This is a genomic window from Falsiroseomonas tokyonensis (assembly GCF_019024325.1).
GTDB classification, from domain to species: Bacteria; Pseudomonadota; Alphaproteobacteria; order Acetobacterales; family Acetobacteraceae; genus Falsiroseomonas; species Falsiroseomonas tokyonensis.
This window is the reverse complement of the sequence record NZ_JAFNJS010000010.1, coordinates 109279-166949: the sequence shown is the minus strand read 5'-3', so window position 1 is coordinate 166949 and position 57671 is coordinate 109279. Positions and strand designations below refer to the sequence as shown.

Here is a 57671-nt window from a genome sequence, read left to right as displayed (position 1 = left end):
GCCGTTCACGCTGGTGGAGACGGAGGTCACGGCGGTGGAGGCGCCGTGCATGTTGCCGGACATGCTGCGCGTCACCACGCTCTGCTCCTCGACCGCCGCGGCGGTCTGGGTGACGCTTTCGCGCACGGTGGTGACGGCATCCCGGATGGCACCGAGCGCCCCCGCCACGGCGGCGGAGGTGGCCTGGATGCCGTCGATCTCGCCCGAGATCTGCTGCGTCGCCTGCGCCGCCTGCACGGCCAGGTTCTTCACCTCGCTGGCGACCACGGCAAAGCCCTTGCCCGCCTCCCCGGCCCGGGCGGCCTCGATGGTCGCGTTCAGCGCCAGCAGGTTGATCTGGCTGGCGACATTGCGGATCAGGCCGACGATGCTGGTCATCGCCTGCGCCGCATTGGCCAGCGCCTCCGTGCTATGCGCCACGCTCACGGTCTGGTCGAAGGCGGCATCCGTGGCGGCGCGCGAATTCGCCATGCTGCGCGAGATCTCGCCGATCGAGGCGGCCAGTTCCTCCGCGGCCGCGGCGACCAGCTGCACATTGCTGGCCGTCTCGCCCGCCGCGGCGGAGGCTGTATCGGCCTCGGCGGTGGAATTGCGGATCGCCTCGTCGATCTCCCCGAAATTGCGGTCGATCATCGTCTTGAGGTTGGTCAGGAGATGGACCTGCGCAGTAATGTCGGTGGCGAATTTCACCACCTTCGCGACCCGGCCATGGCTGTCCAAGATCGGGTTGTAGGCGGCCTCGATCCAGACCTCGCGCCCACCCTTGCCGATGCGCCGGAACTGCGCGGCCTGGTACTCGCCGCGCCGCAGCGCATCCCAGAAGGCCTTGTAGCGCACCGGATCCATATCCGCCGGATCGACGAAGATGCGGTGGTTCTGGCCCACCACTTCCTCCAACCTGTAGCCCAGCGCCTTCAAGAAATTGTCGTTGGCGTGCAGCACGGTGCCGTCGGTGGCGAATTCGATCACGGCCTGGGACCGGCTGATGGCGGCCAACTGCGCCTCGTAGTCCAGGTTCTGCAGGCGATCCTTGGCATTGGCCCATTCGACGACGAAGCCGGTCCGCCGCCCGCCATCCCGCAGCGGCGTCACCAGCAGGTCGAAGGCGTGGCTGCCGATGCGGATGGTGGCGGCGTGCGGCACCTCCAGCGCGGCCAGCATCTTGCGCTGATGCGCGGGCGACCTGTGGAAGATGTCGATATTGCTGCCGATCAGGCGATCCACGCTGAACTGCGGCAGTTCCGCGCGAAGATCGGCCTCGGCCTCGCGCATCAGGGCGATGGCCGCAGCGTTCATATAGGTGATGTTCAGCTCGCTATCGGCGATCATCACATTGGTACGCAGGGCGTCCAGGGCACTCATGCCAGACGCCTTCGCTGTTCGAAGCCTGTAGCCTAACATCCGGGTGCCTCACGCAGCCTAACGCGGGTGCGCAGGATGACTGAGAAGTCTTACCCAAGGCTTAGGCTTGCCGGCGGCCCTAGGGGCGTATCGGCAGTCGGGCGAGGCCCGTCAGGCCGGGCAGAGTAGGCCCGCCAGGGCTGAGCCGGAAGGCGCCAGTCCCTCGAAGACGGGACGGGCAAAGTAGAAGCCCTGCATGTAGCGCAGGCCGGTTACGCGCAGCGCCTCGACCTCCTCGCGGCGCTCCAATCCCTCCGCCACCACCTTGATCCCGATGTCGCCGCCCAGCCGGACCAGGCTGGCGATGATGGCGAGCCGAACGCGGTCGCGATCGCAATCCTGCACCAGGGCGCGGTCGATCTTGATGATGTCGGGGCGCAGGTCGGCCAGCCGCGACAGGCCCGAATAGCCGGTGGCGAAATCGTCCAGCGCCACCTGGAAGCCCTGGCGTCGGTATTCCTCGAAGATGCCCCGGGTGTGTGCCAGGTCGACCACCTGCTCGCCCTCGGTCAGTTCGAAGGTCAGGCGGTTCGGAGCCAGGCCGCAGCGCCGCGCCGCCGCCAGGGTCTGGCGGATGCAGGCGCTCGGTTCATAGACCGCATTGGGCAGGAAGTTGATGTTGAGCTGGCAGTCGATGCCGAGACGCGTCGCCAATTCGATCGCCTTGACCCGGCAGGCCTGGTCGAAGGCGTAGAGGTTGCCTGCATTCACCTGGGCCAGCACGCTCGCCGCCCCCTCGTTCCCAGGTCCGCGCACCAGCGCCTCATGCGCGTCGATCCGCACCTCCTGCAGGTCTATCACCGGCTGGAAGGCCATGGTGAAGGGAAACAGGGGCTTGGCGGTCCGGCAGGTCGAACAGGCCGTTGCATTCGGGGACATTGGCGCGGTCCGATACGATTTCGCCCTCGGCAGGGTCAGAACTTTCTACGCCGCAAGGAACGAGAAGTTCGTAAACTTGGCCGAGGTTCCCCCGGTCCAACGACGTCTCCTTACAATGCTCGGAAGCCTGCCGCTGTGCGCAGTCAGCCGGCGCGCAGAAAGACCAGCCGCGCGGCGCCATGTTCCCGCGTCGCCTGCTCCGCATAGCCGGGCAGTTCCAGCGCCTCCTCCCGCCCCAGTTCGGCCACCACCAGCGCGCCGGGGGCCAGCCAGCCGGCCTCCGCCAGCGCCGCCAGCGCCTTGGGCACGAGCTCCCGCCCATAGGGCGGGTCGAGGAAGACCAGGGCACAGGGTGCCGGCGCCTGGCGCGGCCGCAGCGCGTCCCCGCCCAGCACGCTGCACCGTGCCTCCTCCTTCAGCATGGCCACGTTCTGGCGCAACACGGCCAGCGCCACCCGGTCGCTCTCCAGGAAGCTGGCATGCGCCGCCCCACGCGACAGCGCCTCGAGCCCCAGCGCGCCGGACCCTGCGAAGGCGTCCAGCACGCGCTGGTCCTCCACCGCCTCCCGCCCCGCCCAGGGGGCGTGCCAGAGCATGTCGAACAGCGCCTGGCGCACGCGGTCGCTGGTCGGGCGGGTGGTCTCGCCCGGCGGGGCCGCGAGCCTACGCCCGCGGTGGCGTCCGGCGACGAGTCGAAGCACGGGGCGGCCTTTTCGGTTCGGCGTTGCGGGCGCGCGGGATATTGCCGGGGCGCGGCGGGCGCTTGGAAACGGGCGCGGCGGGTTCCGGCGGGGGCGCGGCGGCCGCCACCGCCTCGGCCTCCGCCACCTCGCGCCGGCGGCGCTTGGCCGGAGCCTCGCCGATGCCGAGCTGCTCGCGCATCACCTTGGGATGCACCTCCTCCACCGCGCCCTTGGGCAGCGTGCCGAGCTGGAAGGGGCCATAGGCGGTGCGGATCAGCCGCGTGACCTGCAATCCCAGATGCTGCATCACCCGGCGGATCTCGCGGTTCTTGCCCTCCTTCAGGCTCACCGTCAGCCAGGCGATGCCGCCCTGGCGGCTGTCGAGGCCGCATTCGATGGGGCCGTAGGCCACGCCCTCGATGGTGATGCCGCGCGACAGGGCCGCGAAGGCGCGCTCATCCACATGGCCGAAGACGCGCACGCGGTAGCGGCGCAGCCAGCCATTGCTCGGCAGTTCCAGCTTGCGGGCCAGGGCGCCATCATTGGTCAGCAGCAGCAGCCCCTCGCTGGTCAGATCGAGCCGGCCGATCGAGACCACGCGGCCGATCGCCGGCGGCAGCCGTTCGAAGACCGTGGGGCGGCCCTGCGGGTCCTTGTGGGTGGTGACGACACCATCCGGCTTGTGGTGGCGGAACAGCCGGGTGCGCTCCGCCGTCGCCACCGTCTTGCCGGCGACGGATACGCGGTCGCCCGGCTTCACGAAGGTGGCAGGGCCTTCCACCTTCTTGCCGTTAAGCTTCACCACGCCCTCGGCCACCAGCTTCTCCGCATCGCGGCGGGAGGCGATGCCGGCGCGGGCCAGGTACTTGGCGATGCGCTCGCCGCGCTCGGCACTGTCCTCGGCGGCGTTCCCAACGGTGTCTTCGGGTTGGTCGGTCATCGGCGGGCCGCCTCGACAAAGGCCGCGAGGATATCGGGGTCGCGCGGGTCCACCGCATATTCCGGGTGCCACTGCACGCCCAGCGCGAAGCGGTGGCCGGGCAGCTCGATCCCCTCCACCACGCCATCCGGCGCCAGGGCATTCACCACGCCCTGGCCCGGCGTCGCCACGGCCTGGTGATGGGCGGAATTTACCGCCATGCGGGCACCACCCACGATACGGGCCAGCAGCGTGTCGGGCGTGATCGCCACCTCATGCCCCGGCTCGGTGCGCGGATTGGGCTGCTCATGCGCCAGCGCGCCCGGAACCTCGTCCGGGATATGTTGTATCAATGTCCCGCCCAGGGCCACCGCGAGCAGTTGCTGGCCGCCGCAGATGCCGAGCACCGGCATGTCCCGGTTCAGCGCGGCACGGGTGGCTGCCAGTTCGAAATCGGTCCGGCCAGGCTTCAGCGTCACCTTCGGATGCGGCGGGCCGCCGCCCCAGAGCGCGGGATCCACATCGAAGGCGCCGCCCGTCACCAGCAGCCCGTCGATGACATCGAGATATTCGACCGCCAGTTCGGGATGGTGCGGCAGCGCCACGGGCAGGCCGCCTGCCGCGATGACACTGGCAAAATAGTTCTGGCGGAGCGCGTACCAGGGCAGCTTGGACCAGCCGCCGGCCGATTCCGCATCCAGGGTTACGCCGATGACCGGGCGATTCTTCATGCCGCCGCTATAGCACTTTTGCACAGGCCGGCACGCCCGGAGGCGCGGGTTGCGCGCGGAAACCACTCGACCGAGCCGTGGCGACCGGGCAAAGCAGCGCCATGTCGCCCATGGAGATCGCGCTGCAGGAAGCCGCCGCCGCCGCCGCGCGCGGCGAAGTGCCGGTTGGCGCCGTGGTGACCGATGCCGCCGGCCGGCCGCTGGCCCAGGCGGGCAATGAGGTGGAGGAACGGCGCGACCCCTCCGCCCATGCCGAAATGCTGGCGCTTCGCGCCGCGGCCGCCGCGCTGGGCGACAAGCTGCTGCCCGAGGCGACGCTGTGGGTGACGCTGGAGCCCTGCGCCATGTGCGCCCAGGCCATCGCCCATTTCCGGGTGAGGCGCCTGGTCTTCGGTGCCTATGACCCGAAGGGCGGCGGCGTGGAGCACGGCCCCCGCATTTTTTCCCAACCCACCTGCCACCACGCCCCCGAAGTGGTGGGCGGGGTGCGGGAAAGCGAGGCCGCGGCGCTGCTGCGGGGCTTCTTCGCGAAGCTGCGGTAGCGGTCAGTCCATCGGGATGTTGAAGCGCCGGATCACCGCGCCGTATTGCGTCACCGTGTCCTGCATCAGCCGCTCCAACTCCGCCGGCGTCGAGGAAACGGCCGCGGCCCCGGTGCCCTCCACCGCGGTCCGGTATTCGGGGGAGGCGACGGCGGCCACGACCAGCTCGTTCATCCGCCGCACCACCGCCGGCGGCGTGCCGGCGCCGCCGCAGATGCCGAGCCAGCCGAAGGCGACCAGCTCCATCCCCTGCTCCACCAGCGTCGGCACCTCCGGCGCCACGGCCAGGCGCTGCGGGCTGGTGACGCCGATCGCCCGCACCTGGCCCGCCTGGGCCAGTGGCATGGTGTTCACCAGCGGGCCCACGAAAAGCTGCAGCCGGCCGGCGATCAGGTCCTGCAACACCGGCGGCGTGCCGCGATAGGGCACCTCCACCATGCTGACCCCCGCCGCACCCTCGAACATCCGCGCCACCAGGTTGGGCATGGAGGCCGGGCCGACATGGCCGAAGGCCATCCCCTCCGCCCGCGCCTTCGCCAGCGCCACGAATTCCGCGACATTCGCGGCCGGCAGGCCGTTCGGCACGACCAGCGCGTAATAGGCCCGCGTGATCTGGGAAATCGGCGCCATCTCCCCCAAAGCATAGGGCCGGCTGGCGCTCATCGAATTCAGCGCGTCGATATAGGTGCAGACCAGCAGCGTATGGCCGTCCCGCGGCTGCGCCAGCACATGGTCCAGCGCGATGCGGCCGCCGGCGCCGCTGCGATTCTCCACCACCACCGGCTGGCTGAACTGGCCGCGCAGCTTCTCCGCGATGATGCGGGCGGGGATGTCGGTGGGACCGCCGGCCGGGAAGCCCACCACCAGCCGCAGCGGGCGGTTCGGCCAGGCCTCCTGCGCCACCGCGGGCAGCACGCCCGCCAGCCCGCCCAGCAGCGCCAGCGCCGCCGCCATCCGTCGCATCCGCATGGTCATTTGTCCTGACGTTTCCCCTGGGCGGAGCATGGCGCAGCGCCGCCCGGGGCTCAACCTGCCAGGGGCTCAACCTGCCAGGAGCGCGTCAGGTGGCCTGGTGCACCCCTGCCGCGCGCGGGTCCCACCACCAGGCGGGATCCGGCCGCACCTGCACCCCGCCCTGGAAGCGGGGGGTCGAGCGGTGGCGCGCCGTGCCGGCCAGCACCGCGACGCCGCGCTCGGTCAGCCGCCAGGGCAGATGGGGCGTGATCAGCCGCTGCGGCAGGGCGGACAGGCGCCGCGCCACGTCCCGAAGGATCAGGTCGGTCACCTGGAAGATGGGGTCGGCCTGCAACAGCACGCGCAGCACCGCGGCCTCATCTTCCGCTCCCTCTGCCACCGCCTGCAGCAGGCGCCGCTCGGTCAGGGCCAGGCCATCGCTGCGCCAGGGCAGGTCCTGCAGATGGCGGCGCATCGCGGCGGCCAGATGCGGCAGCGGCAAGGCGCGGCGGGTCAGCCGGTCCAGCGCGACGGGATCCGGGCTGGCGAAGGCGGCCCAGGCCTCGGCGCCCGCTTCAAGCTGGAGCGCGCCGAGCGGCTGCGGCACCAGTGCCGCCAATGCCGCCGGCGCCAGATGCGCAAAGGGCCGCCGGCCATCCGCCGGCATCAGGAACAGCTTCCCGTCCAGCGGCGCGCGCCCGGCCAGCAGCGACAGGACGCGGATCAGGCAGGCCTGGTCCCAGAGGTCGTGCTCGAACCACAGCAGCACGCGGTCGAAGCGGTCCAGCGCGTTCAGCGCCATGTATTCCCGGCCGAGCCGCAGCCGCGCTTCCTGCGCATCCACCCCGGCATGCAGCGCGATCACCCGGGCGCGCTGGCCGAGATAGGCCATGACGTCGTCGTCGGAGACGGCGCCGACGCAGACCGGATCGGCGATCGGCAGGTAGCTGCCGGCGAGGCCGGCCTGCGGCAGCAGGTCGCGCAGGTCGTCGCCGCAGCGGATATGGGCGGTGGAGGTCATGCCGCCGGATGCCATATCCGCGCCGGGTGGGCGAGGCGCGCCCTCGGACTAAAGCCGCAGGCCCAGCCGGCGGATCATCTCACCCTCCTCGGCATATTGCCGGCGCACGAAGGCGGCATATTCGTCCGGGCCGAGGTGGAAGGGCGCCATGTCGAAGCGGTCCAGGATGGCGACATGGGCCGGGTCGAACAGCGCCTCGCGGAAGGCGTCGTGCAGCACCTTCACATGGTCCGGGTTCATCCCCTTCGGCCCGGCCAGCCCATAGGGAGAGGCCGAGACGATATCGATGCCGCTTTCCTTCAGCGTCGGCACATTGGGGAAGCGCTTGGCGCGTTCGGCCGACCAGGTCACCAGCAGCCGCATGCGGCCGGACAGCACCAGCTCTGACCAGCCGGAGCTGTCGGCGCTCGCCTGGATCTGGTTGCCGAGCAGCGCCTGGCTGTTCTCCGCCCAGCCGCGGAAGGGCACATGCGTCCATTCGATGCCGCGCTGGCCGGCGATCTGTTCCATGGTGATATGCAGCGAGGTGCCGACGCCCGGCGTGCCGTAGTTCACCCGGCCCGGATTGGCCTTCGCATAGTCCAGGAACTGCTGGAGGTTCTGCCACGGGCTCTCGGCATTCACCACGATGCCGAACAGGTAGCCGGTCAGGTGGATGACGTAGGTGAAGTCCTCCAGCGGGTTGAACAGCGCGCGGGGGGCCATCTGAGGGTGGCGGAACACGCTGATCGGCATCTGGCTGATGACATAGCCGTCCGGCCGCTCGTTCAGCAGCTGCTGCGGCCCCAGGATGCCGCCGGCGCCGGCGCGATTCTCCACCACGATCGGCTGGCCGAGGCGGCGGGAGGCCTGTTCCGCCAAGGCGCGCATCTGGATATCGGTGGTGCCGCCGGCGGCCCAGGGCACCAGCAGGCGGATCGGGCGGCTGGGGTAGCGGTCCTGGCCCCAGACCGCGGGAGCAGCAAGAAGCGAGGCGCCAAGCCCGAGGGCGGTGCGACGTCCGATGGTCGCCGTGGGAATAGTGGTCACTTCGTGCGGCCTCCCTGCCAGGTGCCGGCCTTTGGCCGGTCATGCCCTGTTCTGGTATCGCGCCGCGCGCCGCGCCGCAATCGCCGCACGACCCTGCCGCGGCTCCTGCCGCGGCGATGGGTCGGTCACGTCCGCGCGTGCCTCAGTTCATGAAGACACGCGCCGAGAGGGCGGACTGGAAGATCAGGTTCAGCAGGTCGCGGGCGATCTGGAAGTTCTTCGGATCCAGCCGCGGCAGAGCGATCAGCTCGTCCCCCGGCGCCGGGCCTTCCGTCGGCTCCAGGATCAGCTCGCCCGAAGCCTTGCGGATCATCACCTGGCTTTCCACGCCACGCTCCGCAAAGCCACCGGCCGCGCGCACATAGTCCGGGATGCGCATGTCGGGGCGCCAGACCACCGCCTGCGGCACCGAGACCTCGCCCGAGACCAGCACCGTCTGCACCCGTTCCGGGATGACCACGGTATCGCCATCCTCCAGCCGCACATCGGCGCAGCGGCCGGTGCGGTCCATCACCACCAGGCGGCCTTCCGGACGGGTGCGGCGGGCGCGCTGGATATAGGTGGAGACGAGGTTGGCCTCGACCGCCCGGATCTCGGCGACGCCGGTGGTGGAGGAGACGGACATGAACAGCTGGCGCTCCAGCCGGTCCATCGCCTCGTTGATCACCCGCGTCTGCTGCGCCGCGACCGAAGGGCGCAGCAGGAAGACGCCGGCCGTATTCGCCAGCACCGGGTCCACCGCCACATGGTCCAGCAGCGTGCAGAGCGTGGTGTCGCGGTCCGCAATGAGCACGGAGGGGCCGATGCGGCTGCCCTCGACGCTGACGCGCACGGTCGGCGCCGGACTGTCGGTGATGAAGGTGACGGTGTCCTGGTCCTGCAATTGCAGGCCGGCCAGTTCCCGCACCGTGGCATAGCGCGCGAAGGGCTGGCCGCCGCGGCTGCCGCGGATCACCGCATTGGTGGCGGAGGGCAGCGGCGAGGCCAGGCTCAGCAGCTCGCGCCCCGGCATGGTCCGGCCGCTGACCTCGAAGAGGAAGTTGTTGCGCACGGCGCCATCGGCCCCGACCATCGCGCCCTGCGGCGCCACCACGATGGTATCGCCTTCCTGCAGGGTGATATTGGGCAGCTGGCCGGTCAGCAGGAAGCGGTAGAGGTCGATCCGCACCACCGTGCGGCCGCCGCGGTTCACCGTGATATCACGGTAGGAACCGCGGCCCGGATCCACGCCGCCGGCGCGGGTCAGGTAGTCGAGCACGCTGTCGGACCCGGCGCCGAGGTGGCGGCCAGGCGCCCGAACCGGGCCGGTGACGAAGACGCCGACCTGGCTGGCGTTCAGCAGTACGGCATAGACCTGCACCTGCTGCGAATAGACGCGGCGCACCTCGGCCTCGACCACCCGCTGCACGTCGCCGGCGCGGGTGCCGGCCAGACGGATCGGGCCGATCTGCGGCAGGAAGAGATTGCCCTCCGGATCCACCACGCCGACCACGGAAGCCTCGATGAAGCCCCAGATGGTGACGGAGACGCGGTCGCCCGGGCGGATCACGTAGTTCGGATTCGGCGTATCGGTGGCCGAGGGCGGCGCCCGGGTGAAAAGCGCCGCGCCGAAGACGACGGTCGCCGGGCCCGCGGCGCGGGCAGGGTCGCCGATCGGGCCCACCGCGGTCGGCCCGCCCTCCGCCGCCGTGGCGGATCCGGCGCGGGAGGTGGTGATGGTATCGGCCGCGGCGCCCAGCAGGTTCGGCAAGGTGCCAACGGCGGGGCCCCGCGTGGCGGCCTGCCCGGTCAGGCCAGGCGGCTGCACCTGCGCGCCGGCTGCGACCGGCAGCAGCAGCGCCAGCAGAAGGACCAGTCGGCGCAGGATTGCGTTCGTGCGGCGGTCGAGGTGGTGCATGTCGGGCGCGATCCGGAAGCTGGGGCCGGCAAACCGCTGGCCGGCGTGAAATTGTCCTGTCCTGGCGCAAAATGCCATGCTGTTGAGGCTGGCAGCGAAGGATTGCCCGCAAGCTGTTGCAGCGGGTCATCACCCGGCGGCGCCGCGCGCATCGCGCGGGCCGGGCGGGTGGGCCGAGGCCCGGCCCGCCTTGGTCAGCGGGCCGGCTTCAGCCTGGCCTGGTCAGCTCGCATGTTCCCGCGCGCCGGCCATGATCAGCCAGCCAATGGCAAAGAGCACAGTCAGCGCCACCAGCAGCGTGACGGTGTTGAACATGGCCTTCGGGAAGGTCGCGCGTTCCGCCAGGTTGGGCTCCACCACGCGCATCAGGAAGACCTGCTGGCGCTGGGCATCGGCCCGGGCCGCCTCCAGCGAGCCGATGGCGGAGGCATAGACCCGCTCGGCGAATTCGCGCTCCAGCGTCAGTCGCTCATAGCCCGAAAGCTGCTGCGTCAGGTTTTCCTCACCCCGGGTGCGCCTGGCGCGCTCCACGGCGATCTGCGCCTGCAGCGCCGCGATGCGGTTCTGCAGCACCTGGATCTGCGGATTGTCGCGCCGCATGAAGGCCTGCTTTTCCTGCAGTTCCGCGCGCGTCTGCGCCAGCACGCCCTCCAGCCGCCCGATGGTCTCGACGGCCGTGCCTGCGGCGGCGGTCGGGTCGAGCGTCTGCTCGCGCTCGCGGAAGGCGGTCAGCGCCTCGCGCGCCGCGATGACCCGGCGTTCCGCAATCTGCACCTCCTCCCGGCCCACCCGCAGCGTGTCCTGCGAGGTGCGGGCGGAGAAGCGGTTCACCAGCTCCTCGGACAGGCTGAGCAGCGCCTCGGCGATCGCCTTGGAATCCTCGGGTCGGTAGGCCAGGACCTTCAGGGTGATCAGGCCGGTCTCGAGGTCGTATTCCACCGTCACCCGGCGCCGATAGTAGCGCAGCAGCCTTTCGGCCTCGGGGTTCTCGTACCAGAGGCGGGAGATCCGGTCCGCCTCGGGGCGGCGCCAGATCTCGGCGAGGTCCAGCTGGCGGCCGAGCCCGTTCACCGCATCCAGGCTGTCGATGAAGGAGGTGACGGCCTGCGCCTCCTCCGCACCCGTGCGCAGCGAGCCGGCCGAGGCGCCGAGGATGCTGGCGATGCCGCCGGCGCCGGACGCGTTCGCGCCCGGCCGGCCCCGCACCAGGATGCGGGCCTCCGCCTCGTACATGTCGGCCGCATAGGTCGCGTAGTAGAGTCCGACCAGCGCGGTCGGTAGCAGGACGAGCAGCACATACCACCCCATCCCGCTCTTCGGCCGCAGCCGCGCGAGAAGGCTTGGTCGCGGCTGGACTCGCGGCCGCGGCGGCGCCTCGACGCCCGTGGTGGTGGAGACAGCCTCAGAGGGCCTTATAGGTGGCGACAGCTTCATCGACATCCTCGAAGAAGGTCAGGCTGCCTTCATTCAGCACCGCTGCAGTGCGGCAATACATTTTCAGGTGTTCCGGGACGTGGCTGACCAGCACCAGGGAGCGGCCGCGGGTTTTTTCGGCCAGCAGCGCCTGGGCCCGCGCCACGAAGCGCTGGTCGCCGGTCGCCGTCACCTCGTCGATCAGGTAGCAGTCGAAATCCACCGCGAAGGACAGGCCGAGCAGCAGCCGGCCCATCATGCCGACCGAATAGGTCTTGGCCGGCATGTCCATATAGGGCCCAAGTTCGGCAAAGTCCTCGACGAAATCGAGCACCTTCTTGATCGGCTGATTGTAGATGCGGGCGATGAAACGGGCATTGTCAGCGCCCGACATCGAGTTCTGCAGCCCGACCCCATGCGCCAGCGGCCAGGACACGGTCATGCGCCGTTCGATCCGGCCGGAATTCGGATGCTCGACGCCGGCCAGCATGCGCACCAGGGTGGACTTGCCGGCGCCGTTGCGGCCGAGGATGCCCAGCGCATCGCCCGGCCGGATGATGCCGGAGACATTGCGCAGCACATGCTTCTTGCCGCCGCCGCGCAGATCGTAGTGCTTGGAGACGCGGTCGAAGTAGATCATCGCCCCGCTTCCCCTAGAACTCGAGCTTGGCGCGCACGGCCCGCACGGCGGCCATGCCGAGCAGGTTCACGATCACGACCCAGCCGATGACATAGGTCAGGTCGTAATAGGCCGGTATCTGGTCCCCGAACATGCCGTCGCGCAGCATCTCATGGATATTGGCCTGGGGGTTCCACAGCAGGATCTCCCGCCATCTGGCCGGCAGGAAATGCAGGGCGAATAGCGCGCCGGAGAAGGGCAGCGCGATATAGGTCAGCGGGTGGACGATGCGGTCCACCACCTCCCACCGCGCGGCGCCCGCCGCGACCAGCAGGCCCAGGCCATTGGCGAAGGCGAACATCAGCAGCAGCGCGAAGACCATGGTCGGCAGATCATACGGGCTGAAGTCCGTGATCCAGGCCGTACCTGCCAGCACGATGACGAGCACGCAGGTCACCGCACCCATCTCCAGCAGGTTGCGCGCCAGCATGATGTCCAGCAGCCGCACCTGGCGGTGGTACATCAGCGTCATATTGGCCTGGAAGGCCGTGGTGGCGCGGTTGATGATCGCGCGAAAGGCGAAGTAGGGCGCGTAGCCGACCACGACGAAGAGGAAGGGCGGCACATTGCCCATCTCGCGCGACTGCATCAGCGATTTCAGCAGGCCGATCACGCCCGCCAGGAGCAGCGGCTCCAGGAACAGCCAGAGGAAGCCCAGATGGCCGCGCCCGAAACGCGTCTGCAGTTCCCGCAGCAGCAGGGCGTGTATTACCCGGCCCTGCACCCGCAGGCCTTCCAGGGTTCGGTAGAACTCGCTCCTGCGCTCCGGCAGATCACCCGGCAGGCCGCCGGAGCCGCCGGTGGCGGCACTCACGGCCTTGCGGCCCCGCCGCCCCGCAGCAGCGGCCGGGCCTCGACCCACCCACCCGGTACGGCGCAGACCAGGCGGGAGCGTTCGACCATGCCGGATCCCACCAGAAGTTCGCGGCACTCTCGCCCGCTGGCGGCGTTATAGGCCCGCACCACGCGAACCTGCGCGGTCTGGCCATCCGGCAGCGCGATCCGCTGCGAGGTGCCGGGCGCCGCCTGGCCGGCGAAGATCACCACCGGATCGGTCGAGGCCGGCGCGCTTGCAGGCGCCGCGGCGGGGCCTGAGAACAGCCCCTCCCCCACGCCGCGGGAACATCCCGCCAGGGCGATCAGCCCCAGCAGCGCAACCGAGGCGCGCAGCGGCAGTCGACCGCGAGGGGAGCCAGCCGGCAGGGCCGGGGCCTGTTTGCGATGCATCATGGCGTGGCACACTAGCCGAACGGCAGCGCTTAGGCAAAATGCAAAAACATGCAGCGACCTGTGCAAGATGGAGGCGGCTCGCCCCCGCCGGCCCTGCCGCCGCTGCTGCGGCTGGACCCCGCGCAGCTTGCGGCCCTGCCGCATCTGCCGGCCTTCTTCCCCGGTCACTGGATGGCCGAAGCGGCGGAGACGGAATCGGTCGCGGCGCTGCCCGTCGGCGCGCCCGGGCCGGCCCAGCTGCGCTATACGCCCGGCCCCTTCCGCCCGCCCCGCCTGGGCACGCGGCAGGTGCCGGTGCTGCTGGTGGTCGGCGCGGGTCCGGACCCGGTCGCCGACGCCCTGGCTGCGCCGCCCGCCCAGCCGGACCTTGCCCTGGCGCGCGCAGTGATGGCCACGATGGTCGAAGGACGGCTCGGCGCACCGCCGGGCCTGCCGGACCTGCCGCTGGCCACCGGCCAGGCCCGCTGCATCCTGCTCGACCCCTGCGACCCGCGGCAGAAGGAAGCGGCCGAGGCCAGGCTGCGCCGCCTTCAGGCTGCGCAGGCCGAGCCGCTGCTGCTGCGCGATCCCTTCGCCCTGGGCGCGCCGGTGCTGCCCGGCAGCCTGCCGGCCCCGGACCCCTGGCGGCTGCTCGACACCCGCCTGCCGCTGCACGGCGCCAGCCGCGACCTCGCCTTGCTGGCCCTGGCCGCCGGGGTGCCGCTGGCCGATGGCCCGCTGGACGGCGCCGACCCCACCGCCATCTGGGCCGCGATCCTCGCCGCAACCCGCGCCGCCGACCCCTTCAGCGGCCAGCCCTGCACCATCGAGGCGGCGCTGGACCTGCTGGCGCTGTGGCGGGAGCGGGAGGCGGAGTCGCGCGGCATCGCCGCCTGCCTCGGCGTGCACCCCTACAAGCGCGAGCGGCTGCGCGATTTGCTCGCCTCCGCCAGCCCCCCACCCGCATTCGCGGGCAGCCCGGCGCGGGCCATCACACTGGCAAAGGCCCGGGGCGGCGCGCTGCTGGCCTGGTCCGCCAGCGCGCCGGAGGACCTGCCGGCGCGCTGCGCCGCGGCCGGTGTGCCCCTGGCCTGGCTGGAGGATGGCTTCATCCGCTCCGCCGGCCTCGGCGCCGCTTTTCGGGCCGGCGCCTCCTTCGCGCTGGACCAGCATGGCCCCTATTACGATCCGGGGCGGGAGAGCGACCTGGCGCGGCTGCTGGCAACCGAGACCTTCCCGCCGGCGCTGCTGGCCCGCGCCCGGGCGCTGCGCCGGGCCGTGGTGGCGCGCGGGGTCACCAAGTACAATCTGGGCGGCGCGGTGCCCGCCATCGGCGCCCCGCCCGGCCGGCGCCGCATCCTGGTGCCGGGCCAGGTGGAGGACGATGCCTCCATCCGCCAGGGCGCCGGCGCCATCCGCCGCAACCTGGACCTTTTGCGCGCGGTACGCGCGGCGGCGCCGGAGGCCTGGCTGATCTACAAGCCGCACCCGGATATCGAGGCCGGCTTCCGCCGCGGCCGCATCGCCGCCGCGGAGCTGGACGGCGTGGCGGACCAGGTGCTGCGCAGCGCGCCCATGGCGCCGCTCTTCGGGCTGGTGGACGAGGTCCATACCATCACCTCCCTCACCGGCTTCGAGGCGCTGCTGCGCGGCCTGCCCGTGACCTGCTGGGGTACGCCCTTCTATGCCGGCTGGGGCCTGACCACCGACCACGGCCCGGTTGCGACACCACCCAGGACCCGCCGCCTGACCTTGGACGAGCTGGTGGCCGGGGCGCTGATCCTCTATCCGCGCTGCATCGACCCCCTCACCCTGCTGCCCTGCCCGCCGGAGGTGCTGCTGGACCGCATGGACCGCCCCGACCTGTTTCCTCCCGGCCGCCGCGCCCGGCTGCGCGCCGCCCAGGGCTTCGTCACCCGCGCCATCGCCTGGATGCGGGGCTGGCGATGACGGGCGTGGTCATCTCCGGCGCCTCCCGCGGGCTCGGCGCCGCGCTGGCGCTGCGCCAGGCCGCGCCCGGCACCCGCCTGCTGCTCACCGCCCGCAGCGCCGCGGCGCTGGAGGCTGTGGCGGAGGCCTGCCGCGCGCGCGGCGCCACCGTGACCACCCTGGCCTGCGACGTGACCGAGGCGGCGACGCTGGCCGCCGCCCTTTCGGCCTTCGAGGCCGCAGGGCCGGTCGATCTCGTCATCGCCAATGCCGGCACCTCCGCCGGCACCACGCCGGATGGCACGCCGGAGGATGCGGCGGCGGCGGCGCGGCAGGTGGCGGTGAACCTGATCGGCGCCATCAACCTGGTCGGCCCGCTGCTGCCGGGGATGCGGGCGCGGCGGGCGGGGCGCATCGGGCTCATCGCCTCCGTCGCCGGGCTGCGCGGCCTGCCGGATTTTCCAGGCTATTGCGCCAGCAAGGCAGGGTTGATCGGATGGGGAGAGGCGCTGCGCGCCCAGCTCGGCCCGGCCGGCATCCGGGTGACGGTGGTGACGCCGGGCTTCTTCGACAGCGCCATGGGCGCGCGCTTCCACGGCCGGCGGATGCTCGTGCTCAGCCAGGACGAGGCCGCGGATCGCGTGCACCGCGCGCTCGCCGCCGGCGCGCCGCGCGCCGCCTTCCCCTGGGCCTTGGCGCTCGGCCTGCGGCTTCTGGGGTTGCTGCCGCCCCGGCTGGGCGACTGGGCGGTGCGGCGCATGCGCTTTCGGGTCAGCCCGGAGGGCTGACCTCCATTATTCCACCACGGCGCCCGAGGCGCGGATCACCGGGGCGAGCTGGGCGGCGCTGGCCCTGCGGAAGTCGAACAGCGCCTCCGGCCCCATCGGCCAGGGGGTCGCGCCATTCTCGGCGAATTTCGCCTGCAGGTCGCGGCTGGCCAGCGCCTGGCGCGTCAGCTCCGCCAGCCGCTCCACCATGGCCCGCGGCAGCGCCGCCGGGGCGACGATCCCGGCCCAGGAGGTCAGCTCGAAGCCCGGCAGGAATTCCGCCATGGTCGGAACCTCCGGCGCCTGCGGGCTGCGTTCCAGGCCGGTGACCGCCAGCGCCCGGGCCTGGCCGCCGCGCGCGCTGGCCAGGCTCTGCGGGATATTGTCGAAGATCATGTGCACGCGCCCGGCCTGCACATCCAGCTGCGCCGCCGCGCCGCCGCGATAGGGCACATGCACCATGTCCAGCCCGGCCATCTGCTTGAACATCTCGCCCGCCAAATGGACGGTGGTGCCGGAGCCGGGGCTGGCGAAGGTATAGCGGCCGGGATTGGCGCGGATCAGCGCGATCAGCTCCGGCACCGTCTGCGCCGGCACGTCCTTGTTGACGATCAACAGGTTCGGCAGCTGCCACAGCCCGCCGACATAGGTGAAGTCCCGCTCCACATCGAAGGCCATGTTGGGCCGCAGCGTCGGCGAGATCGCGAGGGAGGAGACGGAGCCCAGCCCGATCACCGTGCCATCGGCCGGTGAGCGCGCGATCGCCGTCATGCCGATATTGCCGCCCGCGCCCGCACGGTTTTCCACCACGAAGGACTGGCCGGACAGCTCGCCCAGCTTGGCGCAGACCAGCCGCACCAGCGTATCCACCCCGCCGCCGGGGGCGAAGGGCGTGATGAAGCGCACCGGCTGGTTCGGCCAGCGGCCCTGCGCCAGGGACACCCCGGGCACCGCCACCGTGGCCATCAGGCTGCGTCGTGAGATGTGCATGCGACCCTCCTTCCCATCCCGCCAGGGCTCTTCGGCCCCGTCGCGAAACAGTAACGAGATGGGCGCGCGCGCGTAAACCTCCGGCTTCGCGGGGCGCGGTGGCGCCTCAGCCCGCCGCCTGCGATGCCCCCGCGTCGCGCAGTCCGGGCGCGGCTTCCGGCAGGCGCGGGCCGACCTTGTCGGCATGCAGCGCCTGGACGATGGCCTGCACCGCCGCCACCCGGCCCTCCCGCCCGTAGAACACACCGCGCAGCTGCGTCGTGCCCTGCAGCGCAGCCAGGAAGGCATCGCGCAGCTCCAGGTCGGGCAGCATCGCCTCCGCCCAGAAGCGGTCGAGCGGCCCCTGATGCGCGAGGCCGGGCACGTTCCACACCGCCTGTCCCAGCGCCTTGGCCGGCCGGCCCAGCGCCAGTGCCCGCAGCCCCACCGTGCTGTTGATGGTGATCAGCCCGCGCGCCCGCTGCAGCATGGCGTCCAGCGCGCCGTGATGCGCCACATGCACCCGGCCACTGACGCCCGCCCGCGCCGCCATGGCCGCCACCCGGCGGGGCCAGCGTTTCACGCAGGGGTCCAGCGGATGCACCTTCACCAGCAGATGCGCCGCCGCCGGCGCCATCCGGGCGAAGCTGTCCAGCACCTCCGCGATCGGCGTATCGAGGTCGGGATAGGGCGAATAGGCGCGGACCGAGAAATCGGTCTCCATCTGCATGGCAAAAAGCCAGAAGGGCGCGTCCCCGATGCGGGCCAGGGCGCGCTCGCCCTCGGCATATTCCGCGCGCCGGCGCAGCAGCCGCCGGGCGATGCCGAAATAGGTGGTGACCGGGTGATGCAGCTGGTGGCTGCGGTAATGCGGGAAGGGCCAGGGCGCCAGGTTCGCCAGGTGATAGGCCACGTCCCACATGGCCTGCAGGCGGAAGTCGTCGCGATAGCGCTCGTTCAGGTCGGCCGGCGGCAGGCCAGCGGCCAGGGCGCGAATGGCCGCCGGGTCGCGCGGGAAATGGCTGTCGCCGCCCATCCCGTCCCGCTCCAGCGTCACCCAGTCTGGCCGGAAATAGCCGAAATCCGTCACCGCCACCGCGATGCCGCGCTGATGCGACGCGGCGATCGCGGCGCGATGGTAGTCGCGCTGTTCCCCCAGCAGCAGAATATCGGTGATGCCGTGCTGGTCCAGGTAGCTGCCGATGAACTCCGGCCAGGCGCTCTCCCGGTCCCGGAAATCCACCGCCTTCCGCAGGCCGGGCTGCTGCTGCCAGAACAGCCGGTCGCCGAGCGAGAGGTTGATGCGGTGCACCTCATGCCCCAGCTGCGCCAGCCCGGCCGCCACCTCGGCGAAGACCGGGCTGATCGGGCCCTGCAGGAAGAGGAAGCGGCGCGGTCCAGGGCGGGCCCCCGCAACACGCCCCGGCTGGGAATGCGGCCCGGTGCAGCTTTCCAGCGGCATGCCACCGGGCAGGCTGCCTTCCAATCCAGTGTCCGGAACGGAAGCGAAGGGGTCTGACGACGACATGGATGCCGCATAGCCACCAAGCGGGCCGGCACTGTCAATCCCAGGACCGCCTGGCGCGATGTCGCCGCGTTTCACAGGGTCGTACCGCGCCAGATCCGCCAGCGCCCGGAAACCGGCGCCGGAAGCCGCGCCATGGCGTTGCGCATGGCCGCATTGCCCTCGAGGATCCAGGAGATTTCCAGGCTGTTCCAGCCGCGCCGCCCGGCGAGCCCGATGGCCTCCCGCAGCAGCGCGCCCATGGCGAGTGCGGAGGCGGGGTGGCCGCGGAAGGCCTGGGTGATGCCCAGCATGGGCACGCGCGCTGATCCCACCCGCCCCGCCAGCGCGGCGGCCAGCCGCACCCAGCCGAAGGGCAGCAGCCGCCCATCCGCCGGCATGGCCGCGGCCAGGTTCGGCACCACCGCGACCAGCCCGACCGGCTGGCGGTCCCATTCGGCGAAGACCACCTCGCCGGCGAAAAGCAGGGGGCGCAGGAGCTTGCCGAGGCTCGCCACCTCGGCCGGGCGCAGTGCCACGGCGCCCCAGTTGGCGCCCCAGGCATCGTTGTAGAGGTCTGCGATACGCGCGACCTCCGCCGCATAGTCGCGCCGGTCCATCGCCCGCAGCCGCAGCCGCGCCATGTCGGCCGGGCGCTTCAGGGCAAGCTGGTCGAAGCGCGCCGCATGGCGTTCCGCCGGCACATCCAGCGTGCAGGCCACCACATCCTGCACCGGCGCCAGGCCGGCCGCCTCCAGCATCGCCGGCAGCCAGTCCGGCGTGCCGGGCATGCGCAGCATGGGCGGGCGATCGTGGAAGCCGATCTGCGCGCCGACCTCATGGTTGATGGTGAAGGACAGCGGTCCGGTCATCTCCGCCCGGCCGGCGGCGGCGATGAAGCCGCGCGCCGCGGCCAGCAGGGCCTCGACCACCGCCGGGTCCCGTTCGGCGCAGAGGAAGCCGAAGCTGGCCGGCGCCGCCGCATCCTGCGGCACGCAGGCGGCGATGCGGCCCACCACTTCGCCTTCCCGCCAAGCCAGAAACCGCGCCACCGCATGGTCGCCCAAAAAGCCGAAGAAGCCCGGATCGAACATCCGCGCCTCCTCCCACCGCAGCGGCACGGACCAGCCGAGGCCGCGCAGCCGGCCCGGCAGCGCGTGGAAGGCCCGCGCCTCGGCAGCGGTGAGGACGGGCCCGGTGCGGAGGCTCACCCGGCCAGGTCGGCTGGCGCGACACCGTCGGTGGCCGCCACCAGCGCCGCGACCGCGTCGCGCACATCCTGCTCGGAATGCTCGGCCGAGAGGAAGAAGCGCAGCCGTGCCAGCTTCTCCGGCACCGCCGGGAAGACGATGGGCAGGGCATTCACCCCATGTTCCAGCAGCGCCGCGGAGACGCGGATGGCGCGCACCGAACTGCCCAGCACCACGGGCACGATGCCGAGGCCCTCCGAACTGCCGGTATCGAAGCCCTTGGCGCGGCAGAGGTCGCGGAACAGGCGCGAATTGGCCTGCAGCTTCGCCACCCGCCAGGGCTCGGCCGCCATGATGTCCATCGCGGCAGCCGCGGAAGCGGCAAGCGGCGGCGACAGCCCGACCGAATAGACAAAACCCGGCACGGTATGGCGCATCCAGTCGATCAGGTCGCCGCGCGCGGCGATATAGCCGCCGGCGGCACAGAGCGTCTTGGACAGGGTGCCCATCCAGATATCGACCTCGGACGGGTCGACCCCCGCCGCCTCGAAGACCCCCTTGCCGGTGGCGCCGACGCAACCGAGGCCATGCGCATCGTCCACCATCAGCCAGGCATCGTGCTTGCGGGCCACCTGCAGCAGCGCGGCCAGGTCCGGCACGTCGCCGTCCATGGAATAATGCCCCTCCACCAGCAGCAGCGCCCGGCCGGCGCTGCGCCGCACCGCGGCCATCTCCCGCTCCGCCGCCCGGGCGTCGTTATGGGCGAAGGAGACGCGCCGGGCGCCGGAGAGCTTGGCGCCCTCGACGCAGGAATTGTGGATGGCGGCGTCATGCACGATGACGTCGCGCGGGCCCATCAGATGGCCGATGACGGTCACGTTGGTCGCATGCCCGCTGACGAAGGCGAGGGCCGCCTGCTGGCCATAATGCGCCGCCAGCCGCCGCTCCAGCTCGCCATGCACGGGCCTTTCGCCCGAAACCAGCCGGGAAGCACTGGCCGAGATGCCGTAGCGCGCCATGGCCGCCGCCGCCGCCTGGTGCAGCCGGGGGTCGCCATTCAGGCCGAGATAGTCGTAGGAGCCGAAATTGATGGTGTCGCGGTTGCCGATCAGGCTGTGCGCGCCCGCCCGCCCCTCATGCGCGCGGAAGAAGGGGCTTTCGATGGACAGCGCGCCCATCGCCTCCCGCATCAGGCCCCAGTCGCGCAGGCCCTGGATGGCGCCGAAGCCGCGCTGGTCGGAGGCCGCCTGCGCTTCCTGCCCCTCGCGCCGCCGCGCCAAGCGTTGCACGAGCGCCAGACGGGCGGCGTTGGAGAGCCCGAACCCTTGACCGCGACTCATCCTGGCCTGCCGAACCCCCTGCCCTGCGGCGCCGAAACCCTATTCGGCGGCGCGGATCGTATCTGTGCTCGGTTCGAAGGATTCCATCAGGGTGGAGATGGTGACCTCATCGCCCGCCGGCGCCAGAGCCGCATCGGCGATCTGCCGCGCCAGGGCCCCCACAGTCAACTCCTCCGTGAGTGCCGCCAACGCCACCTGCAAGCCCAGGCGCTGTTCCAGCCCGCCGCGCAACTCCAGCGCGCCGAGGCTGTCGAGGCCGAGACCGGTCACCGCGGCCTCCGCCGCCACCGCATCCGGCGGCAGGCGCAGGATGCGGGCGATCTCTTCCGTCACCAGGCGCAGGATCAGCGCCTCCGCCTCCGGCCGCGGCAAGGTGGGCAGGCGGGCGCGCAGGTCCTCGCTGGCGGCGGGGGCCTCGGCGCCGGCCAGCACGGCCAGCATAGGCTCCGCCATCATCGGCAAGGCGAGCCGCCCCTCGCCGGTCGACAGCCGCACCAGCAGCGGCGCGGCATCCGCGGCGGCGAGCAGCGCCGGCAGGGCGGAGAGCGATTCGCCCGCCGTCATGGCGGCCACGCCCAGGCGGCGGTTCAGCTTCTCCGCTTTCTCCCGGTCATCGGCGAGCATGCCGACATCGGCGATCGGGCCCCAGCAGACGGCCAGCGCCGGGCGCCCGGCGGCGCGGCGGCGCCGCGCCAGCGCCTCCAGCGCCGCATTGGCTGCGACATAATTGGCCTGGCCGGGATTGCCGAAGGCGGTGGTGGCGGAGCTGAACAGCAGGAACAGTGACAGCGGATCGCCCGCCGTCAGCCGGTCCAGATTCTCGGCCGCCCGCAATTTTGGCGCCAGCACGCGCTGGAAGCGGGCGGCATCCATCGCCGTGGCGGCGCCGTCATCCAGCACCGCGGCGGCATGCACCACGCCGCCGATCGGCCGCGCCGCCCGGATCTTCTTCAACGTCGCATCCAGCGCCGCCGCATCCGTTGCGTCGCACAGGTGCAAGGCGGGGCGGGCACCCAGCGCCGAAAGCTCGCGCAGCGCGGCGGCAGATTCCTCGCCACCCCGGCGGCCGATCAGGGCCAGATGCTTCGCGCCCTGGCCCACCAGCCAGCGCGCCGTCGCCAGGCCGAAGCCGCGCGTGCCGCCGACCACCACAATGGTCTGGTCCGCGGGCGCCGCCCAGGCAGCGGCCGCGGCCGGGCGCTCGGCCGGCGGGCGGATCACCAGCTTGCCGATATGGGCGGAAGCCTGCAGCGTGCGGAAAGCAGCCTCCACCTCCGCCGGGGCAAAGAGCGCATGCGGCAGCGGCCGCAGCGTGCCGTCCTGCAGCCGGTCCCGGACCTGGCCCAGCAGCCGCGCGGCCTGGCCCGGCCGGGCGCGTGGCAACTCGTCCACATCGACGGCGAAGTAGCTGGCATTGCGCCGCAGCGGCCGGATCGGCGCGCGGCGGTTTTCCACATAGTCGCGCTTGCCCAGCTCCACGAAGCGCCCAAAGGGCTTCACCAGCCCCAGCGAGCGTTCCATGGCTTCGCCGGCGAGCGAGTTCAGCACGACGTCCACGCCTTCCGGCCAGGCCGCACGCAAGGCATCGGCGAAACCCGGGTCGCGGCTGTCCAGCACCAGCTCGGCGCCGGCAGCGCGCAGGAAGGCGCGCTTGGCGGGGCTGCCGGCGGTCATGGCGATGCGGGCGCCGATCGCCTGCGCCACCTGCAGCGCGGCGAGGCCCACGGCGCCGGCGCCGCCATGGATCAGCACGGTCTCGCCCGATTGCAGATCGGCGCAGCTCTCCAGCGCATGCAGCGCGGTCATGAAGGCCACGGGGATGGTCGCTGCCTGCACCGGGTCCAGCCCCTCCGGCAGCGGTGCAATCGCCTCCACCCGGGTGATAACGCGGGCGGCCAGCGCGCCCGGCGCGAAACCGAAGACGCGCGTGCCGGGACGCAGCGCGACCCCCGGCCCGGCCTGCTCCACCACCCCGGCGCATTCCATGCCGAGCGTCGGGCCGGCGAAGCCGGCCTCCAGCACTTCCTCCGGCAGCAGCCCCTGGGCCCACATCAGGTCGCGGAAATTCAGCCCGGCGGCGTCCACCCGCAGGACCACCTCGCCCGGACCCGGCGCGCGGATCGCCGCGGCCTCCCAGCGCAGCGTGCCGAGCCGGCCGGGCTGGCCGATACCCAGCGCCAGCGGACCGCCCGGGGCGGGCACGGTCAGCCCGGCCTGCAGCCGTGGCACCAGCCGCGCATCCGGGCCCAGAGTCACCTCCGGCTCCGGCGCCGCCTGGACGAGTTCGACGGCCAGGCGGCGGGCGGCGGCTTCCGGCGTCATGCCCGGCGCCAGGTCGATCCGCCGCGGGCGCAGCGCCGGCATCTCGTTCGACAGCACCCGCGCCAGGCCGAGCAGCGCCGCAGCCTCCGGCACATGGCGCCCCTCGGCCGGCTGCTGGCCGCCCTGCGTCACCAGCACGAAGCCCGCGGCCGTGCCGGTCGCGGCCTCCGCCAGGCGGGTAACGGCGGCGAGTGTTTCCGCCAGCGCGGCTTCCGCCGGCGCGGCCAGCACCAGGATGCGGGCGCCGCGCAGCTGGCCGGGCGCCGGCAGATCGCCGAGCGGCGCCCGCGCCACCTCCGCCCCGCGGCGTTGCAGACGCGCCGCCAGCGCCTCGGCCAGCGGGGCGGAGGCGGCATCGGCCAGGATCAGGCTACGCGGCGGCACCGGCTGGGCGGCGGCGGGCGGCGGCGGCTGTTCGGCGGCCAGCAGCAGCGCCGGCCAGGGCGCGCAGGCCAGCGGCTCCGCCACCACCGCGCGGAAGCCGGCCTCCGCCAGGCGCCCGAGCCAGAGCGACTCATCCGGCAGCGCGCCGCCAGCCGATCCGCCCACCGCATCCGGCCCGAGGCCGGTCCACCAGGCCGGGTCCTGGCCACAGACAAAGGTCCAGACGCGGCCGGGCAGCGGCTCCACCAGCAGCAGCGCGCCGCCTTCGGCCAGCGCCGGGCGCAGCGCGGTGGCCAGTGCCGAACCCGCCTTGGCCCGCGCCGCCGGCGCCAGGCCGATGACGAGGTCCGCCACCAAAGGCGGCGGGGCGGTGCCGAGCGGATCCCAGGTCACGCCGCGGATCTCGCTGCCGGCGGGCATGCCTTCCGGCAATTCGGGCAGCGGCACCCGCCCCTCGCCGGCCGCCACATAGACCAAAGCGCGACCCATCGGCGCCAGCCGCGCCAGCACGCGCCGCGCCAGCACGCCGCCGGCGGCCCCCACTTCCAGGATGCGCAGCGGCCGGGTTTCCGGCCAGGCGGCGGCCAGCGCGCCCACCGCGGCGGCCAGCGCCTCCGCAAGCCTGGCCATGGCCTCGCCCTGGGCGGGCGGCGGCTGCGGGTCCCGGGCGCGGCCAAGCAGCGCCTCCGGCAGCCGTTCCGCGGCTTCGGCGATCCAGGCGAGGTCCAGCGCGAGGCCCGGCTGTTCCGCCAGCACGGAGCGCCAGATCTCGGCGGCCTCCGGCAGGGCGCCCTCGGGCAGCAGGCGGACGCCGCCCGGCGTGCCCTTCTGGACCGGCTCCGCGGCGCCGTCCTCGACCAGGGCGCGGCGCAGGAAGGCCTCGTAGGCGGAGGCCTCGGGCGCCGCCTCATGCAAGGACGGCTCCGCGGCATAGAGGCCCTGCGCGGCCGCGGCGACATGCGCCTCCAGCAGCAGCGCGGCCTCGGTCAGGTCCAGGCCCGCGGCAGCGGCGCGGGCGGCTTCCATGGCGGGCGCCAAGGCGGGCGCGGGCGGCGAGCCCTCCGCCGCCGGGGCCAGGCCAATGCGATAGGCGGCATCGAGCGCCGAGGCCGCGCCGGGCAGCGCGAAACGCTGGAACACCGCATCCTCAACGCGGGCCACGATCCGTCCCACCGCATCGCGCAGCACCATCCGCGCAGTGGCCGATCGCATGCCGCGGCGGGTCAGCGTCACCTCCGCCGTAACGGCAGCGGCGGCCCCGGGCAGCGCCACCAGCCGGCCGAAGCGCACCGGCACCAGCCCGGTGCCGGGCGGCGGCGGGGAGTCGGCGAGCAGGCCGAACAGCCCCTGCATGGCGCCATCGAGGCGGGAGGGATGCAGCAGGAAGCCGTCATCCGGCGGCGCCACCGCAGGCAGCGACAGCCGCACCCGCACCTGACCGGGCACCGCGGTCGGCGCCACGGCGTCGACGGCCGCGAAGGCCGGGCCATAGGTCAGGCCGAGCCGGGCGGCGATGCCGCGCAGGGCGTCGCCATCCATCGCGGCCGGCGTCCCGCCCGGGCCGGGCGCCACGGCGGCCGGGGGGTTCAGCGCGGCGGCGGTGGCGGCGCGCAGCTCGCCTTCCGCATGCAGCGCCCAGGCTTCCTCGGACAGGCGGCGGCGGCCCTCGATGCGGAACAGGCCGGTGGCGGCGTCCAGCGTGCAGCGCAGCTCCCGCGCCCTTCCGTGCTCCAGCGTCACGGCACGCAGGATGCGGAATTCCGCCACTTCCAGCGCCGCGGCCTCCGGATAGCGGGTGCGGGCGGCGGCCAGCGCCATGTCCAGCATGCCGGCGGCCGGCAGCACCGCATCCGGGCCCAGCCGGTGGTCGGCCAGCCAGGGCGACTGCTCCGTATCGAGAGACCGGGTCCAGACCCCCGGCTCCGCGCCGCGGCGGATGCCGAGCAGCGGGTGGTCCTGCACGGCATCGACCAGGTGGCTGGCCTCCACCGTCTCCGGCTGCCAGACCGGCTTGCGGTCGAAGGGCGTCAGCGGCAGGCGGTGCTGCGCGGGGCCGGCGAAGGCGGGGCCCTCCCGCGGATCGGCGCCGGCGGCGAAGGCGCGGTCGGCGATGGCGGGGAAAGGATCGACCCCCTCCGCATCGCGCTTGCTGAGGCTGACGAGGTTCGCCGCCTCCACCCCCGCCGCGCGCGCCGTCTCCCGCAGATAGGATTGCAGCACCGGATTCGGGCCGATTTCCAGGAACAGCCGGGCGCCGCGGGCGATGGCGGTGCGCAGCGCCGGCTCGAACTTCACCGGCTGGCGCAGGTTGCGCCACCAATAGACGGGCCCCACCGCATCGCCATCCAGCACCGCGCCGGTGACGGTCGAGACCATGGGCACCTGGCCGGGCTGGCCGGCGAGCCCGACCAGCTCCTCCAGCAGCCCGTCCCGCACCGCATCCATGGCAGCGCTGTGGAAGGCATAGTCCAGGTCGAGCGGCACATAGGCGAAGCGCCGGGCCTCCGCCGCCTGGCGCAGCCGGTCCAGCGCCGCCTCCGGCCCCGCCAGGGTGACGGCAGCCGGGCCGTTGAAGGCGGCGACCTCGACCCGTCCCTCCAGCCCCGCGCCGGCGATCAGCGCCGCGGCATCGGCAGGCGTGGCGCCGAGCGCCGCCATGCGGCCCTGGCCACGGGTGCGGTGCTGCTGGCGGGAGCGGGCGACCACCAGCCGCGCCGCGGCCGGCAGGTCGAGCAGGCCCGCGGCGTGCGCCGCCGCCACCTCCCCCACCGAATGGCCGAGCACGAGATCTGGCCGCAGCCCCTCCGCCGCCAGGGCCTGCAGGCTGGCGACCTGGATGGCGAAGAGCAGCGGCTGGGCGATATCGGTCGCGGCGAGCTGCTCCGCGGTGACGCCCGCCTCCACCATCTCCCGCGGCGACCAGCCAAGCAGCGGCGCCAGCGCCGCATCGGCGGCCAGCAGGCCGGCGCGGAAGGGCGCGGAGGTGGCCAGCGCATTGCGCCCCATGCCAACGAATTGCGCGCCATTGCCGCTGAAGACGAAGCAGAGCCCGCCGGAGGCCGCGGCGACACCGCTGGTGAGGCTCGCCGTGCCTGCCCGATCCGACTGGCGCCAGGCGGAAAGGGCGGCGGCCAGCGCCGCACCCTCCGCGCCGCGCAGCGCCAGGCGATGGGGATGCAGGTCGCGGTGCCGCGCCGCGCCCCGCGCCAGGCGGGCCGTCTCGGTGGGGCTCGCCTGGGCCAGGCGCGCTTCCCATTCCGCCGCCAGCGCGCCGAGGGCTGCCGCCGAGCGGGCCGAGAGCAGCAGCGGCGGCACCGGCGCGCCCTTCGCCTCCCGCGCCACCCGCCGCGGCGGCGGCGCGGGGGCGATCAGGACGGAAGCATTGGTGCCGCCGAAGCCAAAGGAATTCACGCCGGCCACCGGCGCGGCGAGATCCGCCAGCGGCTCCAGCGCCGCCGGCACGCGGATGTTCAGCGCGGCGAAGTCGATGCTCGGGTTCGGATTGCCCTGGTGCAGCGTCGGCGGCACCTGGCGCTTTTCCAACACCAGCAGCGCCTTCAGCAGCCCGGCGACGCCGGAGGCCGGCTCCAGATGGCCGATATTGGTCTTGATCGAGCCCACGGGCAGCGGCGCCCCGCGCCCGGCCGCCGCCTGGCCGATCGCCCAGGCCTCGGCCGGGTCGCCCGCCTGGGTGCCGGTGCCATGCGCCTCGAAATAGGCCAGCCGGTCGCCGGTGACCTCGGCCGCCTGCATCACCTGGCGGATCAGCTTCGCCTGGGCGTCCCGGTTCGGCAGGGACAGGCCGATGGAACGGCCCACAGCGCTGACGCCACTCGCCAGGATGACGCCGCGGATCGGATCGCCGGCGGCGAGGGCCGCATCCAGCGGCTTCAGCAGGAAGGCGGCCGCGCCCTCCGCCCGCACATAGCCATCGGCCTCCGCCGCGAAGGCGCGGCAGCGGCCGGTGGGGGACAGCATGCCGGCGCGGGAGAAGCCGACGAAGGGAAAGGGCGAGAGCAGCATCTGCACCCCCGCCACCACCGCCGCTTCCAGCCGCCCCTCGGCCAGGGACTGGCAGGCGGCATGCAGCGCGACGAGGGAGGAGGCGCAGGCGGTGTCGATCGTCTCCGCCGCGCCGCGCAGGTCGAAGACATTGGTCAGCCGGTTGGACAGGATCGATAGCGCATTGCCGGTCATGAAGTACCGGTCGCCGCCGCTGTGATCGAGCAGGCGCAGGTCGCCGTAATCGGTCGAGGAGCCGCCGACGAAGACGCCGATATCGCGGCCCGCGAGGGCGGAGGGACGCTGCCCCGCATCCTCCATCGCCGCCAGCGTCACCTCCAGCAGCAGGCGCTGCTGCGGGTCCATCTCCGCCGCCTCGCGCGGGGAAATGCCGAAGGCGCCGGCATCGAAGCCGCGCACATCGCCCAGCGTGCCGGCGGCGAAGGTGTAGGACCGGCCCGGCTCGCTGCGCCGCGGATGCAGGAAGGCGGCCTGGTTGAAGCGGTCGGCCGGCACGGTGGAGACGGCGTCGGTGCCGGATTCCAGCAGCGACCAGAGGGCCTGGACATCCGCGGCCCCCGGCAACCGGCAGCCCGCGCCGAGGATGGCGATGGGCATGGCGGTGGGACGGGCAGCCGCCCTGCGGGGGCGGACGGGGTTCATGCCGGGGCCGTTCTCAGCGCCAACCCGCGTGGCAGGCCGCGGCGCTCATGGCGCGCTCTCATCGCGCCGCTGCGCGCCGGGCATGGCCAGCGGCCTTTCGGCGGCACGCTCCGGCAGGGCGGGCGGCGCCGGAAGGGCCTCGGTCGGGCGCTTCAGCAGGTCGCGGAACAGGCGCTCCACCTCGACGAAATGGGCATCCCAGCTCGGCGGCTTCCAGCCGTTCATGCGGCTCATCTGCGCGCGGCGGCTACCGCTGTCCGGGCGGGCATAGTCCAGCACGGCGCTGCGCCAGGCCATGCCGTCCAGCGGATCCAGGTAGTCCGGCACCTGCCGGCCCACCTCACGCAGCGCCGGCAGGTCCGAGGCCAGGGCAGGCACGCCGAGCGCCAGGCTTTCCGCCAGCGGCAGGCCGAAGCCCTCGGCGAAGGAGGGGAAAAGCAGGGCACGGGCGCCGCGCAGAAGGGAGGCGACCTCGCGGTCCGGCAGGGATCCGGATTCGCGCACCAGGCCATCCAGCGCGGAACACCGCTCCAGCATGTCCAGCACGTTCTCATTCTCCCAGCCGCGACGGCCGACCACCACCAGACGCGGTGCCGCGCCGCCCATGCTGCTGGCGAATTGCCGCCAGAGGTTCAGCAGCAGCAGGTGGTTCTTGCGCGGCTCGATGGTGCCGAGCGCCACGAAATAGGGCCGCAGCGCCACCGGCGGCGCCTCCACCGCCGGCGGCGTCACGCCCAGCGGCGCGACGGCGACCAGCGGGCGGTTCGGCCGCGCCGCCAGCCAGGGCGAAAGTTCCAGCGCCGTCGCCGCCGAATTGACGATGATGGCATCGGCCATGGCGGCCGTGGTGATGATGCGGCGCTTGTGCTTCTCGGCCTGGCCGGCGCGGGCGAATTCGGGGTGGTGCAGCGGGATCAGGTCGTGGATCAGCGGCACGAAATGGCAGCCATTCCGCCGCATGCTGGCGATCCGCCCCGGCCGCTCCAGCGCACGATGCGAGACCAGCAGGAAGCATTTCGGCCCTGGCCGGCGCAGCGCCTCGGTCAGCGCCGGACGGCCGAAGGGCAGCGACAGCCGCGCCCGGCGCGCCGTGCCGGAGGCCAGCCGCGTGCCACTTTCCCAGGACTCCTCCAGCGCCACCACCAGCTCCCGCACCAGGGCGGTGGGCAGGGCGGCGAAGCCGAGCAGCGGCACCTCCGCCACGAAGGTGCAATTGGCCGGGTCATTCGTGGCCCAGTGGCGCGCATAGGCCAGCTCCACCCGGTCGATACCGGAAGGCGCCGCCCGGTGCGCGACCGTCAGGAGCCGGGAGATGTCCAGGAAGACATGCACGCCTAGCAATCTCCTCGCATCACGGGGGGCCGCCAGAGGTCCGAGATCGCCCGGTGGCGGTGCAAGACACTGATCTCCTTAGCGTGCACCGCAATAATGTCGCGACAGAGGCCGAACAAGGCCTCACAATCCTGTGTGAAATTAAGCTTTGGGTCAATCTCTTTTTTTCAACACTTTCGGAACGTTCGCCGGTCGCGTGTATTCAATCCGTGGCACTACCCCTGATCCGGGTGGATCACATTGGTCGACAACCCCTGGAGCAGCACGTCGCGCATGGTTTCAACGCTCTTCCGGCGAATGTCCAGCCAGGCTTCCGGCGTGTGGAAGGCGCTGTGCGGGGTGATCACCACCCGTCCCCGAAGCCAAGGCTCCCTTGCCCGATAGGCAGCCAGCAGGCCCGGCACCGGCTCCACCGGCGGCTCCACCGGAATCACATCCAGCCCCGCCCCGGCAATATGACCGGAGCGCAAGCCGGCCTCCAGCGCATCGATGTCCAGGCTGGTGCCGCGCGCGGTGTTCACCACCACCGCCGCCTCCGGCAGCCAGGCCAGTTCGCGGGCGCCGATCATGCCGCGCGTCTCCCGCGTATCCGGCGCGTGGATCGAAAGCACATCGCCGCCGCGCATCAGCTCCTCCAGCGTGCGGGCGCGGGTGATGCCCAGCGCGCGGTCCACGCCATTGGGCAGATGCGGGTCGTAGAAGCGCACCTTGAAGCCGAAGGCCTTGGCGCGCAGGGCCACCGCGGTGCCGATGCGGCCGAGACCCACGATGCCGAAGCCCTGCACCTCCGCCCGACGGATCAGCGGGCTGTCGGCATAGCGCCAGGGGGCCGGCGGATCGGCGCGCTGCAGGTCATGGTGCAGGATGATGCCGCGGCGCAGCGACAGCGCCAGCGACATGGCATGGTCCGCCACTTCCTGCGTGCCGTAGTCCGGCACGTTGCAGACGGTGATGCCGCGGGCGGCGCAGGTGGCGCGGTCCAGCCGGTCGTAGCCGACGCCCATGCGCACCACGACACGCAGCTTCGGAAACCGGGCGATGTCGGCGGCGCGCAGCCAGTGCCGGAAGATCAGCAGGCCATCGACCTTGGCGCAGACCGCATCCGGCAGCGCATCCAGCGTCCCGGTATGGGGCGCGCCGCCATGCAGGATCTCGACTCCGGCGCCGAGGACTTCCTGCTCCAGCAGCGTATCCGGATACATTCCCTCGGGTTCGAGGACCGTCAGTTGCGCCACGCCTTGTCTCCCTCCCACCGCGCCGGCTCTGACCGGCTACGGACCAGGGGGCCATCCTCGCCGCTGAAGCGCCCGGCGGCAACCGGAGCGGGCGCGGAAGCAGCCATGCGGGGCTGGGTCGCCATGCATGGCGACCCAGCCCCGATCAGGCAGGCTCAGGCCAGGCGGACTGGCTCCGCCAGGCTCAGCTGCGCCACCAGCCGCGCTTGCGCGGCAGGTCGGCCACGGCGCCCTCGCCCAGCACGATCGGCGCCACCGGCGGGGCCGCGACCGGCTCCTCCGGCTTGGCGGCGGGGGCAGGCTCCGGCGCCGCAGCGGCGGCGGGCGGCTCGGCGAGCGCCGAATCGGCGGGCACCGCGGGCTCCTCCGCGACCGGCGCGGCTGCCACCGCGACGGGTTCCGGGGCGACCGCCACCGGCGCCTCGGGGGCCGGGGCTGCCGGAGTCTCGGCCGGGGTGGCCTCGATGGGGGCAACCGCGGAAGCGGCGGTCTCGGCCTGGGGCGGGGCTTCCTGCGGCAGCGGTGCCGGGGCGGCGCGGCGGCTCGTCACGGCGCGTTCGGCGGCCTGCTCGGCCGCCTCCATCGCCATGAAGATGTCGTCCATATGCCCGGCGAAGGGGTCGGCCGGCGTCGGCGCGCGGCGCGCCGGCGGGGGGGCCTGCGGCAGGGTCGGGCTGGGCAGCAGGGCCACCGGCTCGGCCGGCTGCTCGCCTTCCTCGCGCCGGCGGCGGCCACCGCGGCGGCCGCGGCGGCGGCGGCGGGCCGCCTCATCCTCCGGACCGTCCTCGCCCTCGGCCTCGGGGGTCTCCGCATCGGCCAAGCCGCCTGCCTCGCCAGGCTCCGCACCCTCCTCGCCGGGGCCTTCGGCCAGCGCATCGGCGGCCTCCTCGGCCTCCTCCTCCGCGCTGCCCTCTTCGGCGGCAGCCTCGCCGGCCTGGCCTTCGGCACCGTCGCGGCGCCCGCCACGCCGGCGCCGGCGGCGGCGGCGACGCGCCTCGCCCTCGGCGCCCTCGGCCGGCCGCTCGCCCGGGACCTCGGCTGCCTCGCGCGGCTCGGCGGCGGGCCGCGGCGCGGGCTCGGCTTCCACCTCCTCGGCCTCCGGCGCCTCATAGGCCTCCGGCTCCGGCGCATAGTCCATGCGCAGCGCGGAGGGGCGCTCCGGCAGCGCGTCTGGATTGGCGGCGCGGGTGCGCTCGATGCGCAGCGCCGGCGGGATCAGCGTGTCATCGGGCTGCACCAGCACGCGCATGCCGAAGCGCTGCTCGATCTGACCCAGCCGCTCCCGCTTCTGGTTCAGCAGCCAGAGCATGACGGGCATGGCGCAATGCGCCACGATCTCGGCGGCGCGGCGCTTGGCGCCCTCCTCCTCGATGGCGCGCAGCACCTGCAGGCCGCTGCTTTCCACGCTGCGGACCATGCCGCGGCCCTGGCAATGCGGGCAGGCGACATAGGCATGCTCCACCACCGAGGGGCGCAGCCGCTGGCGCGACATCTCCAGCAGGCCGAAATGGCTGATGCGGCCCACCTGGATGCGGGCGCGGTCCTGCTTCAGCGCCTCCTTCAGCCGGCGCTCGACCATGGCATCGTTGCGCGACGATTCCATGTCGATGAAGTCGATGACGATGAGGCCGGCGAGGTCCCGCAGGCGCAGCTGGCGCGCGACCTCGTCGGCCGCTTCCAGGTTGGTGCGCAGCGCCGTGTCCTCGATATGCCGGTCGCGCGTGGCGCGGCCCGAGTTCACGTCGATGGAGACCAGCGCCTCCGTCTGGTTGATGACGATATAGCCGCCGGACTTCAGCTGCACATTCGGGCTGTGCATGGCGTCCAGCTGGGCATCGACGCCGTAGCGGGCGAAGAGCGGTACGCCGTCGCGCACCGGCTTCACCTTGTTCACATGCGCGGGCATCAGCATGCGCATGAATTCGCGGGCGTCCTGGTAGGCCTCCTCGCCCTCCACATGCACTTCCTCGACGTCCTTGCCGTAGACGTCGCGGATCGAGCGCTTGATGAGGTCGGCTTCCTCATAGATCAGCGCCGGCGCGGTGGAGGCGAAGGTGCGCTCGCGGATATTGTCCCACAGGCGCAGCAGGTATTCGCAGTCGCGCTTGATCTCGGGCTTCGGCCGCTGCGCGCCGGCGGTGCGGACGATCAGCGACATGCCCTGCGGCAGCTGCTGCTCGTCGATGATCTCGCGCAGGCGCTTGCGGTCGCCCGCCGAGGTGATCTTGCGGGAGATGCCGCCGCCGCGCGGGCTGTTCGGCATCAGCACGGAGAAGCGGCCGGCGAGCGAGATATAGGTGGTCAGCGCGGCACCCTTTCCACCGCGCTCCTCCTTCACCACCTGGATCAGCATGATCTGGCGGCGCTTGATCACCTCCTGGATCTTGTAGTGGCGCAGGAAGCGGGGCGGGATGCGGCGCTCGCGCGCATCGTCCTCGGTGCTGCCGCCCACCATCTCGGGCGGCGGTGCCTCGGAATTGCCGACGCTCTCCACCTCGTCGTCCTGGCGGGACCGGTCACCACGGTCCCGGTCACCACGGTCGCCACCCCGGCCGCGATCCCCGTCGCGGCCGCGGCCGCGGCCACGCCCGCCACGGTCCTGGCGCGACCTGGCATGGCGCGGCGCGGCGCCGGGCTCGGCGGCGGCCTCCTCGCCGGCCTCGGCATCGCCGCCCTGGTCGTCGTCCCCCTGGTCGTCCCCCTGGTCGCCCTCCTCGGCGGCGTCCTCGGACTGGGCCTGGTCGGCCGCCGCCTCGGCATTCTCGCGCGCCTCGGCCTCGAGCGCCGAATCCTCGGCTGCCTCCCGGGCGCGCTGCTCGGCCTCGGCCTGCTCGGCGGGGCTCTGCGCCTCGGCCGGCGTGGTAGCGGCCTCCGCCGCGGGCGTGGTGGCGGACTCCGTCGCGGGCTCGGCGGTCACGGGGGCGGAGATGCGCTCCACCTCCATCGCCATGGGCATGGCGCCGCCGCCCGATTCACCGCGGGGGGAGTCCTCTCCCTGGGACCTATCCTCCTGGGGCTCATCCCGGCGGAACGCGTCGCGGTCCTCGTCGCGCTCGGATTCGTTGATCTCCGACTCACCATCCACCGCGGCGGCCAGGGCCTGGTTCAGCGCCTCGTCGCCCTCGCGGGCGGCCTCCTCGGCCTCCTCCCGCTCCTGCTCCTCGCGCGCCTCGGCGGCCTGCATCTCGATCAGGCGCTGCCGGTCGGCGACGGGCAGCTGGTAGTAGTCGGGGTGGATCTCGCTGAAGGCGAGGAAGCCGTGCCGGTTGCCGCCATATTCGACGAAGGCGGCCTGCAGGCTGGGTTCGACCCGCACGACGCGGGCCAGGTAGATATTGCCCTTCAGGGGCATCTTGTTGGCCGACTCGATGTCGAAGGCCTCGAGCCGGGTGCCATCCAGCACCACCACCCGTGTCTCTTCGGGGTGGGATGCATCGATCAGCATGCGCTTGGTCATGGAGGAGGGGACTCCGCACCGCGCTGCCCAGGGGGATCACCGGTGGGCCGGCTGCGGCGACAGGGGGTGGCGGGGCCCGAGACACGACGGATCGGCGGCAGGAAATCGTCCATGCGGCGGCGATCCGGTCCTTGTCGCGGCGGGCCGGCCTGGGGTCAGACCCCGGGGCAGGCCCTGTTGGGTTCAGTGGGGCCGATGCACCTGGAAGCATCCAGGCAGACCGGTCCCGGCGGGCGCGCCTCGCGCTGCCCCGGAAACCCTTCAATCGGCAGGCCCCAAGCAGCGGGGGCGCCGGTCGCAGGCGCAATCGGGCGGGCGGCAGGCCTGTGGGGCGCATCCTGGCCCGAGACGGGAACGGGATGGCCGTGCAGGCACCGCGCCGGCTGGAAAGGCGTCGCGGCACCTGGCGAAACACGGCGAGGGCCAGGACCCTTCCACCATGCCAGGACTAGGGCCGGTATTCCGGCCCACGCTCCGCCGCGACAGCGCGGGCGAATGCGGGACCAGGCGGCCGCGCGACACGCAAACCCAACCAGCGGCGGTTGCCACCGGGGCAGGTCACCATAGGCGGCCCGTCCAGCCTCCACAAGGCGCCGCGACAGCCGGGCGGAAAAAGGCGCCGGCCGAAGCCGCCACCCCCTGGGCAGTTGCCGATGCCTCTCGGCACGCCGCCGGCGCGCATCTCAACCAGCTTCTCAACCGGCGCTGGCAAGCCCCGGGCATATTGTGGCATTATGCCGGCATGGCGCGCACCGGGGGATGGTGTCGCCTGCCGTGGCGGGGGGCCGCGGCCTGCCATGCGGCGGCCACCGACCGATCCGATGGCCCCGCCCGAACCATAGGGGGTCCCAGCCCATGCTCGGTCGCCGTGCCCTGGCGAGCCTTCTGCTCGGCCTGGCGGCTCTGCCAGCGCCGCGCGAAGCCCTGGCCGCCGTCACCGGCGCGACTCTGGAGGCCACGGGCCCCGGCGCGCGCCTCACCCTTCGGCTGCCGGCCGGGGCAAGCTGGCGGCTGCGCGCCGCGCGCAGCCCGAACCGGCTGCTGCTGGAAGTGCCCGGCCAGGCCTGGCGCGCCGCCACCCGGCTGCGCGGCGCCGGCCCGGTGCGCGCCGCCCGGCTGGAACGGGGCCGGCTGCGGCTGGACCTCTCCGGCCCCGTCGCCCTGCGGCGGGCCGAGGCCAGCGACGGCCAGCTGGTGATCGAGGTGGTGCCCGGTGCCGCCGCGCCCTTCGCCCGGCTGGCCGCCGGCAGCGGCACCATGGCCGAGGGCGGCGGCACGACGCGCCGCACCGCCAGCCTGCCGCTGGTGGTGCTCGATCCCGGCCATGGCGGCCGCGACCCGGGCGCCATCGGCACCAGCGGCACGCAGGAAAAGCGCGTGGTGCTGGCCGCGGCGCTGCAATTGAAGCGGGTGCTGGAGGCCGGCGGCCATTGCCGGGTGGCGCTGACCCGCAGCAACGACCGCTTCGTGCCGCTGGGCGATCGGGTGGAATTCGCCCGTCGCCGCCAGGCCGCGCTCTTCGTCTCCCTGCATGCGGACAGCGCCCCGGGGGCGCGCGGCGCCAGCGTCTATACCCTTGGCGAAAGCTCCGACTCGCTCGCCGGGGCCCTGGCGCGGCGGGAGAACCTGGCCGACCGCGCCGGCGGGCTGCGCCTGCCCTCTGTGCCGCCCGAGGTGCAGGCCATCCTGATGTCCCTGGTCCGCGCCGAGACCCGCATCGGCAGCGCCCGCATGGCGCAGCAGGTGGTGGCGGAGCTGTCGGAGGATGTGCCGATGCTGAACAATGCCCACCGCCAGGCCGGCTTCGTGGTGCTGAAGGCGCCGGACGTGCCGGCGGTGCTGGTCGAGATGGGCTTCCTGTCCGACCCGCGGGACGAGGCGGCGCTGCGCCGCGCCGACCATCGCGCCAAGCTGGCCCGCGCCCTGGGGCGGGCCATCCATGTCTGGCTGGCGCAGGGCCGCGATGTGGCCACCGCCTTCGGCTGAATGACCACCGCCTGCCGCGAAGCCGGGGAACGCCCTGGCAGCGGGGCGCCGGCGCACCAAGATGCGGGACACGTCTTCGCGGGCGCAAGGCTGACTCAAGCGGCCGGCATGTGCCCCGCGCCGCCGGACAGTGTATGGGAAGCCCATGGACACCCACGACCTCCGCGCTGATGGCCCCATGGTGGGCAGCCGTCCGGCGACGCCGGAAAGCGCCCCGCCCGCTTCCGGCGGCAAGCCGCCCCGCCCCCCCAAGGCCCCGCGGCCGCCACGCCGCCGCAGCTGGTTCTTCGGCACCATGGGCCTGCTGGCCAAGACCGTCCTCATCCTGGTGGTGGCCGTCGGCCTGACCGGTGCGGTCGCGGCCTATGCGCTCTATCGCTCCGCCTCGGCCGAACTGCCCGACTATCGCTGGCTGGCCGACTACCAGGCGCCGCAGATGAGCCGGATCTATGCCGGCGACAGCCGCCTGATGGCGGAACTCGCCCAGGAACGCCGGGTCTTCGTGCCGATCGAGGCGATTCCGCAGCGCGTGCAGCAGGCCTTCATCTCGGCCGAGGACCAGCGCTTCTGGAGCCATTACGGCATCGACCCCATGGGCATCGCCCGCACCATGGTGACGAACCTGGAACAGCTGGGTTCCGGCCGGCGCATGGCCGGCGCCTCGACCATCACCCAGCAGGTCGCCAAGAACATGCTGGTCGGCAACGACCGCACGGTGATGCGCAAGGTGCGGGAGGCGATCCTGGCGCTGCGCATCGAGCAGGCGATGCCCAAGGCCCGCATCCTCGAGATCTACCTGAACGAGATCTTCCTGGGCCAGCAGGCCTATGGCGTGGCCGCCGCGGCGCAGAACTACTTCAACAAGTCGCTCGACGAGCTGACGGTGGCGGAAGCCGCCTTCCTGGCCGCGCTGCCCAAGGCGCCGAACAACTACAGCCCCACCCGCTACCCGGAAGCCGCGCGCAGCCGGCGGGACTGGGTGATCGGCCGCATGGCCGAGGACGGCGCCATCACGGTGGCCGAGGCCACCCGCGCCCAGGCCGAACCGCTGGTGCCCCGCCCACAGCGCCGCCCGGACGTGGTGCCGGTCGGCCAGTATTTCACCGAGGAAGTGCGGCGCGAGCTGGTGGCCCGCTTCGGCGCCGACCAGACCACGATGGGCGGCCTGGTGGTGCGCACCTCGCTGGATCCGGTGCTGCAGGGGGAGGCCGAGGCGGCGCTGCGCAACGGGCTGCTGGCCTATGACCGCCGCCGCGGCGGCTGGCGCGGGCCAGTGGCCCGGATTTCCGCCAATCCGACGGAATGGCTGCCCGCCCTGCAGGCGCAGGCCCGCCCGCCCGGCGCGCTGCCGGAATGGCGCCTGGCCGTGGCGCTGGAGGTGCGCGACCGGGAGGCGCGGATGGCCTGGCTGGAGCGCCCGGATGGCCGCACCGCCGCGCAGCCGCGCACCGGCATCCTGAACTTCAGCGATGTCTCCGGCTGGGCCCGCCCGGTGCGGGATGGCCGCGTCGGCGGGGCGCCGCGGCGCATGCAGGATGTGCTCTCGCCCGGTGACGTGGTGCTGGTGGAAACTCTGCCCGCCACCGCCGCCCAGGGTCGCACCCCGGCCCAGCCGGAACGCCTCGCGCTGCGGCAGATGCCGGAGGTGGAGGGCGCCGTGGTGGCCATGGACCCCAATACCGGCCGCGTGCTCGCCATGGTCGGCGGCTGGTCCTTCGAGCGGTCCTGGTTCAACCGCGCCAGCCAAGCGCTGCGCCAGCCCGGCTCCTCCTTCAAGCCCTATGTCTACCTGGCGGGGCTGGAGGCCGGCATCCCGCCGAACCAGCTGCTGCTGGACGGGCCGGTGGAGATCATGACCCCCCAGGGCATGTGGCGGCCCGGGAACTACGGCGGCGGCGCGCCGCAGGGCTGGGTCACCATGCGCTCGGCGCTGGAGCGCAGCCTGAACCTGGTCACGGTGCGCCTCGCCCAGCAGGTCGGCATGCCGGCGGTGGCGGAGGTGGCGTCGCGCTTCGGCGTCATCCCCAACATGCCGCGCGTGCTGGCCATGTCGCTCGGCGCCGGGGAGACCACGGTGCTGCGCCAGGCGGCCGGCTATGCCAGCTTCGTCAATGGCGGGCGCCAGGTGACGCCGACGCTGATCGACAGCGTGCAGGACCGCCAGGGCCGCCTGGTCTGGCGCACCGATGCGCGTGAATGCACCGGCTGCGACAGCGACCCGACGGGCCGTCCGCCGCAGCTGACGGAGACTCGCCGGCAGGTGACGGACCCGGTCTCCGCCTTCCAGATGACCAGCATGCTGCAGGGCGTGGTCCAGCGCGGCACCGGCACCCGCGCCGGCGCTGGGCTGAACCGCCCGGTGGCGGGCAAGACCGGCACCACCGACGACTACAAGGACAACTGGTTCGTCGGCTTCACGCCGGACCTAGTGGTGGCCGTCTGGGTCGGCTTCGACGAGCCGCGCAGCCTGGGCAACAACGAGACCGGCGGCAGCAATGCGGCGCCGATTTTTCGGGATGTGGTCGCCGCGGCCCTGGGTGACAGCCCCGCTTTGCCCTTCCGCGCCCCCCCGGGCGTGGCGCTGGTACGCCTGCAGCTGCCGAATGGCCAGACCATCCTGGAAGCCTTCAAGCCCGGCACCGAGAACAGCGCCCGCCCGCCGGTGGACCCGCTGGCGACGGAGCCGGGCACGGCGGCGGCCAGCGTGGATAGCAACCTGGGCGGGCTCTACTAGACAGCCCACCCGCGGCCTCGGCCCGGCAAGGGCCGGGCCGCCATCAGCCCGTGCTGTCTCGACAGCCGCCCGGCCGGGCACTAGGTAACCCGCCATGCGCGCCGATGCCGAGAACCTGAAGACCCAGATCGCCGAGGGCCTGGCCCTGCTGCGCGCCCATCTCAACTGGGATGAGGCGGTGCGGCGGCTGGAGGAGCTGAACGCCAAGTCCGAGGACCCGGACCTCTGGAACAAGGCCGATGCCGCCCAGGCCGTGATGCGCGAACGCAACCGCCTGGCCGCGCAGATCGAAGGCGTGCAGGCGCTGGAGCGCAATGTCGCCGACGCGCTGGAGATGATCGAGCTGGCCGAGGCGGAGGGCGATGTGGCCGTCGCCGATGCCGCCGTCGCCGACCTCAAGACCTACGCCGCCGAGGTGAAGCACCGCGAGACCGAAAGCCTGCTCTCCGGCGAGGCCGACCAGAACGACGCCTATCTGGAAGTGAATGCCGGCGCCGGCGGCACCGAGGCCCAGGACTGGGCCGAGATGCTTTTGCGCATGTATACGCGCTGGGCGGAGAAGCGCGGCTACAAGCTGAGCCTGACCGAGCAGTCCGAGGGCGAGCAGGCCGGCATCAAATCCGCCACGCTGCAGGTCTCGGGCGACAATGCCTATGGCTGGCTGAAGACCGAGACCGGCGTGCACCGCCTTGTCCGCATCAGCCCCTTCGACGCCGCCGCCCGCCGGCAGACCAGCTTTGCCAGCGTCTATGTCTATCCGGTGATCGACGACCGGATCGAGATCGAGATCAATCCCGCCGACCTGAAGACCGACACCTTCCGTGCCTCCGGCGCCGGCGGGCAGCATGTGAACAAGACGGAATCGGGCGTGCGCTTCACGCATATCCCCACGGGCGTGGTCGCGGCCTCCACCCAGGACCGCAGCCAGCACAAGAACCGCGCCATCGCCATGGAGATGCTGAAGGCGCGGCTCTATGAGCTGGAGCTGCGCAAGCGGGAGGCGATCAGCGACGCAGTGGAAGCCGGCAAGACCGATATCGGCTGGGGCCATCAGATCCGCAGCTACGTCCTGCAGCCCTACCAGATGGTGAAGGACCTGCGGACCGGCGTGGAGAAGGGCAATCCCGCCGCCGTGCTGGATGGCGAGATTGACGAGTTCATGGCCGCAGCCCTCGCCCAGCGCGTCGGCACCACGCGGTCCGAGGCCAGCGCCAAGGCCGATTGATGGAAGCAGGGCTGGAGGCGCTGCGCGCCACCATCCTCGCCGCCTTTCCCAACCTTTCCGACGCGCGCTTTGTCCTGATCGCGGATGGGTGGGAGAGCCAGGCGGTCGATGTCGACGACCGTTTGATCTTCCGCTTCCCACGCTTCGAACGCGGCATCGCCGCGCTGGAGCGGGAGGCGCGGCTGCTGGCCGTGATCGCCCCGATGGTGCCGCTGGCCGTGCCGCGCACCCATTTCCACCCCGGCCCGCCCTGTTTCGCCTGGCACGCCAAGCTGCCCGGCGGCACGCTGCTGCCAGCCGGCTACGCCGCCCTGCCGGAGGCCGCACGGCAGCGCCTGGCGGAGGATCTGGCCGGCTTCCAGGTCGCCTTGCACGGGCTGGACCCCGCGCCGCTGCGGCAGGCCGGCATTGGGCCGGTCTGGGACTGGCCCGCGCCGGACTCCATCCTGCACGAGGCCCTGCCGCGCCTGCCGCCCGAATTGCGTTCCGCCGCGACGCGCCTCGCCGCCGACTGCGCCGCCCTGCCGCCGGACCCGGCCGGCATCGTCTTCGGGCATTTCGACACGCATGGCTGGAACCTGGCCTTCGATCACGCGGCAGGCCGGCTGCACGGCGTCTTCGACTTCGGCAGCAGCGGCTTCGGCCCCCGGCATCGCGACTTCCTGGCGCCCAGCTTCATCGCGCCCGATCTGACCGTCCGGATGATGGCGCAGTACGAGGCGCTGACCGGCCTTCGCCTGGACCGCGACCGGATCGCGCTGCTGACCGGGTTGCAGCGGCTGATGGAATTCGGCGAGTCCACAGACGCGCAGATCGTGGAGTTCGGCCTGCTGCGGAACCTGCAGGAGTGGATTCCCCACCTGCCTTAGGCCTGCGCCCCCGTGAAGGCCGCGCCCAGCAGCGCGCGGATCGCCTGCCGCGTCACCGGGCGCGGATTGGGATAGGGGCTGGCGGTCGCGATCTCTGCCGCGCGGTCCAGATCCGCCTCGCGCAGGCCGAGCTCCGCCAAACTCTGGGGCGCGCCGATGCGGCGCGACAGGGCGAAGAGCCCCGCCACCGGATCCGACACTCCCAGCGCCCGTGCGACCCGCGCCATCGCCTCCGGCGCGGCCGGCGCGTTGAATTCCATGGCATGGGGCAGCACCACCGCATGGGTCTCGGCATGCGGCAGGCCGAAGCTGCCGCCGAGGACATGGCACAGCTTGTGGTGCAGCGAGACATTCACCGCGCCGAGGCAGACCCCGGCGAGCCAGGCGCCCTGCAGCGCCTCCGCCCGCGCCGCCACATCGCCGGGCCTGGCCACCACCACCGGCAGGGCAGCGGCCAGGGCGCGGATCGATTCCTCGGCCTGCAGGCTGGTCACGGGATTGGCGTCCGGCGCGTAGAGCGCCTCCACCGCATGCGCCATGGCGTTCAGCCCGCTGGTCGCGCTCAGCGCCGGCGGCAGGCCGAGGGTGAGCTCGACATCGTAGATCACCACCTCCGGCAGCGCCTCGGCGGAGCGGATGGTCTGCTTCTGCCCGGCCTGGGTCTGGCCGAGGATCGGCGTCATCTCGGAGCCGGCATAGGTGGTCGGCACCGCGATCTGCGGCAGGCCGGTGCGCAGCGCCAGCGCCTTGCCGAGGCCGATGGCCGAACCACCGCCCACCGCCACCAGCCCGTCGCCGCCCAGCCGCCGCAGCGCCTCCAGCGCCTGCTCCGTCACCTCGACCGGCGTGTGCATCGCCGCCAGCGGAATCGAGCCCGCGCCGCGCGGGCCGAGCCCTGCTGCCAGCGCGGCGCCGCGCTCGGCCTGGGTTGGCGTGACCAGCAGCACGGCGCGCTGGATGCCGAGGCGCTCCACCTCCGCCCCCAGCTCCGCCAGCCGCCCGGCGCCGAAGACCACGCGCATCGGGGCGGCGGTGTAGGTGAAGCGCATGGCGGGTTCTCCAGCAGGGACGAAAGCTCAGGCGGCTGCGTGCTTCTCGGCGCTCGTATCGACGATGCGCCCATCCTCCATCGCCACCACGCGGTCGGCGATATCCAGGATGCGCGGGTCGTGCGTCACCAGCAGGATCGGCACGCCGCGGGATTTCGCGAGGTTGCGCAGCAGCATCACCACCTCATGCCCGCTGGCCTTGTCGAGCGCCGCGGTGGGCTCGTCCGCCAGCACCAGCCCTGGCTCCGCGGCCAAGGCGCGCGCCACGGAGACGCGCTGGCGCTGCCCGCCCGAAAGCTGCGCCGGCAGTTTTTCCAGGTGATCGGCCAGCCCCACCTGAGTCAGAAGCTCGGCCGCACGGTCCAGCCGCTGGCGTTCGGACAGCCGCGCATCCATCTCCAGCGCCATCGCCACGTTCTGCCGCGCCGTGAGGAAGCCCAGCAGATTGTGGCTCTGGAAGATGAAGCCGATGCTGCGGCGCAGGCGCACGCGCGCGGCCTCGTTCGCGCCGCGCAGCTCCTGGCCCAGCACGCGGGCGCTGCCGTCCTGCATCGCGCGCAGCGCGCCGATCAGCGTCAGCAGCGTGGTCTTGCCGCTGCCGGAGGGACCGGTCAGCAGCACGATCTCGCCGGGCGCCACGGTCAAGTCCACGTCCCGCAGCACCGCCTTGCGCAGTTCGCCCTCGCCATAGGCGAAGGTGATGTCCCGAAGCTGGACGGGTGCGTCCATCAGAACATGTCCGCCGGATTGGCATCGCGCAGCTTGCGCATCGCCAGCAGCCCGGCCACCGCGCACATGGTGAAGATCATCGCGAAGACCGTGGTGGCACGCGGCACGTCCATCGCCAGCGGCAGGAAGGTGGCGCCGCCGACCACGTCATACAGCAGGGCGGAGACGATGAAGCCCGGGATGAATCCCGCCACCGCCAGGATCAGCGCGGCGCCCAGCACCACCTGTCCCAGGTAGAAGTTCGAATAGCCCATGGCCTTCAGCGTCGCATATTCCTTCAGATGGCCGGCGATGTCGCTGAACAGGATCTGGTAGACGATCACCATCCCGACGACCAAACCCATCAGGCTGCCGAAGGAGAAGATGAAGCCGATCGGCGTCGCCTCCTCCCAATAGGCGCGTTCATGCGCGTTCAGCTCCGCCTGGGTCAGCACCATGACATCCGGCGGCAGCACCGCGCGCAGCCGCTGCTGCACCGCCGCCACGTCGCTGCCCGGCCGCAGGCGGATTGCCACCAGGTCGATGGCCGAGACCAGTCTTTCCTTCACCACGCGCCGGAAATTCACGTCCGACAGCACGATATTGCCATCCGCGCCGAAGGAGGGCCCGATCTCCACAAGCCCCACCACCTGCATGTCCCGGTTGCCCACCTGCACATCGAAGGGCCCGCGCTCCTCCAGCAGCCGCGCCACGGCGCCGAATTCGGGGCGGGAGCGGACATCGAAGGCGATGGTATCGGCGCGCTTCAGCCTTTCGAGGATCGGCGCGAGGCCGGGGAAGTCCAGCACCCCCGCATCCGTGTCCACGCCGATCAGCTGGATGGCGCGGCGGGACCCGTTCTCCGGATTCCGCCAGGTGGCCTGGGCCAGGTAGATCGGCACGGTGCGCTCGACCTCCGGCAAAGCCAGGGCCTGGTAGGCGCGCACCCGTGGCATCGGCTCCGGCCGGAAGCTGGCCGTGGTCAGTGGATGCATCAGGAACAGGTCGCCGCGCATGGCGCCGATCAGCGCCGTGGCGCTGTCGAACAGCGCGGCGCGGAATCCCAGCTGCATGAAGACCAGCACGCAGGCGAACATCACGCCGGCGATGGCGGAGGCCAGCCGCGCCTTCTCCGACCATAATTGCCGCCAGGCCAGGCGCACCGCCAGCAGCGCGGCGGCGGCTGGCCCGGGTGCGCGGCGCTCGACCAGGGCGATGCCGCTCATGGCCGGATCGCCACCTGGACCTGCATATTGGACCGCCGCGCCAGCGCGGCCACGCCCTCCGCATCCAAAGTCAGCCGCACTTCCACCGTGCGGGCATCGACGGCGGCGACGGGATCCGTGCTGGCCTGGGTGGTGCGGCGCACCTGCCAGCCGATCTCGCGCACCCGGGCGGTGAAGCGACCCGGCTCGCCGGGCACGACAACCTCCGCCATCGCGCCGGGCCGCAGCCGGGGCAGGTCGGTCTCGAAGACCTCCGCCACCACGTCCATCGCGGTCAGGTCCGCCATCTCCAGCACGCCATCGCTGCCCACCGCCTCTCCGCTGCGGGCCAGCACGCGCAGCACGGTGCCATTGATCGGCGCGCGCAGCCGGGCCAGCGCGGCTTCGGCCCGGGCGCGGGTGACGGCGGCCTCGGCGGCGGCGAGCTCGGCCTCGGCCAGGGCCAGGTCCTCGGGACGCGGGCTGAGCAGCGTCTCCAGCGCCGCCTCGGCCTCGGCGCGTTCGGCGCGCGCGCGGTTGGCGGCGAAGCGGTTGCGCTCGGCGGTGGCCTCCGCCCCGGCGCCGCTGCGTTCCAGCCGCTCGGCGCGCTCTGCCTCACGCCGCGCGCTGGCCTCGGCATTGCGCAGCGCCTCGACACGGGCGCGCTGGGCGGCAACCTCGCTGGCGCGGCCGGCGGCGCGGGTGCGTTCCAGCCGCGCGCGGGCCTGGGCGAGCTGCGCCTCCGCCTGGGCCAGGGCGGCGTCCTTCAGCGTGGCGTCGTTGAATTCCGCCACCACCTGCCCCGCCTGCACCTGGTCGCCCTCCTCCACCAGCATCCGGGCGATGCGGGTGCCTTCCTGGCTATTGCCGGGGGCGAGGCGGCGGATGCGCGAGGCCGGCTCCACCCGCCCCAGCGCGCCGACACCGACGGGGCCGGCCGGGGCTGTGGCCGCAGGCGGCGGCGGCGGGGGCGCGGCGCCACCCAGCGCGAAATAGGCGCCACCCGCCGCCAGCAGCAGCGCGGCAGCCGCGATCAGCTTGCCGCGCCGGGTCATCGCGCCGGCTCCAGCAGGCGGGTCAGGGCCTGGCGAACCTCCGCCAGTTCCGCCGGTGTCATGCGATACAGGCCGAAGACATGCGACATGAAGAGCCCATCCGTGGCGCACATGATCGCCTGGCCAACCCCGGGCGACAGGCCATCGGCGGCGATGGCGGCGCGGATGCCGCCGATCAGCTCCCGCACCGGGTCGAGCAGCGCCGCATCGTGGTGGAAGGCGGCCAGGAAGACGGCGGCCGCGCGGTCCTGGTGTTCCTGGCCCGGCCCCGGATCATCGAAGGCCCAGCTCAGCATGGCACGCGCCACCCGCCCCGGCCCCTCCGGCGTCCGCGCCATCGCCTGCTCGAAATCCCCGGACATCGCCTGTGCCAGGCGGATCAGCAGGCCGGTCAGCAGCGCTTCCTTGCTGCCGAAGTGATAGAGCAGCCCGCCCTTGGAGACACCGGCCTTGCGCGCCGCGGCCTCCAGCGTCAGGGCCGGCACGCCGCGCGCCTGCACGATCGCCTCGGCGGCGTCGAGGATGCGGGTGCGAGCATCCGGGGGGGCGTTCGGGGGGCCATTCGGAGGGGTAGTGTCGGTCATGGCGGTTAACTGGACCGTCCGGACGGTTCGTCAACCGTCCAGACGGTGCAGTCAGAAAAATGTCATCCGGCGACGCCGGGCATGTGCCGCCGACGCAGCACATCGACGGTCGCCTGCGCCGTGCTGGCGGCGATGCCCAGGCGCTGCATGGCGAAATCGGCCATGCCGAGCGCGATCTCCCGCTCCCCCATCATCACCAGCCCGACCCCGCCCTCCGCCTCCAGCCAGGCGGCCTCGGTCTCCGAATGGCTGCGCACCACGGTCTGGATGGCGGGATTGGCCTGCCGCGCCAGGCGCAGCACCTCCCGCCCCTCCAGCGCGCCGGGCAGGGCCAGGATCAGGATGCGGGCGCGTTCCGGATGCGCGGCGGCCAGCACTTCGGGCCGCGTCGCATCGCCCCAGATGGTGGGGATGCCTTCCGCCGTCAGGCGCTCGGCGATGGCGCGATCCTCCTCCATCACGATCAGGGGCAGGTGGTGGCGGCGCAGCGCGCCGATGACGGTGGCGCCCACGCGCCCGGCGCCGACGACGATGGCGTGGCCTTCCAGCAGCGGCCAGGGAACCGGTGGCGGCGCCTGGCGCAGCGTGGCGGCCGGGCGGCGCGCGGCGCGGGCCGCCAGCCAGCGCTCGAAGGCGGGCGCCAGCGCATCGGCCGCCTTCAGCAGCAGGGGGGTGGCGATGATGCTGCCGATGGCGGCCATCAGCACCGGCCCGCGCACCAGCTCCGGCAGCAGGCCCTGGCGGATCGAGACCTCGGTCAGCAGGAAGGAGAATTCGCCGATCTGCGACAGGCCCGCCGCCACCAGCAGCGCGGTGCGCGCCGGCACGCCCAGCAGCAGCAGCAGCGCCAGCACGCTGCCGCCGATCGCCAGGATGACGGAGAGCGTGGCAGCCAGCGCCGCCAGCGGCGTGCCACCGACCTGGCTGAAGTCCAGCAGCAGGCCCACCGAGACGAAAAAGATGGCGGAGAAGATGCGCGTCAGCGGCGTCGCCTCCGCCGCCGCCTGGTGGCCGAGGTCACTTTCCCCCAGCAGCACGCCGGCGAAGAAGGCGCCCAGCGCAAAGGACACGCCGAACAGGGAGGAGGCGATGGCAGCCACGCCGAGCGCCGCGGCCAGCACGGCCAGGGTGAACAATTCGCGCGACCCGCCGCGGGCCACACGCGTCAGCGCCCAGGGCAGCGCCCGGCGGCCGACCAGCACCATCAGCAGCACGAAGGCCACCAGCGATAGCGCGGCCTTCCCCAGGCCGAGCAGCATGGCCGTGGCCCCGCCCCCTGGCCCGCCCCCTGGCCCGCCCCCCGCCCCGCCCGCCAGCGCCGGCAGCAGCACGAGCGCGAAGACCACGACCAGGTCCTGCATCACCAGCCAGCCGAGCGCGAGCCGCCCCGCCGCGCCGCCCAGCTTGCCGCGCTCCTCCAGCGCCTTGGTGGCGACTGCGGTGGAGGAGATGGCCAGCGCCAGGCCGAAGGCGAAGGAGATGCCCGGCGCCAGTCCCAGCAGCGCCTGGCCGACCAGCGCGCCGGCCAGCCCGGCCAGGGCGATCTGCGCCACCGCCCCCGGCACCGCCACCCGCCAGACCGCCAGCAGGTCGGCCGCCCGGAAATGCAGGCCAATGCTGAACAGCAGCAGCGCGACGCCGATTTCCGCCATGGCGCTGACCATGCCGCGTTCCGCCACCGCGCCGGGCAGGTAGGGGCCGATCAGCATGCCGGCGGCGATATAGCCGATCAGCGCCGGCAGCCGCAGCATGCGCGCCAGGGAACCCATGACGAAGGCAAGCAGGATGCAGGCGACGATCGTCGCCAGCATGGGATCGGGTCCGTGCGGCATGGCAACGCGTATAGCCCGGCCGGACGGCCTTGGAACAGTTGTCGCCGCGCCTGTGGCTTGCCACCATGGCAGGCGATGCGCGCGCCCGACCCTTCCGAGATGCATTTCGCCCGCGGCCGCATGCTGGCCTGGGACCCGCCGGCCCCCCGGCCGGATGCGCCGGCCCTGCTGCTGCTGCACGGCGCGGCCTGCGGCAGCTGGGTCTGGGCCGAGGGGTTCGGCGCCAGGCTGGCGGCCGCCGGCCATGCGGTCTTCGCCCCCGGCTTCAACCGCGGCACGCCGGACCGGCCCGCAGGCCTGGCCGACTACATGGCCGATGCGCGGGCGGCCATGGCGGCGCTGCATCGCCGCGTGGTGCTGGTGGGCCATTCGCTGGGCGGGCTGGTGGCGCAGCGGCTGCTGGACGCGCCGGAAGTCGCCGGCCTGGCCCTGCTGGCCCCCGCGCCGCCGGAAGGCCTCGCCTGGGCCAGTTGGCGCCTTGCCCTCGCCGATCCGCCACTCTGGCGCGCCGTGGCGCGGATGACGGAGCCGGGCGGCACGGTGGCGGAGGCTGCGCTGCTGCGCCGCGCCCTTTTCGGCCCCGGCATGGCGGAGGCAGTGGCGTTGCATCACCTGGCGCGGATGGGCGCCGAAAGCCGCCTGGCGCTGCTGGAAGCCCAGGCGCCGCAGCCGGTGCCGCCGGCCTGGGGCCTCGGCCGGCCGCTGGTGGTCTTCGGCGGAAGGCGCGACCCGCTGGTGCCGCCGGATGCCGTGGTGCGCACCGCCGCCTGGCACGCCGCGCCCTTCGCGCTGCTGGACGGGATGGGCCATGCGATGATGCTCGACCTGGGCTGGGAAGCCCTGGCGGATCGCCTGGCGGGATGGCTGGAGGAAACCTACAGGTGACGGAGACGGTTCTGGTGACCGGCGGCTCGGGCGGCATCGGCCGGGCCGTCGCGGAGCGTGCCGCGGCGGCGGGCTGGCGGGTGGCGAACCTCGACCTGCGCCCGCCCGCGGCCCCTCTACCCGCCGAGGACTTTCTTCAATGCGACTTCGCCGATCTGGCGGCGACGCGGGCGGTGCTGGCCGAGGTGGCCGCACGGCATGCGCCGACGCGGCTGGTGAACAATGTGGGCGTGGTGAAGCCCGCGGCGCTGGAGGAGACCTCGGTCGAGGATCTGGCCACTGTCATGGATGTCAACCTGCGCAGCGCGGTGCTGGCGGCGCAGGCGCTGCTGCCGGCCATGCGCGCGGCGGGCTTCGGGCGCATCGTCAACATCGCCTCCCGCGCCGCGCTGGGGAAGGAATTGCGTAGCGCCTATGGCGCCTCCAAGGCCGGGCTGATCGGGCTGGCACGGACCTGGGCGCTGGAACTGGCCGCCGATGGAATCACGGTGAACGCCATCGGGCCGGGCCCGATCGCGACCGAACTGTTCAAGCGCGCCAATCCCGACAACAGCCCACGCACCCGCGCGATCATCGAGGGCGTGCCGGTGAAGCGGCTCGGCACGCCGGAGGACGTGGCCAATGCTGTGCAGTTTTTCCTCGACGCGCGCAGCGGCTTCGTGACCGGCCAGGTGCTGTATGTCTGCGGCGGGCTGACGGTGGGCCTCGCGCCCATCTGAATCGTGTTCACGTTCCATGGCGCGTCGCAACGCCCGGCGGGCTGCGGCGATGATGCGCCGTCAGGCAGGATGGGACATGGCGATGCGGGTGGCGATGGTGGCGGCGGCGCTTTGCGCGCTGGCAGGCGTGGCGGCAGCCAAGTCGGCTCCGGAAACGGCCGCCGCCCTGTCGGTCTCTCCGCCCGCGGGTTACGAGGTGCGCCCCCTGCCCCCGCGACCGCCCTATGCCACCATCTTCGGCGTGCGCCGCCCCTCGGACAGGGACACCGGCTGCCAGGTCAGCTTCGCGGAGGATCCGGCGACGGCAAGCCTGAGCCAGGCCCAGCTGAACGAGGCGGTCCAGAATCCGGTCTGGCGCGATACGGCGATCCGCGCCATGTCGCCGATCTACGACATCCAGCATCAGGAAACCTACCGGCAGGGTGATCTGGTGGGCCTGCTACTGGAAGGCATGATCCGTCCAAGAGAGGGCCTGCCGGCGCGGGCGCAGGAAATCCGCACCCTCTTTGTCATCCTGCAGACGCCACGCGGCCGCACCAGCACGGTCTGCGTGGGCGAGGTGGCGGATTTTGCCACGCGTCGTGCGGAATTCCTGACCGTCGCACAGGGCGCCACGCCGCCCCGCTGATCGGACGCAGCCCCTTTTTCCGGGTGCAGGCTTCAGTCGCCGCGACGGCTCGCGGCGCTCAGCAGTTCCAGAAGGTCCAGCACGCGGCGGCGCCAGACCGGGTCGGGGATGGAGAGGAAAAGTTCGGTCAGCTGCAACTGCTCGGCGAACATCTTCGGCGATAGGCTGTCCGGACTGCCGCAGATGGCCAGCGATCCGCCAGGCAGCGTATCGCCCAGCAGGGCTTCCGGGCGCACCTTCAGCGCCTGCGCGATCTGCAGCAGCGTCCCGACCGCGACGCGGTTCGCGCCCTGCTCGTATTTCTGCACCTGCTGGAAGGTGACGCCCAGCTCCCGCGCCAGATCGGACTGGTTCATCTGCCGCAGCCGGCGCAGCTCGCGGATGCGCTGGCCGAGCCTGATATTGACCTGATCCGCCATGGCCCGCAGCGGATTCCGAACGACGCCGTTCGGCTCGGCTTGCAATGCGCTCACTTCACCGCCTCTCCCGTTGCCTGCATCGAACCCCAATCAGCGCAGTGCCGCCGATGGGATGGCGCGCCGGAAGCCTCACCTTGGCGAGGTGGACATCACAGCGGGCGAAGCAGCGCCCTGGCGGCGGCCCTGGGGCCGACGTCCTTGCGATGGCCGGCACGCAGCAAATGTCGAAGCGGATGATGATCCTTGATGCGGCAGAAATCCCGTTCAGATTTGTCAATCAATGTAAGGATGGCGCAGGCGCGCGCCGAGCCGCGCGCGAAAACCCGCGCGCGGCGATGGATTCAGCCGGCCAATTCGCGCCGCACGATCGCCGCGCCTTCGGCCAGCGCCTTCAGCTTCGCGAAGGCACGGCTGCGCGGAATATACTTCATGCCGCAATCGGGCGCGGGCACCAGCCGCTCCGCCGACACATGCCGCAGCCCGGCGCGGATCCGCTGCGCCACCGTCTCCGCCGTCTCCACCTCCTCCGTGCCGAGATCGAGCACGCCGAGCATGATGGTCTTGTTCGACAGTTCCGAGAGGATGCCGAGGTCGAGCTTCGGCTGCGCCGCCTCGATCGAGATCTGGCCGGCGAGCGAATCCGAAAGCTGCGGCAGGAAGGAATAGCCGGAGGGCTTTTCGGACACGACCGCCGCATAGCCGAAGCACAGATGCACCACCGTCGTGCCCGGCACGCCTTCCAGCGCGCGGTTGATCGCCTTCACGCCGTAGCGCTTCGCCTGTTCGGGCCGCGCCTGCAGCCAGGGCTCGTCGAGCTGGATGACATCGGCACCGGCGGCGACCAGGTCCTTCGCCTCGGCATTCACCACCTCGGCATAGGCCATGGCGAGCGCCTCCTCGTCCTTGTAGTGTTCGTCATGCGCCTGCATGGACAGGGTGAAGGGGCCGGGTAGCGTGATCTTCGCACCGCGCTCGGTATTGGCGCGCAGGAAATGCATGTCCCGCACCTCCACCGGATGGCGGCGACGCAGCGCGCCCACCACGCGCGGCACCGGCGTGGGCTTGCCCATGCGGCCCGTCACCATCGCCGGCGTGTCCACGTCCACGCCCTCCAGCGCCAGGGCGAAGCGGTTGGAGTAGCTCTCGCGGCGCATCTCGCCATCGGTGATGATGTCGATGCCGGCGCGTTCCATGTCGCGGATCGCGATCAGCGTCGCATCGTCCTGCGCCTGTTCCAGCGCATCCTCCGAGACGCGCCAGATCTCCTTCAGCCGCACGCGCGGCACCACGTTGTTCTTGCGGAGCACGGCCTGGTCCACCAGCCAGGCGGGTTGCGGATAGCTGCCGACGACGGTGGTCGGCAGCAGGGTCTTGGCATCGGCCATGGCGTTCTCTCCCTTTGGGCGTGACTCTTCAGGCGCGCGGCTGCGGGGCGGCTTCGGCGCGCCGGCCGCCGCGCTGAGAGGCATGCCGCTTCTCCAGCGCAACCCGCACGAATTCGCCGGTGGCGGCCAGGTGCTCGGACAGCAGCGCGGCGGCGCGGTCCGCGTCGCGGTCCAGCGCCGCCTCGGCGATGGCGGCATGTTCGGCGGCGACGTCGCGGCCCGGATAGGCCACGGCATTGGCCAGCGCGCGGTAGCGGTCCGCCTCCTCCCGCAGCCGGTCGCAGAAGGCCAGCAGCGGCGGCGCCTCGCAGGCCGCGATCAGCGCGTGGTGGAAGGCGCGATGCGCACTCTCCCAGGCCGGGTTACTGACGAAGCGCGCGGGATCGGTGGACCTTGGCAGCCGCGCCAGGCGGCGTTCGGCGGCGGCGAGCGCATCTTCCCAGGCGGCATCGCCGCGGGCGATGGATTCGCGCAGCGCCAGCGCCTCCGCCAGGCAGCGGCTGCGGATCAGCCCGGCGAAGCCCGCCGGGTCGGCATCCGCCACGCGGAAGCCGCGCTGCTCGATCCGCCGCGCCAGCCCCTCCGCCGCCAACTGGGCCAGCGCCTCCCGCAGCGGCGCGGGGCCGGCGCCGTAGTGACCGGCCAGTTCCTGCACCTTCAGCCGCAGCCCGGGCGCCAGGCGCCCCTCCAGTATGTCCGAGCGCAGCCGCCGATAGACGGCGGTGGCCTGGGTATCCGGCGATCCGTTCGGGCTGGTGGGGGCGAAGGACATTCGGATGCAGGATGGCGCCTGGCGCGGCGCACGACAAGAGCGTTAAAACACGTTGACTTTCCCATTTTATCGGGAAAACCTGCAGCCTTCGGAGGAAGTGATTCATGCGGCTTTTGACGTTCGAGGATGCGGGCAAGCCCCGTCTCGGCCTGCGCCTTGGCGCCGATGTGGTGGCGCTGGACGGGCTGGGCGGCGATGTGCCGGCCGATATGCCGGCGCTGCTGGCCAAGGGGGCGGACTACCTCGCCAGCCTCGCCGCGCGCGCCAAGGATGCGCCACGCCGCCCGCTCGCCGGCCTCACCCTGCTGCCGCCGGTGCCGGTGCCGGGCAAGATGATCTGCATCGGGCTGAACTATGCGCTGCACGCCAAGGAAGGCGGCAACCCGATCCCCGACTACCCGGCCGTCTTCATGCGCGGCGCCACCTCCCTCGTCGCGCACGACCAGCCGATGCTGCGCCCGCGCGCCAGCCAGAAGCTGGACTGGGAGGCGGAGCTCGCCATCGTCATCGGCCGCCGCGCGCGGCATGTGCGCGAGGCCGATGCGCTGTCCGTCATCGCCGGCTATGCCTGCTTCAACGAGGGCAGCGTGCGCGACTTCCAGCGCAAGTCCACGCAATGGACCGTCGGCAAGAATTTCGACCGCACCGGCGCCTTCGGGCCGGAGATCGTCACCGCGGATGAAGTCTCGCCCGGTGCCGACAACCTGCGGATCATGACGCGCCTGAACGGGGAGGTGATGCAGGACAGCACCACCGGCGACATGATCTTCAAGGTGCCGAAGCTGATCGCCATCCTGTCCGAGGTGATGACGCTGGAGCCCGGCGACGTGATCGCCACCGGCACGCCCTCCGGCGTCGGCTATGCCCGCAAGCCGCCGCGCTTCCTCGCCCCCGGCGATGTGGTGGAGGTGGAGATCGAAAGCCTCGGTGTGCTGCGCAACACGATCGAGGACGAGGCCTGACCCCATGGCCGGGCCCGTTGTCACGCTGAGCTTCGACAACGGGCCCGAACCCGAGGTGACGCCGCATGTGCTGGAAGTGCTGCGTCGCCACGGCATTGCTGCGACCTTCTTCGTCATCGGCAGCAAGCTGGTTGAACCGGCCCGCCTGGCGCTGGTGGAACGCGCCCATGCCGAGGGTCATTGGATCGGCAATCACAGCTTCACCCATTCCGGTCCGCTGGGCGAAAGGCAGGATGCCGGCCATGCGGAGGCCGAGATCGGCGCCACGCAGCGCCTGATCGGGCGGCTTGCGCATCCGGACCGGCTGTTTCGCCCCGTCGGCGGCGGCGGCCGGCTCGGCCCGCATCTGCTGAGCGCCGAGGCGCGCGACCACCTGGCCGCGCAGCGCCATACGGTGGTGCTCTGGTCCGCCGTGCCGGGCGACTGGCGCGACCCGGAGGGCTGGCCCGACATCGCTTTGGCGCAGTGCCTCGCCCAGCCGCGGCCTCTCCTGGTACTGCACGACCTGCCCGGCGGCGCCATGCGCCATCTCGACCGCTTCCTGCACCGCCTGGCCGACTCCGGCGCCAGTTTCCGGCAGGACCTGCCAGCATCCTGCCTGGTGATGCGGCGCGGCGTGGCGGAGCCGGGACTCGAAGACCATGTCACGCCCATCAGGGCCAAAGGAAACGTCACATGCTCCGCCGCATGATCAGCCGCCGCCAGCTTGCCGCCGGGGCGATGCTCGGCCTCGCCACGCCCGGGCTTGCAAGGGCGCAGGCCTGGCCGGCGCGGCCTTTGCGCCTGGTGGTCCCCTTCGCGGGCGGCACCACCACGGACCTGTTCGGCCGCGCCATCGCCAACCACCTGACCCAGGCGCTGGGCCAGACCGTGGTGGTGGACAATCGCAGCGGCGCCGGCGGGAATATCGCCGCCGCCGCCGTCGCGCGGGAAAGGCCGGATGGCTACACGCTGATCCTCGGCACCAGCGGCACGCATGGCGTGAATATGAGCCTCTATCGCGAACCCGGCTCCGATGCGGTGCGCGATTTCACGCCCGTGGTGCCCTTCGTCACCGCGCCGGTCGTGCTGGCGGTGCGGCCGGAACTCGGCGCAGCGGATTTCGCCGGGCTGCTGGAACTGGCAAAGCGCCGGCCGCTGACCTTCGCCTCCGCCGGCAATGGCACCACCGGGCATCTGTCCCAGGCGCTGCTGGATCTGCGCGCCGGGGTGCAGACCGTGCACGTGCCCTATCGCAGCGGCGCCCAGGCGGTGACGGACCTGCTCTCCGGCCAGGTGGATGCGATGTTCTACCACTACCTGCCGCTGATGCAGCATGTGCGGGAGGGCAAGCTGCGCGTGCTCGGCAGCACCGGCGCGCGGCGCACTTCCAACCTGCCGGATGTGGCGACGATGCAGGAGCTCGGCCTGCGCGACTTCGTCGTGGAGGGCTGGTGGGCCATCTACATGCCGGCGGGCGCGCCGCGCGAGATCGTCGACCGTATCAACGCCGCGACCAATGAATGGCTGCGCAAGCCCGAGGCGCTGGAGACGCTGCGCAACCAGGGCGTGGAACCGCTGGGCGGCACGCCGGAGGATCTGGCGACGCGCACCGCGGCCGAGGTGGCCAAGTGGCGCGACATCATCCGCGACGCACGGATCGAGCCGGGCTGAACGACATCATTCCGCAACCCGGGCGAGCACAACCTATCCGCCCACGTTGCGAGGACAGGAGGGACCGATGCAGGACATCGACGCCAAGGGAATCACCGATACCGTCATCGAGCAGATGGCCACCACGCCCGATCCGCGGCTACGCGAGATCATGGAGGCGGCGGTGCGCCACCTGCACGCCTTCGCGCGGGAGACGAACCTGACGCCGGACGAATGGCTGAAGGGCATCGCCTTCATGACCGCCGTCGGCCAGGCCTGCACGCCCTACCGGCAGGAGTTCATCCTGCTGTCGGACGTCATCGGCCTGTCGCGCCTGGTGAATGTGATGCACGACGCCAAGGGGCGGGAGGCCGCGGGCACCGAGACCAGCCTGCTCGGCCCCTTCTTCCGCGAGGGCGCGCCGCAGATCGAGCTCGGCGGCAGCCTGGTGACGATCGCCCATGCGCCGGAGATCATGATCTACGGCCAGGTCACCGACACTGCCGGCCGCGGCGTGCCGCATGCGCAAATGGATGTCTGGCAGACGAATGCGGAGGGCCACTACGACCTGCAGGCGCATGACCCCAGCGTGATGGACATGCGCGGCCAGCTGCGCACGGACGAGAATGGCCGCTTCCATTTCCGCACGGTGAAGCCGCTCGGCTATTCCATCCCGATGGATGGGCCGGTGGGCGACCTGGTGAAGCGCCAGGCGCGGCACGGCTACCGCCCGGCGCATATCCATGTGCTGATCTCGGCGCCCGAGCACCGGGAGCTGGTGACGGCGCTGTATTTCGCCGGCGACGCGCATGTGGACAGCGACACGGTCTTCGGCGTCTCGCAGTCCCTCGTCATCTCGCCGCGCGACGACCTGCCGGATGCGCCGGTCCCCGGCATGCCGAGCATCCGCTACGACTTCACCCTGTCGCGCGACACGGATGGGGCGGGCGGGCGCGTCGGCTCCGATCCGTCGAAGCTGGTGCCGGGCCGCGTCGGCTCCGACCCTTCCAAGCTGATGCCGGCGGGCTGATCGCCGTCTTGTACCAAGACGTCCAAGAACACGACCCAGGGAGGCAATGTCCATGATCATCCGCCGCGCCGTGGTGGCCGCTACCGCCGCGCTTGCGCTCGCCGTGCCCACCGCCCAGGCGCAGGAGGCGTTTCCGACGCGGCCCGTGCAGGTCGTGCTGCCCTATCCGCCGGGCAATGCGATCGACCTGCTGGTGCGGTCCCTCGCCGCAGCGATGACGCCGCAGCTGGGCCAGACCGTCGTCGTCATCAACCGCGACGGAGCGGCCGGCGCGGTGGGCTCGGCCTCCGTCGCGCGATCGGCGCCGGATGGCTATACGCTGCTCTTCGTGCCCGCGCTGGTCGCCTCCGTCCTGCCGGTGATCCAGCCGACCTCCGGGCTGCAGGCCAATTCCTTCCGGCCGATCTGCCAGGTGTTCAACAATTCCATGGCGCTGGTGGTCAAGCCGGACAGCCCCTTCCGCACGCTGTCCGACCTGCAGGCGGCGGCACGCGCGCGGCCGAGCCAGGTGACCTATGGCACGCTGGGCGTCACCTCCATCCCGCACCTCGCCATGGTGCAATGGGCGCAGGCGGCGAATGTGCAGGTGGAGCACGTGCCCTATCGCGCCGATGCGGCGGTGATGACGGAAGTGCTGTCCGGGCGCATCGATGTCGGCTCCATCGTCCTGGGCTCGGCGGCGGGGCGGAATGACCTGCGCGTGCTGGCGGTGTTCGACAGCCAGCGCCACCCGGATTTCCCGGACGCGCCGACCGCGGTGGAGCAGGGGTTCGAGGTGCTGCCGGCCAGCTTCGGCGGCTTGTTCGCGCCGGCCGCCACGCCGGCCGACCGCGTCGCCCGTATCGAGGCCGCCTGCGCCACGGCGGCGGCCAGCGACAGCTACCGCGCCGCCGCGCGCACCGGCAGCCAGCCCACCAACTTCTTCCTGAACCAGGCCGACTTCAGCCGCCGGGTGCAGCAGGATGTGGAGCAGAAGGCCGGGCTGCTGCGCGGGCTGACGCTGAACTGACAGGCACCGAAGCGGGCCAGCCTGGCTGGCCCGCAGCCGGCCCTGCTATTGCCCTGCTATTGCAGGCGTCGGGACAGCGACACGGCGTAGGTGCCGGTGCGCGCGTGCAGGGTCGGGTCGTCGCTGTATTCGACGCCGGGCGCGAGGTCGAGCGTCAGGAAGCTGATCGGGTCGCAGGCGCCGCCCGGGCCGGGGGCGACCTCCGTGACCGTCAGCCGCCCGACCACCGCGCGTGGCCGGTCATCCGGCCAGGCGATGGTTGGGTTGACCAGGTCGTCGCCGGGGCCCGCGAATTGCAGCACCATATCGAATTCCACCGGCGCGGCCGCGACCCGTCCGCGCAGCTCGTCGGCCAGGAAGTTGGCGGGACGGGTGCGCATCTCCTCCTCGGTCAGCCGCTGGACGCCGGCGCGCGGCTCGAAGACCCAGCGGACATGCCGCACCTCGCCATCGGCGCCGCGAAAGCGGAAGGCATTCACGCCCCAATAGGGCGTGGTGGCCCAGCTCGCCGGCGGCAGGGTGGCAGCGAGCC

Annotated in this window: 45 protein-coding genes and 1 pseudogene (2 of these 46 only partly in view); 15 read left to right on the top strand and 31 right to left on the bottom strand. The window is 72.4% G+C overall.

Going from position 1 to position 57671, the window contains the following annotated elements; all coding sequences use genetic code 11:
* The 5 genes and pseudogenes from J3S20_RS30995 to J3S20_RS25650 form a co-directional block, all read right to left on the bottom strand.
* Positions 1-1362, bottom strand: partial view of a methyl-accepting chemotaxis protein gene (locus J3S20_RS30995; RefSeq protein ID WP_281419616.1) — the 5' portion only. 75 nt of this gene lie to the left of the window's left edge; only the first 1362 of its 1437 coding nucleotides appear in the window; the start codon lies at positions 1360-1362; its stop codon lies beyond the left edge, outside the window.
* A gap of 150 nt (positions 1363-1512) precedes the next feature.
* A complete protein-coding gene (locus J3S20_RS25665) occupies positions 1513-2280 on the bottom strand; it encodes an EAL domain-containing protein (RefSeq protein WP_216839760.1) in 768 nt (255 codons plus the stop codon).
* A 143-nt stretch (positions 2281-2423) separates the two neighbouring features.
* Positions 2424-2981: a 16S rRNA (guanine(966)-N(2))-methyltransferase RsmD gene (rsmD, locus tag J3S20_RS25660; RefSeq protein WP_343215307.1), complete on the bottom strand. Its 558-nt coding sequence runs from the start codon at positions 2979-2981 to the stop codon at positions 2424-2426.
* A gap of 136 nt (positions 2982-3117) precedes the next feature.
* Positions 3118-3903, bottom strand: a pseudogene (locus J3S20_RS25655) (pseudouridine synthase); the annotation flags it as partial.
* Complete coding sequence (locus tag J3S20_RS25650) at positions 3900-4613, bottom strand: gamma-glutamyl-gamma-aminobutyrate hydrolase family protein (protein WP_216839758.1); 714 nt, start codon at positions 4611-4613, stop codon at positions 3900-3902. The gene J3S20_RS25650 and the pseudogene J3S20_RS25655, both read right to left, overlap by 4 nt.
* A gap of 110 nt (positions 4614-4723) precedes the next feature.
* On the opposite strand from J3S20_RS25650, the gene J3S20_RS25645 reads away from it, so the two are divergent.
* Positions 4724-5155, top strand: a complete 432-nt coding sequence (locus J3S20_RS25645; protein WP_216839780.1) for a nucleoside deaminase — start codon at positions 4724-4726, stop codon at positions 5153-5155.
* Between the two features lie 3 nt (positions 5156-5158).
* Here the strand turns inward: J3S20_RS25645 and J3S20_RS25640 are convergent, their stop codons facing one another.
* The 8 genes from J3S20_RS25640 to J3S20_RS25605 form a co-directional block, all read right to left on the bottom strand.
* Complete coding sequence (locus tag J3S20_RS25640; protein ID WP_216839757.1) at positions 5159-6124, bottom strand: Bug family tripartite tricarboxylate transporter substrate binding protein; 966 nt, start codon at positions 6122-6124, stop codon at positions 5159-5161.
* Positions 6125-6215: 91 nt separating this feature from the next.
* Positions 6216-7130, bottom strand: a complete 915-nt coding sequence (locus J3S20_RS25635) for a DUF1835 domain-containing protein (protein WP_216839756.1) — start codon at positions 7128-7130, stop codon at positions 6216-6218.
* A gap of 48 nt (positions 7131-7178) precedes the next feature.
* Positions 7179-8159 carry a tripartite tricarboxylate transporter substrate binding protein gene (locus J3S20_RS25630; protein WP_343215306.1) on the bottom strand — a complete coding sequence of 327 codons (981 nt, stop codon included), beginning with the start codon at positions 8157-8159 and terminating at the stop codon, positions 7179-7181.
* A 142-nt stretch (positions 8160-8301) separates the two neighbouring features.
* Positions 8302-10056 carry a polysaccharide biosynthesis/export family protein gene (locus tag J3S20_RS25625; RefSeq protein ID WP_216839755.1) on the bottom strand — a complete coding sequence of 585 codons (1755 nt, stop codon included), beginning with the start codon at positions 10054-10056 and terminating at the stop codon, positions 8302-8304.
* A gap of 222 nt (positions 10057-10278) precedes the next feature.
* The gene (locus J3S20_RS25620; protein ID WP_343215305.1) at positions 10279-11352 is read right to left on the bottom strand and encodes a capsule biosynthesis protein; all 1074 of its coding nucleotides are present in this window, start codon (positions 11350-11352) and stop codon (positions 10279-10281) included.
* Positions 11353-11458: 106 nt separating this feature from the next.
* Positions 11459-12109, bottom strand: a complete 651-nt coding sequence (locus tag J3S20_RS25615) for an ABC transporter ATP-binding protein (protein ID WP_216839754.1) — start codon at positions 12107-12109, stop codon at positions 11459-11461.
* A gap of 13 nt (positions 12110-12122) precedes the next feature.
* Positions 12123-12962, bottom strand: a complete 840-nt coding sequence (locus J3S20_RS25610) for an ABC transporter permease (protein WP_216839753.1) — start codon at positions 12960-12962, stop codon at positions 12123-12125.
* Entirely contained in the window at positions 12959-13378 is a 420-nt protein-coding gene (locus J3S20_RS25605; RefSeq protein WP_216839752.1) for a DVU3141 family protein, read from the bottom strand. The genes J3S20_RS25610 and J3S20_RS25605 overlap by 4 nt, the downstream gene beginning before the upstream one ends.
* Positions 13379-13426: 48 nt before the next feature.
* Between J3S20_RS25605 and J3S20_RS25600 the strand changes: the two genes are divergently transcribed.
* Together J3S20_RS25600 and J3S20_RS25595 are read left to right on the top strand one after the other, a co-directional pair.
* Positions 13427-15307 (top strand): capsular polysaccharide export protein, LipB/KpsS family, encoded by a 1881-nt coding sequence (locus tag J3S20_RS25600; RefSeq protein WP_216839751.1) that lies wholly within the window; start codon positions 13427-13429, stop codon positions 15305-15307.
* Entirely contained in the window at positions 15304-16074 is a 771-nt protein-coding gene (locus tag J3S20_RS25595) for an SDR family NAD(P)-dependent oxidoreductase (RefSeq protein WP_216839750.1), read from the top strand. Before J3S20_RS25600 ends, J3S20_RS25595 begins: the two co-directional genes overlap by 4 nt.
* Before the next feature lie 6 nt (positions 16075-16080).
* Here J3S20_RS25595 and J3S20_RS25590 read toward each other — a convergent pair whose 3' ends face one another.
* The 8 genes from J3S20_RS25590 to J3S20_RS25555 all read right to left on the bottom strand — a co-directional run bounded on the left by J3S20_RS25590 (position 16081) and on the right by J3S20_RS25555 (position 34451).
* Positions 16081-17043 carry a Bug family tripartite tricarboxylate transporter substrate binding protein gene (locus J3S20_RS25590; protein WP_216839749.1) on the bottom strand — a complete coding sequence of 321 codons (963 nt, stop codon included), beginning with the start codon at positions 17041-17043 and terminating at the stop codon, positions 16081-16083.
* Positions 17044-17149: 106 nt separating this feature from the next.
* Complete coding sequence (locus J3S20_RS25585) at positions 17150-18484, bottom strand: capsule biosynthesis protein (RefSeq protein ID WP_216839748.1); 1335 nt, start codon at positions 18482-18484, stop codon at positions 17150-17152.
* A 137-nt stretch (positions 18485-18621) separates the two neighbouring features.
* Entirely contained in the window at positions 18622-19737 is a 1116-nt protein-coding gene (locus J3S20_RS25580; RefSeq protein ID WP_216839747.1) for a GNAT family N-acetyltransferase, read from the bottom strand.
* The gene (locus tag J3S20_RS25575; protein WP_216839746.1) at positions 19734-21056 is read right to left on the bottom strand and encodes an aminotransferase class I/II-fold pyridoxal phosphate-dependent enzyme; all 1323 of its coding nucleotides are present in this window, start codon (positions 21054-21056) and stop codon (positions 19734-19736) included. Before J3S20_RS25575 ends, J3S20_RS25580 begins: the two co-directional genes overlap by 4 nt.
* Positions 21057-21095: 39 nt before the next feature.
* The gene (locus J3S20_RS25570; protein ID WP_216839745.1) at positions 21096-28382 is read right to left on the bottom strand and encodes a type I polyketide synthase; all 7287 of its coding nucleotides are present in this window, start codon (positions 28380-28382) and stop codon (positions 21096-21098) included.
* 90 nt (positions 28383-28472) lie between these two features.
* Positions 28473-29759 carry a glycosyltransferase family 4 protein gene (locus tag J3S20_RS25565; RefSeq protein ID WP_216839744.1) on the bottom strand — a complete coding sequence of 429 codons (1287 nt, stop codon included), beginning with the start codon at positions 29757-29759 and terminating at the stop codon, positions 28473-28475.
* Between the two features lie 215 nt (positions 29760-29974).
* Positions 29975-30994 carry a C-terminal binding protein gene (locus J3S20_RS25560; protein ID WP_343215304.1) on the bottom strand — a complete coding sequence of 340 codons (1020 nt, stop codon included), beginning with the start codon at positions 30992-30994 and terminating at the stop codon, positions 29975-29977.
* A 184-nt stretch (positions 30995-31178) separates the two neighbouring features.
* Positions 31179-34451, bottom strand: coding sequence for an Rne/Rng family ribonuclease (locus J3S20_RS25555; RefSeq protein ID WP_246603259.1), 3273 nt, complete (start codon positions 34449-34451; stop codon positions 31179-31181).
* A gap of 855 nt (positions 34452-35306) precedes the next feature.
* Here J3S20_RS25555 and J3S20_RS25545 point away from each other — a divergent pair.
* The 4 genes from J3S20_RS25545 to J3S20_RS25530 all read left to right on the top strand — a co-directional run bounded on the left by J3S20_RS25545 (position 35307) and on the right by J3S20_RS25530 (position 41265).
* The gene (locus J3S20_RS25545) at positions 35307-36437 is read left to right on the top strand and encodes an N-acetylmuramoyl-L-alanine amidase family protein (RefSeq protein ID WP_216839743.1); all 1131 of its coding nucleotides are present in this window, start codon (positions 35307-35309) and stop codon (positions 36435-36437) included.
* A gap of 145 nt (positions 36438-36582) precedes the next feature.
* Entirely contained in the window at positions 36583-39171 is a 2589-nt protein-coding gene (locus tag J3S20_RS25540; RefSeq protein ID WP_246603258.1) for a penicillin-binding protein 1A, read from the top strand.
* 94 nt (positions 39172-39265) lie between these two features.
* Complete coding sequence (prfB, locus tag J3S20_RS25535) at positions 39266-40396, top strand: peptide chain release factor 2 (protein ID WP_216839742.1); 1131 nt, start codon at positions 39266-39268, stop codon at positions 40394-40396.
* Positions 40396-41265, top strand: a complete 870-nt coding sequence (locus J3S20_RS25530) for a phosphotransferase family protein (protein WP_216839741.1) — start codon at positions 40396-40398, stop codon at positions 41263-41265. The genes prfB and J3S20_RS25530 overlap by 1 nt, the downstream gene beginning before the upstream one ends.
* On the opposite strand, the gene J3S20_RS25525 is transcribed toward J3S20_RS25530, so the two are convergent.
* The 6 genes from J3S20_RS25525 to J3S20_RS25500 form a co-directional block, all read right to left on the bottom strand.
* Complete coding sequence (locus J3S20_RS25525; RefSeq protein ID WP_216839740.1) at positions 41262-42314, bottom strand: maleylacetate reductase; 1053 nt, start codon at positions 42312-42314, stop codon at positions 41262-41264. The genes J3S20_RS25530 and J3S20_RS25525 overlap by 4 nt on opposite strands.
* Positions 42315-42341: 27 nt before the next feature.
* Complete coding sequence (locus tag J3S20_RS25520) at positions 42342-43043, bottom strand: ATP-binding cassette domain-containing protein (RefSeq protein WP_216839739.1); 702 nt, start codon at positions 43041-43043, stop codon at positions 42342-42344.
* The gene (gene devC / locus J3S20_RS25515; RefSeq protein ID WP_216839738.1) at positions 43043-44248 is read right to left on the bottom strand and encodes an ABC transporter permease DevC; all 1206 of its coding nucleotides are present in this window, start codon (positions 44246-44248) and stop codon (positions 43043-43045) included. The genes J3S20_RS25520 and devC overlap by 1 nt, the downstream gene beginning before the upstream one ends.
* Positions 44245-45282, bottom strand: a complete 1038-nt coding sequence (locus J3S20_RS25510; RefSeq protein ID WP_216839737.1) for an efflux RND transporter periplasmic adaptor subunit — start codon at positions 45280-45282, stop codon at positions 44245-44247. Before J3S20_RS25510 ends, devC begins: the two co-directional genes overlap by 4 nt.
* Positions 45279-45866, bottom strand: a complete 588-nt coding sequence (locus tag J3S20_RS25505) for a TetR/AcrR family transcriptional regulator (RefSeq protein ID WP_216839736.1) — start codon at positions 45864-45866, stop codon at positions 45279-45281. Before J3S20_RS25505 ends, J3S20_RS25510 begins: the two co-directional genes overlap by 4 nt.
* A gap of 62 nt (positions 45867-45928) precedes the next feature.
* Positions 45929-47677 carry a cation:proton antiporter gene (locus J3S20_RS25500; protein ID WP_216839735.1) on the bottom strand — a complete coding sequence of 583 codons (1749 nt, stop codon included), beginning with the start codon at positions 47675-47677 and terminating at the stop codon, positions 45929-45931.
* Positions 47678-47773: 96 nt separating this feature from the next.
* Between J3S20_RS25500 and J3S20_RS25495 the strand changes: the two genes are divergently transcribed.
* The 3 genes from J3S20_RS25495 to J3S20_RS25485 are packed head-to-tail and all read left to right on the top strand — an operon-like array spanning position 47774 to position 49930.
* Positions 47774-48583 carry an alpha/beta hydrolase gene (locus tag J3S20_RS25495; protein WP_216839734.1) on the top strand — a complete coding sequence of 270 codons (810 nt, stop codon included), beginning with the start codon at positions 47774-47776 and terminating at the stop codon, positions 48581-48583.
* Positions 48580-49302: an SDR family oxidoreductase gene (locus J3S20_RS25490; protein ID WP_343215303.1), complete on the top strand. Its 723-nt coding sequence runs from the start codon at positions 48580-48582 to the stop codon at positions 49300-49302. The genes J3S20_RS25495 and J3S20_RS25490 overlap by 4 nt, the downstream gene beginning before the upstream one ends.
* 16 nt (positions 49303-49318) lie before the next feature.
* Entirely contained in the window at positions 49319-49930 is a 612-nt protein-coding gene (locus J3S20_RS25485) for a hypothetical protein (RefSeq protein ID WP_216839732.1), read from the top strand.
* A 32-nt stretch (positions 49931-49962) separates the two neighbouring features.
* Here the strand turns inward: J3S20_RS25485 and J3S20_RS25480 are convergent, their stop codons facing one another.
* The 3 genes from J3S20_RS25480 to J3S20_RS25470 form a co-directional block, all read right to left on the bottom strand.
* The gene (locus J3S20_RS25480) at positions 49963-50403 is read right to left on the bottom strand and encodes a helix-turn-helix domain-containing protein (RefSeq protein ID WP_216839731.1); all 441 of its coding nucleotides are present in this window, start codon (positions 50401-50403) and stop codon (positions 49963-49965) included.
* A gap of 287 nt (positions 50404-50690) precedes the next feature.
* Entirely contained in the window at positions 50691-51734 is a 1044-nt protein-coding gene (locus tag J3S20_RS25475) for a uroporphyrinogen decarboxylase/cobalamine-independent methonine synthase family protein (RefSeq protein ID WP_216839730.1), read from the bottom strand.
* Positions 51735-51762: 28 nt separating this feature from the next.
* On the bottom strand, positions 51763-52506 hold the full coding sequence (locus tag J3S20_RS25470) for a GntR family transcriptional regulator (RefSeq protein ID WP_216839729.1): 744 nt from the start codon (positions 52504-52506) through the stop codon (positions 51763-51765).
* 104 nt (positions 52507-52610) lie between these two features.
* Here J3S20_RS25470 and J3S20_RS25465 point away from each other — a divergent pair, with 104 nt between their 5' ends.
* From J3S20_RS25465 to J3S20_RS25445, 5 genes are all read left to right on the top strand, one after another.
* A complete protein-coding gene (locus tag J3S20_RS25465; protein ID WP_216839728.1) occupies positions 52611-53468 on the top strand; it encodes a fumarylacetoacetate hydrolase family protein in 858 nt (285 codons plus the stop codon).
* 4 nt (positions 53469-53472) lie between these two features.
* A complete protein-coding gene (locus tag J3S20_RS25460) occupies positions 53473-54159 on the top strand; it encodes a polysaccharide deacetylase family protein (RefSeq protein WP_216839727.1) in 687 nt (228 codons plus the stop codon).
* A complete protein-coding gene (locus J3S20_RS25455) occupies positions 54144-55121 on the top strand; it encodes a Bug family tripartite tricarboxylate transporter substrate binding protein (protein WP_216839726.1) in 978 nt (325 codons plus the stop codon). Before J3S20_RS25460 ends, J3S20_RS25455 begins: the two co-directional genes overlap by 16 nt.
* 67 nt (positions 55122-55188) lie before the next feature.
* Complete coding sequence (locus tag J3S20_RS25450) at positions 55189-56130, top strand: dioxygenase family protein (RefSeq protein ID WP_216839725.1); 942 nt, start codon at positions 55189-55191, stop codon at positions 56128-56130.
* A 52-nt stretch (positions 56131-56182) separates the two neighbouring features.
* Positions 56183-57139, top strand: coding sequence for a tripartite tricarboxylate transporter substrate binding protein (locus tag J3S20_RS25445; RefSeq protein ID WP_216839724.1), 957 nt, complete (start codon positions 56183-56185; stop codon positions 57137-57139).
* Positions 57140-57195: 56 nt separating this feature from the next.
* Here the strand turns inward: J3S20_RS25445 and J3S20_RS25440 are convergent, their stop codons facing one another.
* On the bottom strand, positions 57196-57671 hold the final stretch of the coding sequence (locus J3S20_RS25440) for a catalase family peroxidase (RefSeq protein ID WP_216839723.1). It continues 535 nt past the right edge of the window; the window shows 476 of its 1011 coding nt (coding positions 536-1011); its start codon lies beyond the right edge, outside the window; it ends in the stop codon at positions 57196-57198.

Excerpts from the sequence above, each read along its gene's own strand:
- J3S20_RS25665 (WP_216839760.1), bottom strand. The coding sequence starts at position 2,280 with ATGTCCCCGAATGCAACGGCCTGTTCGACCTGCCGGACCGCCAAGCCC.
- J3S20_RS25650 (WP_216839758.1), bottom strand. The coding sequence starts at position 4,613 with ATGAAGAATCGCCCGGTCATCGGCGTAACCCTGGATGCGGAATCGGCC.
- J3S20_RS25645 (WP_216839780.1), top strand. The coding sequence starts at position 4,724 with ATGGAGATCGCGCTGCAGGAAGCCGCCGCCGCCGCCGCGCGCGGCGAA.
- J3S20_RS25640 (WP_216839757.1), bottom strand. The coding sequence starts at position 6,124 with ATGCGGATGCGACGGATGGCGGCGGCGCTGGCGCTGCTGGGCGGGCTG.
- J3S20_RS25635 (WP_216839756.1), bottom strand. The coding sequence starts at position 7,130 with ATGACCTCCACCGCCCATATCCGCTGCGGCGACGACCTGCGCGACCTG.
- J3S20_RS25625 (WP_216839755.1), bottom strand. The coding sequence starts at position 10,056 with ATGCACCACCTCGACCGCCGCACGAACGCAATCCTGCGCCGACTGGTC.
- J3S20_RS25615 (WP_216839754.1), bottom strand. The coding sequence starts at position 12,109 with ATGATCTACTTCGACCGCGTCTCCAAGCACTACGATCTGCGCGGCGGC.
- J3S20_RS25605 (WP_216839752.1), bottom strand. The coding sequence starts at position 13,378 with ATGATGCATCGCAAACAGGCCCCGGCCCTGCCGGCTGGCTCCCCTCGC.
- J3S20_RS25600 (WP_216839751.1), top strand. The coding sequence starts at position 13,427 with ATGCAGCGACCTGTGCAAGATGGAGGCGGCTCGCCCCCGCCGGCCCTG.
- J3S20_RS25595 (WP_216839750.1), top strand. The coding sequence starts at position 15,304 with ATGACGGGCGTGGTCATCTCCGGCGCCTCCCGCGGGCTCGGCGCCGCG.
- J3S20_RS25590 (WP_216839749.1), bottom strand. The coding sequence starts at position 17,043 with ATGCACATCTCACGACGCAGCCTGATGGCCACGGTGGCGGTGCCCGGG.
- J3S20_RS25585 (WP_216839748.1), bottom strand. The coding sequence starts at position 18,484 with ATGCCGCTGGAAAGCTGCACCGGGCCGCATTCCCAGCCGGGGCGTGTT.
- J3S20_RS25575 (WP_216839746.1), bottom strand. The coding sequence starts at position 21,056 with ATGAGTCGCGGTCAAGGGTTCGGGCTCTCCAACGCCGCCCGTCTGGCG.
- J3S20_RS25570 (WP_216839745.1), bottom strand. The coding sequence starts at position 28,382 with ATGCCCATCGCCATCCTCGGCGCGGGCTGCCGGTTGCCGGGGGCCGCG.
- J3S20_RS25555 (WP_246603259.1), bottom strand. The coding sequence starts at position 34,451 with ATGACCAAGCGCATGCTGATCGATGCATCCCACCCCGAAGAGACACGG.
- J3S20_RS25545 (WP_216839743.1), top strand. The coding sequence starts at position 35,307 with ATGCTCGGTCGCCGTGCCCTGGCGAGCCTTCTGCTCGGCCTGGCGGCT.
- J3S20_RS25540 (WP_246603258.1), top strand. The coding sequence starts at position 36,583 with ATGGACACCCACGACCTCCGCGCTGATGGCCCCATGGTGGGCAGCCGT.
- prfB (WP_216839742.1), top strand. The coding sequence starts at position 39,266 with ATGCGCGCCGATGCCGAGAACCTGAAGACCCAGATCGCCGAGGGCCTG.
- J3S20_RS25530 (WP_216839741.1), top strand. The coding sequence starts at position 40,396 with ATGGAAGCAGGGCTGGAGGCGCTGCGCGCCACCATCCTCGCCGCCTTT.
- J3S20_RS25525 (WP_216839740.1), bottom strand. The coding sequence starts at position 42,314 with ATGCGCTTCACCTACACCGCCGCCCCGATGCGCGTGGTCTTCGGCGCC.
- J3S20_RS25520 (WP_216839739.1), bottom strand. The coding sequence starts at position 43,043 with ATGGACGCACCCGTCCAGCTTCGGGACATCACCTTCGCCTATGGCGAG.
- devC (WP_216839738.1), bottom strand. The coding sequence starts at position 44,248 with ATGAGCGGCATCGCCCTGGTCGAGCGCCGCGCACCCGGGCCAGCCGCC.
- J3S20_RS25510 (WP_216839737.1), bottom strand. The coding sequence starts at position 45,282 with ATGACCCGGCGCGGCAAGCTGATCGCGGCTGCCGCGCTGCTGCTGGCG.
- J3S20_RS25505 (WP_216839736.1), bottom strand. The coding sequence starts at position 45,866 with ATGACCGACACTACCCCTCCGAATGGCCCCCCGAACGCCCCCCCGGAT.
- J3S20_RS25500 (WP_216839735.1), bottom strand. The coding sequence starts at position 47,677 with ATGCTGGCGACGATCGTCGCCTGCATCCTGCTTGCCTTCGTCATGGGT.
- J3S20_RS25495 (WP_216839734.1), top strand. The coding sequence starts at position 47,774 with ATGCGCGCGCCCGACCCTTCCGAGATGCATTTCGCCCGCGGCCGCATG.
- J3S20_RS25485 (WP_216839732.1), top strand. The coding sequence starts at position 49,319 with ATGGCGCGTCGCAACGCCCGGCGGGCTGCGGCGATGATGCGCCGTCAG.
- J3S20_RS25475 (WP_216839730.1), bottom strand. The coding sequence starts at position 51,734 with ATGGCCGATGCCAAGACCCTGCTGCCGACCACCGTCGTCGGCAGCTAT.
- J3S20_RS25470 (WP_216839729.1), bottom strand. The coding sequence starts at position 52,506 with ATGTCCTTCGCCCCCACCAGCCCGAACGGATCGCCGGATACCCAGGCC.
- J3S20_RS25465 (WP_216839728.1), top strand. The coding sequence starts at position 52,611 with ATGCGGCTTTTGACGTTCGAGGATGCGGGCAAGCCCCGTCTCGGCCTG.
- J3S20_RS25460 (WP_216839727.1), top strand. The coding sequence starts at position 53,473 with ATGGCCGGGCCCGTTGTCACGCTGAGCTTCGACAACGGGCCCGAACCC.
- J3S20_RS25455 (WP_216839726.1), top strand. The coding sequence starts at position 54,144 with ATGCTCCGCCGCATGATCAGCCGCCGCCAGCTTGCCGCCGGGGCGATG.
- J3S20_RS25450 (WP_216839725.1), top strand. The coding sequence starts at position 55,189 with ATGCAGGACATCGACGCCAAGGGAATCACCGATACCGTCATCGAGCAG.
- J3S20_RS25445 (WP_216839724.1), top strand. The coding sequence starts at position 56,183 with ATGATCATCCGCCGCGCCGTGGTGGCCGCTACCGCCGCGCTTGCGCTC.